Here is a 57671-nt window from a genome sequence, read left to right as displayed (position 1 = left end):
GGAATAGCGTCATTTTTGAAACATGGAGCTATTATAGGGACCGTTTTCAGAGGTGCCAGCCGCCGTCACGCAATGGATTGTTCTATTACTGGAACGATGAGATGAAGATCGATTCACACAACCTGAATGACCTGATGTACTTCTCGCAGGTCGTCGAACACGGGGGTTTTTCCGCTGCCGAGCGCGTGCTGGGTATCTCAAAGTCGCGCCTGTCGCGCCGTTTGACCGAGCTCGAAGCGTCGCTCGGCGTGCGTCTCCTGCAGCGCTCCACGCGCAAGCTGGCGCTGACCGAGGCAGGGCAACTCTTCTATCAGCACTGTCAGGCGATGCTGAGCGAGGCCCAGGCGGCGGTCAATGTCGTGCAGCAACTGCGCTCGTCGCCGCGCGGCACCGTGCGCGTCAGCGTGCCGGTCACGATCTCGCAGACCATCCTGTCGCAGATCCTGCCGGAATTCATGCATCGTTATCCCGAGGTGCGCGTGGTGATGCGCGTGACGAACCGCGTCGTCGACCTGTTCGAGGATTCGATCGACGTCGCGTTGCGCGTGCGTTCCGATCCGCCGGAAAACGCCAACATCGTCGTGCGACCGCTGTGGCGCACGCAGCAGATGCTGGTCGGCGCGCCGAGTCTGTTGCAGCAGAATGCACCCCCGTTGCTGCCCGCCGATCTGAGCCGCTTCGAAACGCTCGACGTGCCGACCGGCGACGGACGTCACGTCTACAACCTGATCTCGCCCGACGGCACGCGCCACGCACATGAGCACGAACCGCGCCTCGTGACCGCCGATCTGATGACGATTCGCGAAGCGGTGCTCGCCGGCGTCGGCATCGCCGCGCTACCGGAGATGATGTATGGCGCCGCGTTGCGCGCGGGGCAGTTATCGCCGGTGATGCCGGGTTGGACCTTTCCGACGCCGCAGTTGTACGCAGTATTCGTGTCGCGCCAGGGAATGGTGCCGGCCGTGCGCGCATTCGTCGATTATCTGGTCGAGATGCTCGATCCGGACGACGGAAAGCACATCATGGGCGAGTGCCCCGTGAGCGAAGAGAAGGTCGCGACAAAGACTGCCGTGAAGGCTTCGCTGGCGGTTGCGTCATAGCACGGTCGCGCGTCGCAACATCGCTTTTAGCATTTAAGCGTGGCCTGTCATGAGTACTTTCAATGGCCGTTTGCTTGAATGCGCGCGCTCGCGGGCCTATAGTGAAATCCCTTCGCTAAGGAGTCTCTTATGCGGAAACTCATGGCCGCTATCATAGCGGGCCTGATAGGGCTGACCGCGCTGTCCGTGTCGATCACGGCTGACGCATGTGGTGATTCAGGAGGCCGTCAATCTTCGACCGATGGCAAATGATCCCACCGCCCGAAGGCGCCGAGTGCGCACAAAAAAAGGCCTTCATCTGACGATGAAGGCCTTTTACTTTTAGCCCCTGTTTCAAGGGCTTTCTGCGATTCTCCGCGGGCGCCGGGTAGCGCATCGCGGCTTCGCTGATAGCGTCGTGCGGCCGCCTATTTAGCCTTCGGCTGCGTGACGAAGCCGATCTTCGTGAGGCCACCGGCCTGGGCCGCCGACATCACCTGTGCCACTTTCTCGTACGGGACCTTGCGGTCCGCGTCCAGATGCAGTTCCGGTTGCGGACTCGCTTGCGCGGCCGCTGCAATTTTCGCGCTCAACGCTGCTTCGTCGACTTTCTGCTCGTCCCACAGGACGTTGCCATCCGCGTCGATCGAAACCGTCACTTGCGCGGGCTTCGTTTCTTCCTTCTGACTGCTCGCATGCGGCAGATCGATTTTGACTGCGTGACGAATCACCGGAATCGTCACCATGAAGACGATCAGGAGAACCAACATCACGTCGACGAGCGGCGTCATGTTGATTTCGTTCATCAGGCCGTCGTCATCGTCGCCAGCGAAGGGGCTCATTGCCATCGGAGTGCCTCGTCGATCAGTTCGCGCGGGTCGCGAGACGCAGGCCGTCGCCGCGCTTGGACGACGAGAGGCGCGCGCCCGTCACGAAGAATGCGTGCAAGCCATGCGCAAAGCGGCTCAGCTTGGCGACGATGCCCTTGTTCGCGCGCGTCAATGCGTTGTAGCCGAGCACGGCGGGAATCGCGACGAACAGGCCGAACGCTGTCATGATCAGCGCTTCGCCGACCGGGCCGGCGACCTGGTCGATCGACGACTGGCCGCTCGCACCGATCGCCAGTAGCGCGTGATAGATGCCCCACACCGTGCCGAACAGACCGACGAACGGCGCCGTGCTGCCGATCGACGCGAGAATCGCGAGACCGCTCTGCATGCGCGCGACGCTTTCGTCCATCGTGTCCTTCAGGCAACGCGTGACCCAGTCCGACACGTCCATGCGGTCATGCAGATGCGGCTGCGTTTGATGATGATGGTCGGCGGCTTCCTGGCCTGACAGCGCCAGCGCGAGGAACGGGTTGTCCTGCGGCGTCGATGCGCCGGCGCCGAGCTTCTTCACGCCGTCGGCGAGATCGTCCGAATGCCAGAACGCCTGTTCGGCATTCTTCGTGAGGCGGTTCAGGCGCATCACATTCCAGCCTTTGATGACGATGACGCTCCACGACATCACCGACATGATCAACAGCGCGAGCGCGATACCGCGCGTCACGAAATCCCCTTGCGCCCACACGTGCGCCAATCCGTAGTTTTGCATTGCAATTCCTTTTTTAAATTCTGCTTCAATCGTTCAGATTGAAGTCGTAAGGCTGGGTGTACGCGGCCCGAATCGGCTGGCCGTTCTCGAGATAGGGTTTGCAGGCGCTCGCACGCACGGCGGCGAGCGCTGCGTCGTCGAGTCGGCTGAAGCCGCTGCTCTTCTTCAACTCGATGTTTTCGAGCTTGCCCGTCAGGCCGACCACGAACTTCACGAGCGCGGTGCCGGTTTCGCCGCGCCGTTTCGAGAGCGTCGGGTAATCGGGCTTGGCGATGTTGCAATCGAGGTGCGAGACGTTCTTCGGCGCGCTGATTTCCATCGTCTGACGGCCGATTGCCGGCGCCGCTTCGGCCGGTGGTGTCGCCGGTGCGGCGGGCGCGGGCGGCGTCGGAGCGGGCGCCTCGACCGGCGTCGGCGACGGCGCGGCTGCCTGAGGCAACGGCGTCGGCGTTGGCTTGGGTGTCGGAGTCGGCTTGGGCTGGACTTTGGGCTTCGTATGAACCGGCGGCACGGGCTTCGGCGGTGGCGGCGCGATGGATTCCATCGCGACCGGCGCGGCTTGCGGCGCCGGCGGCAGCAACTGCGCGGTCATCACGTGCGATTCGAGCGCTGGCTGCACGGGCTCGTGACGCAACGTCATGATTACGGCGAGCAACGTCACGTGAATCACGGCCACAACGGCGGTCGCGGTCAACGCGCGGGAGTTCATGCGAGCGTGTGAAGCCGGCTTCGAGCCGGCTGGGACAGTTTGCGAGACCTGCATGTTAGCGTGGCAGCGTGCTGTTTGAACAACACGTCAGACAAGACATCGTCATGTTCGGAAGATCAGCAGCGAAATAAACAAAGTAGTCACGAAACCAATCAGCAATTCCATCTCGAACTCCTTGGGACGGTTGAGCGGGTAGCTGGCTGGTACGGAAACGGATACTGGCTTGCTGACGGCAGTGGGATAACGCGTAAATGCAGCGCTTGAAACGGCGCCAGAAGCGGTAGTGTGCCGAGGCGCCCGCAAGGCACGGCTCGCGCCGCGCCCCGAAGCGAATCCTCAGGCAGCCTTGCGTTCGTAGAATGTCAGCGGGACAGCCTGCGGACGAAGCTCGATGCCGACGCCGCAGCGGCTGGCGCACACGCCGCTCTGCAGCATGACGTCGCGCACGGACTCTTCGCACTTGCCGCAGCAGGAAGCGACGCCCAACTCGAACTGAAGCTCGTCGAACGAGTCGACGCCATCCGCGATCGATGAACGGATCGTGCGGTCAGAAACGGACTTGCAGACACAGACAATCATGGCAGGCGTCATAGCTAACGTTAATGCGAATTATTATCATTTTGTTCGAGCCGTTTGGCAAGAGGCCTGCGGGATTTTTTGTAACAAAACCAGACTCTTAGAAGGGTTTCGTCTAATGGAGCGGCCGTCGGCGCTTCGTGCAGGCGACGCGAAAAAGGCGGGAAACGTCGGAAAAACGCCTCCTGACGCGGCAATAACGCCCGGTCCGACGGTTTTATGCGGCTTGGGAGTCCGGTGCTGCCGTGCGGCGCGAGGGGATTTGCACACGTTCGACGGTCGCGTCAATGTGCAGCAAGGTGGCCGCGAGTTGTTGCTGATGGGTGCCGTCGCCGGTGGAAAAAAAACGGGGCAGGGCGGAATCGCCGCTCGCGGGCGCGGCGCGTAGGCCGTGCTGCTCGAGGACGCGCTCGAGTTGCCGCGCAATGGCCACGCTCGTGTCGATCAACATGAGCCGATCGCCGACGATGTCGCGAATCGCCGCATCCAGAAACGGGTAGTGGGTGCAACCGAGCACCAGCGTGTCGGCGCCCGCGTCGAGCATCGGTTGAAGGTAGCCGCGCAGCAGTTCGCGCACGTCGGCTGACGCGACATCGCAGCGTTCGACGGCCTGCACGAGCCCGTGGCCCGGCTGGCACAGAAAGCGGCAATCGGCGGCGTAGCGTTCGAGCAGTCCCTGAAAGCGGGCGCTGCGCAAGGTCACCTGGGTGGCGAGCACGCCGGCCACGCGGGTTTTCGACTGCAGCGCGGCGGGTTTGACGCCGGGCTCGACGCCTACCAGCGGAATGGGCAGCTTTTCGCGCACCAGCGCGATGGACTGCGCGGTCGCCGTGTTGCAGGCGACCACGAGCGCCTTCGCCCCTTGCTTGACCAGCCATTCGCCGACGGCGAGCGTGCGGTCGGCGATGAAGTCGTCGTCGCGCTCGCCATACGGGGCGTACAGTGAGTCGGCGACATACAGGATGGCTTCGTCAGGCAGTTGTGCCCGGACCGCCCGCAACACCGACAAACCGCCCAGCCCCGAATCGAAAATGCCCACCGGCGCGCGTGAGGCGGCACCCGAGGTGAGCGGCCGAACGGTCGGGGACGGCGATTGTGCAGGCATAGGCGAAGAACACGCGCGTCGCGCGGCGGTCAAGGGGAACTCGGGAAAACGGGAAGGTGCGCAAGTATATCGCCCGCGCGGGAAAGGTCATGGCGAATGCCGTTGTGAGTGACCTGGCCCATGAATCGCGCGGGCAGTTTCAGCGGGGCTCGATCAGGACTCGATCGTGCCCATCGCGCTTTGCTGGTAGTTCTGGATGCCGACCTTGTCGATCAGATCGAGTTGAGTTTCCAGCCAGTCGATGTGTTCTTCGGTGTCGTCGAGAATCTTCGTGAAGATTTCGCGCGAGATGAAGTCGCGGACCGTTTCGCAATACACGATCGCTTCCTTGCAGGTGCTCTGCGAAATCTGTTCGAGCTTCAGATCGCATTCGAGGATTTCTTTGGTCTCCTCGCCAATCAGCAGCTTGTGCAGGTCTTGCAGGTTCGGCAGACCGTCGAGCATGAAAATGCGTTCGATGAGCCAGTCGGCGTGCTTCATTTCACCGATCGACTCGTCGTATTCGTGCTTGCCGAGTTTTTCCAGACCCCAGTGGCGGTACATCCGCGCGTGCAGGAAGTATTGGTTGATCGCGGTCAGTTCGTTTTTCAACTGCGCGTTGAGATATTCGATGACCTTCTTATCGCCTTGCATGATGTGTCCTTTGTGGGGTTTCCAATTTCCCAGAACGATAAACGGCGAAGCCCGAAAAGCCAAGGCAAACTTGTAGTTTCGCGCTTGATTTTCAAGGTTTTTCGCGAGTTGCTTATTGTTCTCATTTCGCGATAAAAAACCGGGGCTCAAGGCCCCGGCTTCTGGTTTTTTCAGCGGATTCCGATAGCGATCAAACCGTTGCAACCGGAATCTTGCCGATCTTCGCCTGCCATTCCTTCGGTCCAGTCTGGTGCACCGACGTGCCGTTCGAGTCGACCGCGACCGTCACTGGCATGTCCTGCACGTCGAACTCGTAGATCGCTTCCATCCCGAGGTCTTCGAACGCGAGCACCTTGGCGCTGCGAATCGCCTTCGACACGAGGTACGCGGCGCCGCCCACGGCCATCAGATACGCGGCCTTGTGCTTCTTGATCGCCTCGATGGCGACCGGGCCGCGCTCGGCCTTGCCGATCATCGAAATCAGACCCGTTTGCGACAGCATCGTCTCGGTGAACTTGTCCATGCGCGTGGCCGTCGTCGGGCCTGCCGGGCCGACCGCTTCGTCGCGCACCGGATCGACCGGGCCGACGTAGTAGATCACGCGGTTCGTGAAATCGACCGGCAGCTTTTCGCCCTTCGCGAGCATGTCAGCGATACGCTTGTGCGCGGCGTCGCGGCCCGTCAACATCTTGCCCGACAGCAACAATGTCTGGCCCGGCGTCCAGCCGGCAACTTCTTCCGGCGTCAGCGTGTTCAGGTCGACGCGCTTGCTCTTTTCCGTGTCCGGTTCCCACTGCACTTTCGGCCATGCGTCGAGCGACGGCGCTTCGAGCTTCGCGACGCCGGAGCCGTCGAGCGTGAAATGCGCATGACGCGTCGCGGCGCAGTTCGGGATGATCGCGATCGGCTTGGACGCGGCGTGCGTCGGCGCGGCCATGATCTTCACGTCGAGCACGGTGGCGAGACCGCCGAGGCCCTGTGCGCCGATACCGAGCGCATTGACCTTCTCGTGCAGTTCGACGCGCAATTCTTCGATCCAGTCCTGCGGGCCGCGTGCGATCACGTCCTGAATGTCGATCGGGTCCATTAGCGATTCCTTCGCCATCAGCATCGCTTTTTCAGCGGTGCCGCCGATGCCGATACCGAGCATGCCCGGCGGGCACCAGCCCGCGCCCATCGTCGGCACGGTCTTCAGAATCCAGTCGACGATCGAATCCGACGGATTGAGCATCGCGAACTTCGACTTGTTTTCCGAGCCGCCGCCCTTGGCCGCGACCTGCACGTCCACCGTGTTGCCCGGCACGATCTCGTAGTGGATCACCGCCGGCGTGTTGTCCTTCGTGTTCTTGCGAGCGCCTTCCGGCGGGCTCACGATCGACGCGCGCAGCACGTTGTCCGGGTTCAGGTAACCGCGGCGCACGCCTTCGTTGATCATGTCGGTGACGCCCATGGTCGCGCCTTCCCAGCGCACGTCCATGCCGACCTTCACGAACACCGTGACGATGCCGGTGTCCTGGCAGATCGGGCGCTTGCCTTCGGCGCACATGCGGCTGTTGGTCAGAATCTGGGCGATGGCGTCTTTCGCCGCCGGGCTCTGTTCGAGCTCGTAAGCGCGGCCCAAGGCCTGGATGTAGTCGAGCGGGTGGTAATAGCTGATGTACTGAAGCGAATCAGCGATGCTCTGAATCAGATCTTCCTGTTTGATGACGGTCATGGCTTGGCTCAGTGGGGACAACGGCGCTTGTTTTCCGATCGCACGCGGTGCGTCAGTCGTGCGCCTTCAGGGGAGTGGAACCTTTTGCGGAACTCACGGCATGCAGTGCCGCGGGCTCTTCGAAATGCTTCGGATGCGTGTGCGTGGTGAGGCGGTCGACCAGCGCCATCACCAGCGCCGACACCAGGAACGCCACGTGGATGATGACCTGCCACATGATCGTGTGGGTCGAGTTCTGATCGGGACTGATGAAGGTCTTCAGCAGGTGGATCGACGAGATGCTGATCAGCGCCATCGACAGTTTGACCTTCAGCACGCCGGCGTTCACGTGGTCGAGCCATTCCGGTTCGTCCGGATGACCCTCGACGCCCAGACGCGACACGAAGGTTTCATACCCGCCGATGATCACCATGATCAGCAGGTTCGAGATCATCACCACGTCGATCAGGCCGAGTACGACCAGCATGATGTTGGTTTCGTCGAGCGTCATCGACGCCGTGACCAGATGCCAGACTTCCTTCAGGAACAGGACGACGTAGACAGCCTGCGCGACGATCAGGCCCAGGTAGAGCGGCAATTGCAGCCAGCGGCTCATGAAGATGATGGCGGGCAGCGGACGCATTGGGCGGCGCTGACGGGCGGAGTCGGGTCGCGGGGCAGACATAGGCAAGAGTCAGATGAAACGCAGGAGACGGAACACGGACCAAATGCGCCGACCCGGCATGCGGTGACGCACGCGGATCAGACACGCAAACCATGCGCGGACGGCGCGCCGCACGGCCAGCAAAGGACGGGAAGCTCGCGTCAGGCGCGCTATTGTACAGCGTCGGGTGAATTTGCTGCGGCGCGGCGGGCAGGGCGGCCCGCGTGCCTGGGCAGTGGCGTGCTTGCGTGGACAGCGCGCCGGGCGGGCGGCGCGGTCAGGAGGCGACCGGCGGCACCCGTCGCGCCTTCATGCTCGCCAGCCCGATGCCGGCGATCACGCACGCGAGCGCGAAGCCGTGCGCGAGCGTCGGCCGTTCGCCGAGGAACGCGATGCCGTAGATCGCCGCGGCCACCGGCAGCACGGCGCTGAACACCCCCGCGAGACTGCCCGGCACGTGACGGATGCCCTTCATCCACAGCCAGAACGAGAAGATGCTGGCCGACAGTCCGTACCACAGCACCAGCGTCCAGATGCCGGGCGGCACCGAGCGATAGTCGAAGTGCGCGAGCGCGCCTGCGCCGAGCGGCAGCATCAGCAACAGGCCGAACAGGTGCGTGTACGCGCAGATGTCGATCGGCGCGAGCGTTTGCGTGAGACGGCGTGACAGGATGATGTAGAGCGACTCACAGCACACCGCGCCGAGCACCATCAGATTGCCGACGAACGAGGTTTCGCCGCTTGTGCTTTGTCCGAGATGGGCGAGATTGATGACCACCACGCCGACAATCGCCAGCGCGATCGACGCGAGCGCGCGGCCATTGGGCCGCTCCTTGAGGATCAGCCACGACAGCAGCGCGACGACCGCGGGGATCGTGCTGGTGATGACGCCGGCCGCCACGGCGCTCGTGCGCTGCACGCCGTTGAGCATCAGCAGCGTAAACCCGAAGGTGCCGAACAGCGCCTGCAAAAACAGATTGACCCATTCGTCGCGCTTCACGCGCCGCAGCTTGGCCACGCGCAGCAGCGGCCACAACACCGCCATCGCGATCACGAAGCGCAGCAGCGCGAACAGTGGGACGGGAACGAACTCGACGATCGATTTACCGATTCCGACATTGCTGCCAACGAGCAGCATCGAGGTAATGAGAAGAAGGGCGTAGCGATTCAAGCTGGAGTCCGGGCGGCTAGTTCAGTTAGCATTGTAAGAGCCTGTGCGAACCAGCGTAAAGGCGCGCGGCGGGCGCGGCCCACGCATGGAGTGAATGGCGCTGGTGTTGTGACGCCTGCGCTGCAAGCTTCGTGTGCGGGTTCGAATACACAAACGCGGCGTAACGCGTAGCATGCGCGGCTTGACTTGCGTAGCGTTGAGGCACTGCGTGTACGTGTTACGTGTTTTCCGTTGGCGCGGTGGTCGACGGCTAAGGGTTTTCGCTGGCCCGCCGATGCGGTTCGCGTAAGTGACGGGTAAGTTGCAGCCCTTATGTTTGACACAAGATTGAACACTGGAACGGCAAGCTCGTCTCACACGCATTGATGCTGCAGCGCGGCACGATATGCGATGCAGGCGAGCGGGCCGCGGCGCTGGTGCGCAAGGATTGGAGATAACGCGTCGCGCATTGATCATCGAGCGCGGCGTCGACAGGGACATGGCGCGCCGCGCGCGCGCCGCACAGGTTTTACGTTTCATCTTCACCAAGGGGTTGTCGATGTCTGCGATTGAATCGGTTCTTCAGGAACGCCGTGTTTTCCCGCCCTCCGCTGAAGTAGCAGCGGGCGCGACGATCTCCGGCATGGACGCGTATCGGGCGCTCGCCGCCGAAGCGGAACGCGATTACGAAGGTTTCTGGGGGCGCCTCGCTCGCGAGACGCTGAGCTGGAACACCCCCTTCACCAAGGTGCTCGACGAATCGAAAGCGCCCTTCTACACGTGGTTCGAAGACGGCCAGCTGAACGCGTCGTACAACAGCATCGACCGTCACGTCGAGGCCGGCAACGGCGAGCGCGTCGCGATCGTGTTCGAAGCCGATGACGGCACCGTCACCAACGTCACCTATCAGGATCTGCTGCAACGCGTGTCGCGCTTCGCGAATGCGCTGAAGAAGCGCGGCGTGAAGAAGGGCGACCGTGTGGTGATCTATATGCCGATGTCGATCGAAGGCATCGTCGCGATGCAGGCGTGCGCGCGGATCGGCGCGACGCACTCGGTGGTGTTCGGCGGCTTCTCGTCGAAGTCGCTCAACGAGCGCCTCGTGGATGTGGGCGCGGTCGCGCTCGTGACCTCCGACGAACAGATGCGCGGCGGCAAGGCGCTCCCGCTGAAGAACATCGCCGACGAAGCGCTCGCGATGGGCGGCTGCGAAGCGGTCACGAGCGTGATCGTCTATCGGCGCACCGGCGGCAAGGTCGCGTGGAACGAAGGCCGCGACCTGTGGACGCACGAACTCACGCAAGCCGAATCGGATCAATGCGCGCCCGAGTGGGTCGGCGCCGAGCATCCGCTCTTCATTCTCTACACGTCCGGTTCGACCGGCAAGCCGAAGGGCGTGCAGCACAGCACGGGCGGCTATCTGCTGTGGGCCGCGCAGACCATGAAATGGACCTTCGACTGGAAGTCCACCGATGTGTTCTGGTGTACCGCCGACATCGGCTGGATCACCGGCCATAGCTACATCACGTACGGACCGTTGACGCTCGGCGGCACTCAGGTCGTGTTCGAAGGCGTGCCGACCTATCCGAACGCCGGGCGCTTCTGGGAGATGATCGCGAAGCACAAGGTGTCGTTGTTCTACACGGCGCCGACCGCAATCCGTTCGCTGATCAAGGCCGCCGACGCCGATCCGAAAGTGCATCCGAAGAGCTATGACCTGTCGACGTTGCGCATCATCGGCACGGTCGGCGAGCCGATCAATCCGGAAGCGTGGGTGTGGTATCACGAGAACGTCGGCGGCGGCCGCTGCCCGATCGTCGATACGTGGTGGCAAACCGAAACCGGCGGCCACATGATCACGCCGCTGCCGGGCGCCACGCCGCTCGTGCCGGGTTCATGCACGCTGCCGCTGCCGGGCATCATGGCCGCGGTCGTCGATGAAACCGGGCAGGACGTGCCGAACGGGCAGGGCGGCATCCTGGTGGTGAAGCGTCCGTGGCCGTCGATGCTGCGCAACGTGTGGGGCGACCCCGACCGCTACAAGAAGAGCTATTTCCCCGACGAACTCGGCGGCACGCTGTATCTCGCCGGCGACGGCGCGGTGCGCGACAAGGAGACCGGCTACTTCACGATCATGGGCCGTATCGACGACGTGCTCAACGTGTCGGGCCACCGGCTCGGCACGATGGAGATCGAGTCGGCGCTGGTGTCGAACCCGCTCGTCGCCGAAGCCGCGGTAGTGGGCCGGCCCGACGCGACTACCGGTGAAGCCGTGTGCGCGTTCGTCGTGCTCAAGGGCGCGCGTCCGCAAGGCGACGAAGCCGTGAAGCTCGCCAACGAATTGCGCAACTGGGTCGGCAAGGAGATCGGTCCGATCGCGAAGCCGAAGGACATCCGCTTCGGCGAGAACCTGCCGAAGACACGTTCCGGCAAGATCATGCGTCGCCTGTTGCGCTCGCTCGCGAAGGGCGAGGCCATCACGCAGGACGTGTCCACCCTGGAGAACCCGGCGATTCTCGATCAGCTCGGCGAGTCGCTCTGAGCACCGGTTCATCCGTGTTCGTGACAGGAGCGTGTCGAACGGCGCGCTCCTGATCCGAAGCGGAGACGGGTGGCTGAGCCACGCTGCGAACGCCACCGCGCGGACAATCCCGATTGCCTGCCCGGTGGCTTTTTGTTAAACAGGCGCATGGCCGCGCCGCACCACTCCTCACACGCTACGCTCAATCCCGCGCCCGAACCGCCAGCGGTCTCGGCGGCGATGGCGCGCGCGCATCAAAAGTACTGGCGCTTCAATCTCGCGCTGATCGCGACGTTGATGACGCTCGGCTTCATCGTGTCGTTCGTGTTGCCGCTGATCGCGCCCGCGTTGTCGCAAGTGCGCATCGACGGGTTCAGGCTGCCGTTCTACTTCGGCGCGCAGGGCGCGATCCTGATCTACCTCGCGTTGATCATCGTGTATATCGTGCTGATGCAGCGCGCCGACCGCCGTCTGCAACGCGCGTTCGATGCGGATGCGAAAGCCACCGCAACGACGGCCGCCGGCGCGCCCACGAATGCCGGCGCTGATACGCCCGCCGCTCGCGGACGTTGAGCCGATGAAACTCACGCATCGGCTGATCCGCTCCTACGCGCTCTATACGCTCGGCTTCCTGCTGTTCATCTACGTGATGTGGCGCATCGAGCGCACCACCGGCCCAGGCGTGTGGATCGGCTATGTGTTCCTGTTCGTGCCGATCGCGGTGTATGCGGTGATCGGCGTGCTGTCGCGCACATCCGATCTGGTCGAGTACTACGTGGCGGGGCGGCGCGTGCCGTCCGCGTTCAACGGCATGGCGACTGCCGCCGACTGGTTGTCGGCCGCGTCGTTCATCGGACTGGCGGGGTCGATCTATGCGACCGGATACGACGGTCTCGCCTATCTGATGGGATGGACCGGCGGCTATTGCCTCGTCGCGTTCCTGCTCGCGCCGTACGTGCGCAAGCTCGCGCGCTACACGATTCCCGATTTCCTCGGCACGCGCTTTTCGAGCAACGCGGTACGCGGCCTCGCCGCGCTCGCCGCGATCCTGTGTTCGTTCGTCTATCTGGTCGCGCAGATCCAGGGCGTCGGCCTGATTGCGACGCGCTTCATCGGCGTGGATTTCGCGGTCGGCATTTTCTGCGGACTCGCGGGCATTCTGGTGTGCTCGTTTCTCGGCGGCATGCGCGCGGTCACGTGGACCCAGGTCGCGCAGTACATCATCCTGATCGCGGCGATCCTGATTCCCGTGTCGATGATCGCGCATAAGGACGGCCTCGGCTGGGTGCCGCAAATCAGCTACGGTCGGTTGATGGAGCGCATGGAGAGCCTCGAGAAGCAGGTGCGCGACGAGCCGCTCGAACAGACCGTGCGTGACGACTATCGACGCCGCGCGACCCTCATGCAGCGGCGCCTCGACACGTTGCCGCAATCGTTCGTCGACGAGAAGCAGCGGCTCACGCAGGAAGTCGCCGATCTGCGCCGTCACAATGGACCGCTGCGCGACATCAAGGTGCGCGAGAGGGCGCTCGAACAGTTTCCGCGCGATGCCGCCGCCGCGCAGATCGTCTGGACCCAGCATCGCGACGAGATGCTGATGCGCGCGGCCGCGCCGGTGCCGATGCACGAGCCGTTTCCCGCCGTCAACGATGACGACCGGCGCATCCACGAGCGCAATTTTCTGTCGCTGCTGCTGTGTCTGTCGCTCGGCACGGCGAGCCTGCCGCATATCCTGACGCGCTATAACACGACGACCTCGGTGGCGTCCGCGCGACGCTCGGTCGGCTGGACGCTCTTTTTCGTCGCGCTGTTCTATCTGACGGTGCCGGTGCTGGCGGTGCTGATCAAGTACGAGATGCTGAGCAACCTGGTCGGCCATCACTTTGCCGATCTGCCGCAATGGCTGATGCAATGGCGCAAGGTCGAGCCGAGCCTGATCAGCCTCACCGATACGAACGGCGACGGCATCGTGCGATGGAGCGAGATCCAGATGCAGCCGGATATGGTGGTGCTCGCCGCACCCGAGATCGCGGGGCTGCCGTACGTGATGTCGGGCTTGATCGCGGCGGGCGCGTTGGCGGCGGCGCTGTCGACCGCGGACGGTTTGCTGCTGACGATCGCCAATGCGTTGTCGCACGACGTGTACTACCACATGGTCGACCCCGGCGCGTCGAGCCAGCGGCGCGTGACGATCTCGAAGATTCTGTTGCTGGGGGTGGCGTTGTTTGCGTCGTACGTGGCGTCGTTGAATACGGGGAATATTCTGTTTCTGGTGGGCGCGGCGTTTTCGCTGGCGGCGTCGAGTCTGTTTCCGGTGCTGGTGCTCGGCGTGTTCTGGAAGCGCACGACCCGACTCGGCGCGGTGGCCGGGATGGTGGCGGGGCTTGTCGTGTGCATCTATTACATCGTCTCGACGTATCCGTTCTTCACGCAGATGACCGGCTTCACGGGCGCACGCTGGTTCGGCATCGAGCCGATCAGCTCGGGCGTGTTCGGCGTGCCGGCGGGCTTTCTGGTGGCGATCGGCGTGAGTCTGTTCGACCGCAAACCGGATGCTTATACGACGGCGCTGGTGGACTATATCCGGCATCCTTGAACGCGTTTGCGCATGGGTGTGGCGCAGGGCGCGAAGTTTGCTATAATTCGGCTCCCCGCCGGAGAGATGGATGAGCGGTTTAAGTCGCACGCCTGGAAAGCGTGTATAGGTTAATAACCTATCCGGGGTTCGAATCCCCGTCTCTCCGCCAGAATACCCCAAGCCTTTGCAGCATTTTATATTCAGCGCAAAGGTCCCACGAGTTCCGCTTTTCCCCTGTCTGTTCACCACGTTAAGCCGGGCCCGCACGCGCGAGACGTGCTCAGACTGTCTGGGTTGTCAGCATCGCTCGTGCATTTTCAGCCTTCGCCATCGCAACGGCCGCGTGGTCGCCCGGTCCATCCGTGCGACCGGATCGCCACGGGCCCCTAGCCTTATTGAGGCGTCCCCACCGCGAAACTTTTCGCTTCGGATGACAACGAGTCATCCCTGTCGCCCCAAGCACCCCCGGCCATCTTGCTCTAAACTAGCGCCCGCCCAAGCCCGCGACACAGCCACGTAAAGAGCAGAGACCGATGCCCCCAGCTCCCGCCGACCCCACCGATTCCCCCACCTTCAGCCTCCCGAAGCACCCCCCATTCCAACGCTTCTGGTGCACCCGCATCCTGTCGTCACTCTCGTTCCAGATGCTTGCAGTGGCGATGGGCTGGCACATCTACGCGCTCACGCATAGCGCGTTCGCACTGGGCCTCGTCGGCCTCGCGCAGTTTCTGCCGATGTTCGTGCTGACGCTCGTGGTCGGCCACGTCGCCGACCGCTACGACCGCCGCCGCATCGCGGCCATCTGTCAGAGCCTTGAAAGCGTCGCTGCGTTGCTGTTCGCTTTCGGCACCTTCGGCGGCTGGATCAGCGCGCCGGTCATCTATGTGCTGGCCGCATGCGTCGGCGCGGCGCGCGCGTTCGAATCGCCCGCGGTCGCTTCGCTGTTGCCCGCCGTCGTGCCGCGCGGCTACCTGCCCAAAGCGACGGCGTGGGCCACGTCGGCGAATCAAACCGCGCAGATCGCGGGCCCCGCGTTGGGCGGTCTGCTGTACGGCATCGGTCCGGGCGCGGCCTATCTCGCGTGCACGCTGTCGTTCGCGGCCGCCGCCGCGTCCGTGTGGAGCATTCCGCTGCAAACCAAACCGGCGAGCCGCGCGCCCGTGACGCTCGAATCGATCTTCTCGGGCATCGCGTTCATTCGCCGGGAGCCGGTGATTCTCGGCGCACTGTCGCTCGATCTGTTCGCGGTGTTGTTCGGCGGCGCGACCGCGCTGTTGCCGATTTTCGCGCGCGACGTGCTGCACACGGGGCCGCTCGGTCTCGGTCTGCTGCGCTCGGGCACCGCGATCGGCGCGCTCGCGGGCACCATCTGGCTCGCGCATTTCCCGTTGCGCAACCGGCCCGGCGCGGCGATGTTCGGCGGCGTGATCACGTTCGGCCTCGCGACGGTGGTGTTCGGCCTGTCGCATCAATTCTTCGTGTCGCTGTTTGCACTGATGGTATTGGGCGCGTCGGACACGATCAGCGTGGTGGTGCGGCTGTCGCTCGTGCAACTGCGCACGCCCGATGAAATGCTGGGCCGCGTGAGCGCCGTCAATTCGCTTTTCATCGGCACGTCGAATCAGCTCGGCGAATTCGAGTCGGGCGTGACGGCAGGCTGGTGGGGCGCGCGTACGGCGGTGCTGGTCGGCGGTCTCGCGACGATCACGGTCGCGATGCTGTGGATGAAGCTATTCCCGCAACTGCGCGACACGCGCTCGCTGGACGGTGAAGGGGAAAAGGAACTGGCGCCGAGTTCGTGACGGCTCGTAGTCTCGGTGCTCGCCGCGCTTTGCCGCGTGAATGAAAGCCCGCGCTGGTTCGGATTGAGTTCGCGCTGAATTTGCAATACGTTGCGTGCCGCGCGGCGATTTGCGGAGCATCCGCACGCGCGCCACGTGCGTGGCGTGATTGCGCTGCCCGCGCGCCGCGAAGCGCACCCATCTGCCCATCGCTTCACGACGACGATCCTCACCCTTCGCATGATCGAGCCGATACCCGTACCCGCTATGATGGTGCGATCGTCACTCGGCCACCCTCATCATGCGTATCGCCCCGTTACCTCCGCTCCCATGTCTGGTCGCGTTCGAATCGGCCGTGCGGCATGCGAGCTTCACCAAGGCCGCCGCCGAACTGCATCTGACGCAAAGCGCGGTGAGCCGTCAGATCGCCCAGCTCGAAGATTTTCTTGGCCGCTCGCTGTTCGTGCGCGAGCATCGCGCGCTGCGTCTGACGATCGCCGGCGAAGGTTACGCGAAGCATGTGCAGTGGCTGCTTGCCACGTGCTCCGAAGCCACGCTCGACGTGATGAAGCGCTACGGCGATCTCGAACTGACGATCGCGTGCTCATCCGGCGTCGCGGTGTTGTGGCTCACGCCGCGGCTCGGCGCGTTTCGCGCCGCGCATCCTAACGTCAAGATCAGAATGATCGTGCGCGATGGCCTCGCGTCCCTATCCCCCGCTGAATTCGACGTGGGTCTTTACTACAGCCGTCAGCGCGCCGAGCCGCATTTCACCGCGCGCCGCATCTTCGACGAAGAGGTGTACCCGGTCTGTTCGCCCGGATATCTCGCGGGCCGCGTGCTGGAACCCGCCGACCTCGCGCGCGAAACGCTGCTGATGCAGGAAGACGGCCAGCGGCAATGGATGTCATGGCCCGAGTGGTTCCGTCTGAACGGCGTGCAGATGCCCGCTTCGCCGCAGGCGGTCGTCGTCAATCATTATCCGCAGCTCGTGCAGATGGCGATTCTCGGCCAGGGCGTGGTGCTCGGCTGGCGGCATATGATCGACGCATGTCTGAGCGAAGGGCTGCTGGTGCGCGCGACGCAGGCGTCCGCGAGTCACGGCGGCGGCTATTACGTGGTGTCGCCGAACGACCGCTCGCAGAACCAGGCGGCGCGCGTCTTCACGCGCTGGCTGTTCGAACAGGCCGAAGAGCAGATGGGCAGGGCGGGGGGCTGAATCGCCGCATTCCAGTTTCGCATGCGCTGCGCGCATGCGTGCATGCGAATCTTTCGTTTCGAAAACAATTCAGGTGTCTCTAGGATCGGCGTTATGCATGCGAAGACGCCGCTCGATCACGGCGTGGCGCGTTGCCGACACTACCGCCTGACAGGGCAGCCAGATGAGGAAAGAGACCATGCAGGGAACGCTTTCATCCACCGTCGCACTCTCCGTCGACTCGCTCGCGCGACAGCGGCGCCGCGCCATCATCGCCACCGTGCTCGGCAACGGGCTCGAATGGTTCGACTTCACCGTGTACAGCTTTTTCGCGGTCATTATCGCGAAGCTGTTCTTTCCTACCGGCAATGAACTGAGCTCGCTGCTGCTCGCGGTGGCGACCTTCGGCGTGGGCTTTTTCATGCGGCCGGTGGGTGGCATCGTGCTCGGCGTATATGCGGACAAGGTCGGCCGAAAGGCGGCGCTGTCGCTGACCATTCTGTTGATGGCGGGCGGCACGGCGCTGATCGGCCTCGCACCCACGTACGATCAGATCGGCCTGTGGGCGCCGGTGCTGATCGTGGTCGCGCGTTTGCTGCAAGGCTTCTCGGCCGGCGGCGAAATGGGCACCGCCACTGCGTTCCTCACCGAATACGCGCCGGCCAATCAGCGGGCGTTCTATTCGAGCTGGATTCAGTCGAGCATCGGTTTTGCCGTGCTGCTCGGCGCAGCGGTCGGCACCTTCGTGACGACGAATCTGAGCACCGATGCGCTGCATTCGTGGGGCTGGAGAATGCCGTTCCTGATCGGCATTCTGATCGGACCGGTCGGTTATTTCATTCGCAGCCGCATGGATGAAACGCCGGCATTTAGCGCGGTGGCTGAAGAAGCGAAGAACGATTCGCCGCTCGCCGAAGTGTTCCAGCGCTTTCCACGCGAGACATTCGCCAGTTTCTCGATGGTCATTCTGTGGACCGTCTGCACCTACGTGCTGCTGTTCTATATGCCGACGTATTCGGTGCGCACGTTGCATCTGCCGCAATCGACCGGCTTCTTCGCGGGCATGTTCGGCGGGCTGATGATCATGTGCTTCTCGCCGGTGGTCGGCAAGCTGGCGGACCGCTTCGGCCGCCGCCCGTTCCTCTCTGGCGCGGCCGTGTCGATCCTGCTGCTCGCATGGCCGATGTTCGCGTACATCAATCACACGCCGGGCCTCGCGTCGCTGATGGTGTTCCAGGGCGTGTTCGGTTTGCTGATCGCCGCGTACACCGGTCCGATTCTCGCTGCGTTCTCCGAACTATTTCCGACCAAGGTGCTGTCGACGGGATTGTCCGTCGCCTACAACTTCGCGGTGACGATCTTCGGCGGTTTCGCACCGTTCTTCATCACGTGGCTGATCGCGTCGACGGGCAGCAACATGGCGCCTGCGATCTACGTGATGATCGCCGCGGCCATCAGCCTCACCGGCACCTTCTTCGTGCGCGATTCGCGCCCACGCCGCGCCTGAAGCGGCGCGTCCGGCCCGCTGCGGGCCGGGCGGTTTCCTTCATCCAGTCAGGAAGATATCAATGAGCATTACGGTAATCAGCGGCGGCAACGTACTCGATCTGGCGCAGGGCGCGTTCCTCGAACATCATCACGTCGTGATAGAAAACGGCCACATCGTCGAAGTCACCGACCGTCCCGTCGATCTGCCGAACGCACGCGTGATCGATGCGCGTGGCAAGACGGTGATGCCCGGCCTGATCGACTGTCACGTGCACGTGCTGGCTTCGCGCGCGAACCTCGGTGTGAACGCGGCGCAGCCTAATATTCTCACCGCGATTCGCGCGCTGCCGATTCTGAAGGCGATGCTCGGCCGCGGCTTCACCAGCGTGCGCGATGCGGGCGGCGCGGATTGGGGTTTGACGCAGGCACTCGAAAGCGGCCTGATTCCGGGGCCGCGAATTTTTCCGTCGGGCAAGGCGTTGTCGCAGACCGGCGGTCACGGCGACTTCCGTCCGCGCGGCGACGTGCTCGAACCGTGTTCATGCGCGTTTCGCGCGGGCGCGATTGCACGCGTGGTCGACGGCGTGGACGCGGTGCGGCTAGCCGTGCGTGAAGAGATCCAGAAGGGTGCCACGCAGATCAAGATCATGGCGTCGGGCGGCGTCGCGTCGCCGACCGATCCGATCAGCAACACACAGTATTCCGAGGACGAAATTCGCGCGATCGTGGAGGAAGCACAAGCGGCCAACACCTACGTGATGGCTCACGCGTACACCGGTCGCGCGATTTCGCGGGCGATCCGCTGCGGGGTGCGCACGATCGAGCACGGCAACCTCGTCGACGAAGCGGCCGCGCGACTGATGCACGAACACGGCGCATTCGTCGTGCCGACGCTCGTCACGTACGATGCGTTGGCCAAACATGGCGCCGACTACGGTCTGCCGGCCGATTCGATCGCCAAGATCGAAACCGTGCGCCAGGCAGGGCGCGACTCGCTGCAGATCTACGCGAACGCGGGTGTGCCGATGGGGTTCGGTTCGGACCTGCTCGGCGAGATGCACACGTTCCAGAGCGACGAGTTGCGCATTCGCGCCGACGTGCTCGGCAATCTGGAAGCACTGCGTTCGGCCACCACGATCGCCGCAGATATCGTCGAGCTGAAGGGCAAGCTTGGCGTGATTCAGGCCGGCGCGATTGCCGACGTGCTGGTGGTGGATGGCGATCCGTTGAAGGATATCGGCGTGTTGACCGGCCAGGGCGAGCGCCTCGCGTATGTGTTGCAGCGGGGCGAGGTGGTGAGCGAGCGGGGCATGGTCGTGTCGCGTTGATTCGATATCAGGCGCGGCTTCGTGAGAGCAGCGCCCGGCAGTCATAACGCTCGAACTGCCCGCACGAAAGAGACGCTACCGGCGCTTTGCGCCGGTAGCGTCGTCCGTGTCGCGCTCATTATCACGCCTGCGCGACGCTCGTGCGCCACGCGCGCCACCGCACCGTCGCCAGCACCGAAGCGGCGACGATCAGCGCACCACCGACCCACGCGGTCGTCGAAATCCGCTCACCTAACCAGATGCTCGCGAAGACCGCGCCGAACGCCGGCTCGCTGCCCATCAGCAGCGACACGCGCGTCGGGCTGCTGCGCTTGATCGCGAAGTTCTGCGCGAAGAACGCGAACAGCGTGCAGGCCAGCACCAGATACGCGACGTAAGCCCAGAACGTCGAATGGCCGGTCAGCGTCGGCACCGCTTGCCACTGCTGATGCGACGTGAACACCCAGGCGGTGGCCGCGCTGCCGAACGCCACCACGCCCGACTGAACGGCAGTCACCGACAACGGCGGCAACGCCGAATCGCGCATCACGCGTTTGGTCACACACACGGTCAAAGCCCGCAGTAACGCGGCGAGCAGGATCAGTGCGTCGCCGGGATTGAAGCTCATTGCGCCGTCGCCGGCCAGCAGCCATGCGCCGAGCAGCGACAGCGCCACCGCCGCCCACTCGATACGGCTCGGCCGCCGCTTGAGCAGCAACCATTCGACGAGCGGCGTCAGCACCACGCACAGGCTGATCAGAAACGCGGCGTTGGCGGCGCGGGTCATCAGGATGCCGAACGTTTCGCACAGGTAGATGCCAAGCAGCAGAATGCCGGCGATCAGCACGCCGCGCAGCGTGCGGGCGTCGGCGAAGCGCAGATGGCGCAACGCCGGTGACAGGATCACGAACGTGATGCCGAAGCGCAGCGCCAGCAGACCCAGCACCGGATAGAACACCAGCGCGCTCTTCACGACGCCGTAACTGGTGCCCCACACGACCGCGACCGCAAGCAGCATCAGATCGGACAGCAGGAGCAGACGTTCCTGTTTCAACATGGGGACCTCGACCGCGAACAATGGAGCGCGTATTGTCGAACCTTGCATGCCGGAAGATAATCGGGTCGCCGCGCACAGCTTTTATGTCGCGAACGCATCAATCCAGAACCTGTCGAAAGAGCCTGCCACGATGACCCCCACCGAGCTTTTCGCGCTGCTGCCGGACATGGCGGTGTTCGCCCGAGTTGTCGATGCCGGCAATTTTTCGGTGGCCGCGCGTCAGTTGGGCAGTACGCCGTCCACGGTCAGCCGGCAGATCAAGCGGCTCGAAGACGCGCTCGCGACCCGTCTGCTGGAACGGTCCACCCGCACGGTGCGGGTCACGGAATCGGGCGCCCAGGTGGCGCGCTTTTGCCGCGACATGGTGAGCGCCGCGTCCGGCGCGATCGACGCCGCCGGGCAACTCGCCGGACGTCCGCAGGGCAAGGTGAGCGTGAGTGCGCCGACCCAGTTCGCGAAGGCCGTGATTCATCCGCTGATGGCCGGCTTCCTGCGCGCTTATGACGAAGTGGACCTGCAACTGCTATTCACCGACCACGACGTCGATTCGCTCGCCGACGACGTCGACCTGGTGATCCGCCTGACCGAACATCCGCCGCAAGGTCTGGCGGGTCGCCGTCTTGGCGCGGTGCGCTGGCTGCTGGTGGCGTCGCCCGCGTATTTGCGCGAACGCGGCATGCCCGCGCAGCCGCGCGATCTGCTCAGGCACGCGTGCATCTATCTCGGCGAGACCACCGACGACAACCGCTGGCGCTTTCGTCGCGGCACGGAGACGCAAAGCGTCGACGTGAAAGGGCGCTACATCGCCAACCATGCGCTCGCGCGGCTCGAAGCGGCGCAGCAGGACTTCGGCATCGCGTGCGTGCCGGAGTTCGCCGCCGCGCACGCGTTGCAAAGCGGCGAGCTGGTGCAGGTGCTGCCCGACTGGCGTCTCGAAGCGCGCGCGTACGAAGGCTCGGTGTGGCTGCTGTATCCGCCGAACCGTTTCCTGCCGCCGAAGGTGCGGGCGTTGATCGATTACCTGGTCGAGCATCTGCACGAGCGCCTCGATGCAACTTGATCCAATGTCGGGGCACCCTGGTTCGAGCCGCGAAACGAACGTAGAATCGCTCGCGCCGCCGACGATGCAGTGCGCCCGCACCGCGCGCGGCGCTCACAAGGAGAGAACGGCATGACCTTGCACGAAACCGCGCCGGTGGCGGCAACCGTCTATCGCGGCGACGCGATTGAAAACACCCATCTCGCGCATGTGGCGGTGGTCGACGCGAGCGGCCGGCTGTTGTATTCGTTCGGCGATCCGTCGCGCGTGACGCTTGCGCGCTCCGCCGCAAAACCCGCGCAGGCGCTCGCGGTGGTCGAAACCGGCGCGCTCGAACAGTTCGGCTTCGACGAAGCGGACCTCGCGCTGATGTGCGCGTCGCATAGCAGCGAGGCGCGTCATATCGAACGCACGCGCAGCATGCTTGCCAAGGCGCAGGCGAGCGAAGCGGATTTGCGCTGCGGCGGCCATCCGCCGTTATCCGACGCGGTGTATATCGACTGGCTCAAGCGCGATTTCAAACCGGGGGGCGTGTGCAGCAACTGTTCCGGCAAACATGCGGGGATGCTGGCCGGCGCGCGGGCGATCGGTGCGGCGATCAGCGGTTATGAACAGCCTGGGCATCCGCTGCAAGCACGCGTGAAGCAGACGCTCGCCGATGTATGCGATCTGCCGGCCGACGCGGTGCTGTGGTCGACCGACGGCTGCAATCTGCCGACGCCGGCCTTTCCACTCGACCGCCTCGCGCGCCTGTTCGCGAAGCTGGCCGCGGCGCAGGACGAGGTGGCGGCGGGAGCGTCATCGGTGGCGCCGCGCACGGCTGCGCTCGCGCGGATTTATCGCGCGATGACCGTGTATCCGGAACTCGTGGGCGGAGAAGCGCGCTTCTGTACCGTGCTGATACAGGCGTTCGATGGCGCGCTGGTCGGCAAGGTCGGCGCGGACGGCAGCTACGCGTTCGGCGTACGCGCGTCGCGGCAGACCGAGCGATTGGGCGCGGCCGGCGCGCTCGGCATCGCGGTGAAGATCGAGGACGGCAATCTCGCCGTGCTGTATGCGGTGGCGGCGCAACTGCTCGCGCTGCTCGACCTCGGTACAGCGGAGCAGCGCGCGAAGCTCGACGCGTTTCACGCACCGAAGCGGCTCAACACGATGGGTGTCGAAACGGGACGCCTGGCTTTCTCGGTGGAGCTTGCATCGCATCGATAGGAAGCGGCGCGGCATGCGCCTACATCGCGCGGTCCGCCCGATCCCGGCGCGGGCCGCCGCTCACGCAGCCGCAAGCAACCTCACGCGGCCGCGGGCGTCGCCCCCAGCGCATGACGAATCGCATCGGCCAGTTCGGCCGCGGCGAACTTCGCGACATAGCCGTTCGCGCCGGCATTCTTCACGTGCGCTTCGTTCGCCGCGCCCGTCAACGAAGAATGGATGATTACCGGAATGTCGCGGGTGCGCTCGTCGGCCTTGATCTGACGCGTCAGCATGAAGCCGTCCATCTCCGGCATCTCAAGATCGGTCAGCACCAGCGCGATATGGTCCTTGACCCGCTCGCCGCTCGACTGCGCTTCGCGAGCGACCTGTTGCAACGTACTCCACGCCTCTTCGCCGGTCTTGGTCATCACATAGTCCGCACCGATCGCGCTCAGGGCCTGCTCGATCAGCTTGCGCGCCAAGCCGGAATCGTCGGCGGCGAGAATCTTCGCGCCAGGGCGGATGCCCAGTCCCAGCGCTTCGCCGACCGACGTGGGATCCACGCTCGGATGCTGTGACGGAAACACGTCGCGCAGTACCTGCTCTACGTCGATCACCTGAGCGAGCCGCGAGTCGCCGGTATTGCCGTCGATGCGCGCGATGCTCGTGACGAGATTGCCGCCCGCGGTGCCATCGGCGGACAGCACCTGGTTCCATTCGAGCCGCACGATGTCGTCCACTTCCTCGACCGCGAACGCCTGCGTCGAACGCGCGAATTCCGTGACCAGCAGGATGTTCAGGCCGCGTGTCGGTTCGCAGCCCATCAGGCGCGGCAAGTCGATGACCGGAATGATCTGGCCGCGAATATCCACTGCGCCCATTACGAACGGCGACGAACCGGCGATCGGCGTGACGGGCGGCATGGTGGAGATTTCACGCACCTTGAAGACGTTGATCCCATACAGTTCGTGCGCGTCGCTGCCCGGCACGCTGCCGAGGCGATACAGCAACAACTCGAATTTGTTGGAACTGGTCAGGTTGCTGCGTTCGTGATTGGCTCGCTGTTCTTCCGCCATCGAAACTCTCCGGGATTGCGCTGTGTGTCGTGCGCCATGCAGCGTTGCGTCGGCCCCTGGCGCGTGGCTTACCTTCGGGTTATCGGCTTGCCCGCAGAAAAATTCAGGGCGTGCGCGCTGTTTAATCGCGACGTGCGGTTCATGCGCTCACGGTGAGCATGGCGCACGGAGCGCGTCGAATACCGGCATGTCAAGGCATTGATGTGAAGGTTACCTAAGGTTACAGAAGCCACAGCACCGTTTCACATGGTGCCCAACGCGCCTCCTAGAATCGACAGCGATAAAAGCGTGGCGACGTCGACGGCTCGCAAGCCGGCTGCAATTTTTACGCAGTGCGTGCCCGACGCGCACACGCTTCGCTGTCGTTTCGCTTCCACCTCAAGGAGAACGTATGATCCGCTTGCCTCTCGCCACTCTCGCCAGCGCCTGCATGACCGGCCTTCTGGCTGTCGCCACCGCGGCCAGCGCTCAGACTCCCACCGCCGCGCCGGCAGCGGCCGACGCGGGCCGTTTGCACGCGGCCGACCAGACCTTCATTGCGGACGGCACCCAAGCCGTCGCGACGCAACGCGACGCCGCGCGCATCGCCACGTCGCGTTCCACCGACCGCGACGTGAAGGCGTTTGCCGAACGCGTATCGACCGATAACGCGAAGATCTCGGACGCGCTGCGCGCGGCGAGTCCGCGCGGCGTCGACGTGCCGAAGAATGATCCCGACGCGGCAGTGCTCGCGAGCATCAACAATCTGCGCGGCGCCGAGTTCGACAAGACGTATATCGAACAGGTCGCGCTCGCCGGAGAACAGAAGACGTTGTCGGCGTTTCAGGCGGAAATCGCTTCGGGCCGCGACGAGCAGTTGAAGGACGCGGCGAAGAAGGCGCTGCCGACCATCCAGCAGCACTATGCGATGGCGCAGGATCTCGCGAAGCGCAAGCATCTGTCGGGCACCGCGCAGTAAGGCTGTTTTCGATGGGCATGGCGCGCTACGTCACGCCGGGTGACGTGGCGCGCGGTGCGTGATGCTCGACGCGCGGGCCGGAGGCCACAAAAGCACGGCCCCGCGATGAAGCGAGACGGCCATGCGCGCCGCGCTACCCATGCCCGCTTCACACGCCTACTTCCGCGCGTGCCTCATCCGCGCACATCGCACCCGCGCATTCACACCCCATGTCCACGGTAGTTCGAAGCGGCGCTTTTCGACGATAATCGCGCTTGTCCTGCGTGCTCACCGCACCGGCGACTTCTCGCGCATTCCATCGAAGCTACCGTATGAGCAAACCTGGCAACCTGCCGCAACAGTTGGACTACATGCTTCGGCAAGCCGTCGCGCTTCAGCAGAACGGCGCGCTCGTCGAGGCCGAAGAACTCTATCGCGAGATTCTCGAACTCAAGCCACGCCACTTCGACGCGTTGAAATGGCTGGGCGAACTCGCGCTGCAAACGGGCCGCCCGCAAGAGGGCGCGGAGCTGTTCAGAAAAGCGCTGGCGATCAACGCGAAGCAGGCGCCGCTGCATTCGAACCTCGCCTATGCGTTGAACGAACAGCAGCGCTACGCGGAAGGCCTCGCGAGCGCCGATCGCGCGCTCGCACTGCAGCCGAACTTCCCCGATGCCTGGAACAATCGCGGCAATGCGCTGGGCGGGTTGAACCGGCCGCTCGATGCACTCGCTGCGTTCGATCGCGCTATCGCCTCGATGCCGGAGGCCGCGCCGTTCTGGAACAATCGCGCTTGCGTGCTGCGTGACCTGGGCCACACCGACGACGCGCTCGCCAGCGTCGAGCGCGCGCTTGCGCTGCGGCCGGACTATGCGGTGGCGTGGAGCAATCGCGGCAACGTGCTCGGCGATCTGAACCAGCCGCAGGATGCGGAGCGCAGCTACCGGCGCGCGTTGGAGCTGGCGCCGGCGTTCGCCGAAGCCTGGAACAATCTCGGCCTCGCGCAGATCGATCTCGATCAGCACGCGCAGGCGCTGTCGAGTTTCGAACGCGCGCTCGCGCTCGATTCCGCGTTGGTGGAAGCGCGCTGGAACCAGTCGCTGTGTCTGCTGCGCATGGGCCGGTTCGAAGCCGGCTGGCAACATTACGAATCGCGCTGGGCGCGCGCCCGGATCAAGGCGCACACGCGCGATTTCGCGCAGCCGCTGTGGCTCGGCGATTTTTCGCTCGACGGCAAGACGATTCTGTTGCATGCAGAGCAGGGGCTCGGCGATACGCTGCAGTTTTGCCGCTATGCGGCGCTCGTGTCGAAGCTCGGTGCGAAGGTCGTGCTCGAAGTGCCGGGGCCGCTCTTGCGGCTGATGACCACGCTCGATGGCGTCGATCAGTTGGTCGAAGCAGGGCAGCCGTTGCCGCTGTTCGATTGCCACTGTCCGCTGCTGAGTTTGCCGCTCGCGTTCAGGACCGACGAGGCGAGCGTGCCCGCCACGACGCCTTATCTTGTCGCGCACTCGGAGGAGGCAAACGCATGGCGCGAGCGGATCGATGCGTGCACGCAAATCCGCGCGTCCCATCCGACGCGGTCACACGCGGATCGCTGCCTGAAAGTCGGCCTCGTGTGGGCCGGCGAGAACCGCTCGCATGTCGCTGAGTTGCGCAAAATCGACGCACGCCGTTCGATCGCGTTCGAGCGGCTCGCTCCGCTGTTCGAGGTCCCTGACGTGTGCTTCTTCAGTCTGCAAAAAGGCGCGGCGGCGTCGCAGTTGTCGGGCAGCGAACTGGGCGGGCGCGTGGTCGACTACACGCAGGAACTGCACGATTTCGCCGATACCGCGGCGCTCGTCGCCAATCTCGACCTGGTGATTTCGGTGGACACGTCCACCGCGCATCTGGCCGGCGCGTTGAATAAGCCGGTCTGGATTCTTAACCGCTTCGACACCTGCTGGCGCTGGTTGCTGGAGCGCAGCGACACGCCGTGGTATCCGGGCGCGCGGTTGTTCAGGCAGCCCGCATTGGGCGATTGGGACAGCGTGATGCGCAACACGCGCGACGCGTTGGCTGAGTTGAGTGCGTCGCGGACGGCTGGCGTCTAGGGAGCGTCGTTTGCGCTTGTGAGTGAGCTTCGATTTTCATTTGCGCACAGCACACGCTGGACGCAAACCGCAAACCGCGCGCAGCACGGAACCGTCGCCAACTTCGTCCGCCCGCCGACGTATTTGCCCAGACACGCGTAGACTGAACGTCCGTTTATCGACGGCTATGCCACGGAGATTCATCAATGGAATACAGACATCTGGGTGCATCCGGCTTCAAGGTGCCGGTCCTGAGTTTCGGCACGGGCACGTTTGGCGGCAAGGGCGAATTTTTCGAGGCGTGGGGCGCTACCGACGTCGCCGAAGCGCGCCGCCTGATCGACATCTGCTTCGACGCGGGCGTCACGATGTTCGACACCGCGGACATCTATTCGAAAGGCGCGTCCGAGTCGGTACTCGGCGAAGCGCTCAAGGGCAAACGTGACAAGGCGATCATCTCGACCAAGGCCACCTTTCGTTTCGACGACGACCCCAACAGCGTCGGCTCGTCGCGTTTCCATCTGACCCAGGCGGTCGACGCCGCGCTCAAGCGCTTGCAGACCGATTACATCGACCTGTTCCAGCTGCACGGCTTCGACGCCAGGACGCCGGTCGCCGAAGTGCTGTCGACGCTCGACGATCTGGTCCGCGCGGGCAAGATCCGCTACACCGGCGTGTCGAATTTCTCTGGCTGGCATCTGATGAAATCGCAGGATGTCGCGGACCGCTACGGCTATCCGCGTTACGTCGCGAATCAGACCTACTATTCGCTGGTCGGCCGCGACTACGAGTGGGAGCTGATGCCGCTCGGCATCGATCAGGGCGTGGGCGCGGTGGTGTGGAGTCCGCTCGGCTGGGGGCGCCTGACCGGCAAGATCAAGCGCGGCCAGCCGCTGCCCGATTCGAGCCGGCTGCACAAGACCGCCGACATGGGCCCGCCGGTGCCCGACGATTATCTGTTCCGCGTGCTCGATGCAATCGACGAAGTCGCCGCCGAAACCGGCAAGACCGTGCCGCAGATCGCATTGAACTGGCTGCTGCAACGGCCGACGGTATCGACGGTGCTGATCGGCGCGCGCAACGAGGAGCAACTGCGGCAGAACCTCGGCGCGGTTGGCTGGAACCTGACGCCGGAGCAGGTTGCGAAACTCGATGCGGCGAGCGCCGTGCGTCCCGCTTATCCGTACTGGCATCAGGAAGGGTTTGCGGAGCGCAATCCAAAGGCGGTTTGAGCGCGCTGCTTAATACATCAAAACATGATGCTCCGGGCCGGCTTCATTGCATAAGTCCGGCCGGAGCGGCGAACAGCTCGCCGTAGTAGCGACGGCCCGCGTCGAGATGCGGGCCGAACGCGAAACCTTGCGCGAGCATCGCGTCGAAGTCGGCGCGTTCTATTTTCATCACGTAGCTGTGCTCGGTCGTGACGACACGGCATGGCCGGTTCGTGAGCGCCGCGCTGAACCACTTGCCCGCGCTCGCATGGTCGGCCGGGTATGCATGGCCGCCGGTTTCGATTTGCCAGCTGCCGTCAAGCAGAATCCACATGGCTCGATCGTGTGCGCCTGACGCGGGTTCGTCGCATTGCGCGACTACCGTGCCGCCGCGCGCTTCCCATTCACGCGAGTGCTCGATCACCCAACGCAACTGCACGGTCGTCAGGCTCGTGAAGAACGGCGTGTGCTTCAGCAGATGAAGGTAAGTGACCGAAGGTTCCATGGTCGTGCTCCGTGCGGAGGTGGACGCGGCGGGCGGCAACGGGCCGCCATCGCAGGCGGTGGCGAGCAATGGCAGCAGCACCGCGCACGCGATCAGGGTGAGGGAGTTCATAAGGATGACTTAACGCCTGGCGCGTGCTTCCAGCAGATCGCCCATGCCAATGCGCTGCGCGAATTCGATCCGCACGCGCTCCGACACGTCGAGCACCTCGCGTGCGCCGTCGCCGACGAAGTCGATCACCGAGCGCATCGGCCGCTCGCCCGACGGCAGCGCGACGATCCGCACGATTTCATCGGCGACGGCTTGCGGATCGGCGTCGTCCGGCGTGAGCTCGGACAGGCGCTCGCCGATGCGGTCCATCACGCCGTCATAGCGTGCGTACGCCGCCGCGCGTTCGGTGTCGGCGGGCTTGCCGGCGTTCGGGAAGTGCTCGGTGCCGCGCGTGAACGCACCCGGCACCACGATCGACGTTTCGATGCCGAAGCGCGCGATCTCGTACGCAAGCGTGACCGCAAGCGAATCCATCGCGGCCTTAGCGGCGCCGTACGGACCGAGGAACGGCGGAAAGCCGCCCTTGGTCGTCGAACTGCTGACCCAGAGCATCAGCCCCGCTTCCTGCGCACGCAGATAGGGCAGCGCCGCGCGGTTCACGCGTTGCGCGCCGAACAGGTTGGTGTCGAACACCTTCGTCATTTCTTCCGGCGTGAACGCTTCGGTCGGACCGACCACCAGATGCCCCGCGTTCTGGATCACCACGTCGAGCTGTCCCTGCTCGCGGACGATCGTCGCAGCCGCGGCATCGGCGGAGTCTTGTGACAGCACGTCGAGTTCGAGCGGATGCAGTTGCAGGTCTTTCGCCTCGGCGAGCGCGCGTAACGCATCGGCGCGCGGCTGGTTGCGCCCGTGGACGTCGCGCATCGTCGCGTAGACGATGTGGCCGGCTTCGGCCAACGATTGGGCGGTGAGTTTGCCGATGCCCGTGCCGGCTCCCGTGACCAGGATAACGTTCTTGCGCATGTGTTTCTCCGCTTCGATTCGAGTCAGTTCAGGCCGATTGAAGGTGCCGTGGCTTTGCATGCCGCTTCAGGCAAGGCCGCCGTTCGCGCGCAGGATCTGACCGTTGACCCAGCCCGAGTCCGCACCGGCCAGAAACGCCACCACCGACGCAATGTCCTCCGGCTGGCCGAGACGTTGCAGCGGCGGCATCTTCGCGAAGTTCTGGATCTGCTCGTCGGTCTTGCCGTCGAGAAACAGCGACGTCGCGATCGGACCCGGCGCCACCGCGTTGACGGTGATGTTGCGGCCACGCAGTTCCTTCGCGAACACATGCGTGAACGCTTCGACGGCGGCCTTGGTCGCGTTGTAGATCGCGTAACCCGGCATGTTCAGCGCGAGCGTGGTGCTCGAAAAATTGACGATGCGCCCGCCGTCGTTCATCCGCGCGGCCGCTTCGCGCAGCGTGTTGAAAGTGCCGCGCACGTTGATGTCGAAGGTCTGGCTGTATAGCGCGTCGCTCGTGTCGGCGAGCGGCACGGTCTTGAGCACGCCCGCGTTGTTGACCAGCACGTCCACCTTGCCGAGTTGCTGCTCGGTGATCTCGAACATGCGGCGCACGTCGTCGGCGTTCGACACGTCCGCTTTCACCGCGATCGCCTGCGCGCCCGCGGCGGTGAGTCCGGCGACCAAGGCATCGGCTTCGCCGGCGCTGGACGCATAGTTGATCGCGACCGCGAAGCCGTCCTTCGCGAGACGTTGCGCAACCGCTGCGCCGATGCCACGGGATGCGCCGGTCACGACGGCGACTTGCGCGTTGTTGAGCGTGTTCATGATCGTTTCCTTGCGGGTGGTGGGTGAGTGAGACAAATCATGGACGCTTTCGCCGCTTAGATAATCGGGCTGGACCGAGTATCATCATTCCATTTTCTTTAACAATTGGCGGCCACGACAGCCGCCGGAGTGTCGAACGATGGATCGTTTCGAGGAAATGCGAGTTTTCGTGCGGATCGCCGAGCGGCAGAGCTTCACGCGCGCATCGGACGATCTGCAGATTCCGCGCGCCACCGTTACCAATCTGATGAAACGCATGGAACAGCGGCTCGGCGCGCGGCTGCTGGAGCGCACCACGCGCACGGTGCGGCTCACGCATGACGGCGAGGCGTACTACCGCCGCTGCGTGCGGCTGATCGCCGACATGGAAGAGGCCGAGGGGTCGTTTTCGAACCTCGCGCCGAAGGGGCTGCTGCGGGTGAATTTGCAGGGCACGCTGGCGCGGCACTTCGTCGTGCCGGCGCTGCCGGCGTTTCTCGCGCGCTTTCCGGAGATCGAACTGACGATCGGCGAGGACGACCGCCTCGTCGATCTGGTGCGCGAAGGGATCGACTGCGTGCTGCGCGCGGGCAGTCTGCAGGATTCGTCGATGGGGGGGCGGCGCGTCGCGCAACTGCCGCAAGTGACGGTGGCGAGCCGGGCGTATCTCGCGGCGTACGGCGAGCCGGCTGATCCGGCGGGGTTGTCCACGCATCGGGCGGTGAATTACCTGTCGAGCGCAACCGGCAAGCCGGTGCCGCTCGAATTCCGCATCGACGGGCGGAATACGGCGATGGTGTTGCCATCGGCGGTGTCGGTGACGGGCACCGAGCTATATGCCGGGTCGGCGCTCGCCGGACTCGGTATCGTGCAGGTGCCGCAATACCGGATCGCGGGGGAACTGGCGGCGGGACGGCTGAAGATCATCCTCGCGGATTTTCCGCCGCCGCCGATGCCGGTTTCGGTGCTGTATCCACAGAATCGCCAGTTGTCGTCGCGTGTGCGGGTGTTCGCGCAGTGGCTGCGGGAGATTTTCGAGGCGGCGGCGGAGAATCCGCAGCAGGGCCAGGTTTGAGGGCGGGCGCGCCGAAAGCACGCGGCACGTGCGATTTGGCCGAACGTGCATCGCGCCCGTTTTTGACTGGGCAAATGTGGCGCGATCGCTCCGATGGACTCGCAACGGCGCTTTGCCGTAGCATCCTTCCGATCGAACCCGTTCGAAGGAATGGAACATGCTCTCCGAAGACGAATTGGCCTTGCTCGACGCGATTCGCGAGACCGGCAGCCTGTCGCGCGCGGCGGCGCGCCTCGGCAAAGCGCCGTCGACCATTTCGCATGCCGCGCGCCAGTTGGAGACGCGCTTCGACGCGCTGCTGTTCGACCGGCGCCGCTACCGTCTGCAACTGACGCCCGCCGGCCAGTTGCTCGCCGACGAAGCCGCGCGCCTGATGCTCGACATGGCGCGTATGACGCAGCGGGTGAAGCAGATTGCAAGCGGCTGGGAGGACCGGCTGTGGGTGGTCACGGACGAGATCATCGAGTTTGAATTGCTGATGCCGGTGGTGCGCGCATTCGATGCGCTGAACACCGGCGTCAAGCTGCGCTTCACGCACGAAGTGCTGAGCGGCACATGGGAAGCGTTGCGCGACGGCCGCGCTGACTTGATCGTCGGCGCGACCAATGAACCGCCCGCGATTCCCGGCCTGCGCTGGTTCGAACTCGGCGTGATGGACTGGGTGTTCGCGGTGTCGCCGCGTCATCCGCTGGCGACGGTCGACGGACCGCTCGGCCGCGAGCGGATCCTCGAACATCGCGCGGTGGTGGTGGCCGATTCGTCGCGCGCGACGGCCGGGCGCGCGTATGGCGTGATTGGCGGGCAGGCGTCGCTGGCCGTGCCCAGCATGCGCGCCAAAATCCTCGCGCAGCGCGACGGCCTGGGCGTCGGATGGCTGCCGCGTCAGCGGGTGGCGTCGCTGTTAAAGCGCGGCGAGCTGGTCGAGAAAACGACCGCCGATCCGCGCGAGCCGAACGTGTTGTATGTCGCGTGGCGCGGCGATCACGAGGGGCGCGCGTTGCAATGGTGGCTCGAACAGTTGCGGCAAGCGCGGCTGGCGAAACGCCTCGTGCGTGGAGTGGATCTGATGGAGGGCGGATGAGCGCCGTGCGCCTGATCAACGGCGATGCGCGATTGGCGAACGAGGGCAAGCGCGAGGCACGCGTCAACCGCATGCCGACCCTGCGCCGCTCCGCGCGCCTGTTTCCGATTCTTTTATGCGGGCCGCGCCGCTTCTCGTGGGATCATACGCACCGTGCCGGCCGACAGGCTTTTCACACGACACGCCCGAGCGGAAACCCTTCGGCGAGGCAACAACAGGAGCAACGCAAATGATTGAAGGACTGGTGGGCGGACGCTTATACGGCGAAGCGCAGATTCGCACGGGGCAGAACGGCAGGCGCTTCGTGACCTGCAAGGTGCGGGCGACGACGAACGACGGCGACACGATCTTCGTCAACGTGATCGCCTTCGACGACGATGTGCAAACCGCGCTGCTCGCGCTGAGCGATGCCGACAGTGTCGCGCTGAGCGGCACCTTGACGCCGAAGGTCTGGACCGACAAGAACGGCCTCGTCAAACCGGCCGTGGACATGATCGCCCACAGGCTGCTGACCGCTTATCCAGGCCGTCCCGACGGCGCCGAATGAAGCGTTTTTACGGACTTGCCGCCGGCCTCGTTGAGATACTCGACGAACCGTTCGGCGACCGGCTCCGCCTCGCCGTTCCTGCGCAACAGCAGGACTTGCGATAGCAGCGTCTCGCCGTGCAACGGCAAAAAGCACACGCGCGGGTCTTGCACCTGCCGCAGCGTATACGGGACTAGCGCGACGCCCATGCCGAAGCCGACCATCGTGACGACGGTCTGCCACAAGCGTGCCTCATGACGAATCTGTGGACTGAAACCCGCGCTCACGCACTGGGCGATGATCAGATCGTGATAATGCGGCGACACGGTGCGCGGAAACAGAATGAACGGCTCCTGCGCCAGCGCGCGCAGATCGACCCGACGCTTGCGGGCGAGCGGATGATCGACCGACAGGCAGCATAAAAACGGCTCGGAAAACACCGGCGTCGACGTGACGTCGGTCGGAAAGTTGCCCCAATGCGCGTAGCCCATGTCGATCTGCATCCGCTGGATCGCATGCACCTGCTCGCTAGTGTTCATCTCCTTCAGCACGATTTCGACGCCCGGATAGTCGGCCTCGAAGCGGCTCACCGCCTGCGGCATGCCGCGGTACAACATCGAATTCACGAAGCCGATCCGCAAGCGGCCGGCGAGGCCGTGCGCGGAGCGCACCGTGATGCGCTCGGCTTCGCTCGCCTGCAATAACAGGCGGCGCGCTTCGTCGAGCAGCACCTGGCCGGCGTTGGTCAGCGCCACCGACTTGTTGGTGCGCGCGAGCAACTGCACGCCGAGCTGTTCCTCGAACTTGCGGATGTCGAAGCTCAACGCGGGTTGCGAAATGAACAGCCGCTTGGCCGCGCGGCCGAAATGCAGCTCCTCGGCGACCGCCACGAAATAGCGCAATTGCTTCAGGTCCACGGGCGTCTCCGTTTTTTTATCGATAAGCCGTGTCTATCGTACCGGATATAAGTTGTATTAGACGATTATCGAAGCCACTTCTATGCTCTGTCCACGAGATAACGATGCATGGGACCGGAGTAAGCGCTAAAGCGCTAGCTCTGGCCGACAGCTTTGCAGGAGACAGGCATGAGTGAAATCACCGCGCAGCCGGCGCACGGCGCGTCCAACATCCCCGATAGCCGGGGCATCAATTTCTTCACGAGCGATCCCGACTTCGCGCGCCTCATCAGGCTGCATCTCGGCGACGAGCTATACCGCGAACTCGAAAGCCAGCTTGTTGAACTGGGCCAACGCGCGTCCGGTGAACTCGACGCATGGGCACTGTCCGCCGACAAGAACCCGCCGCAACTCCACCATCGCACGCGGCGCGGCGAGGCGCTGCAAAGCATCGACAAGCATCCCGACTACGTCGCGCTGGAACGCGTCGCCTATTCGGAGTTGGGTCTTGCATCGATGAGCCACGACACGCGCGCCGGCAAAAAAACACCGCCGCCGCTCGTCAAATACGCGCTGACCTTCCTGTTCGTGCAAGCGGAATTCGGCTTGTGCTGTCCCGTCAGCATGACCGATTCGCTGACGCGCACGCTGCGCAAATTCGGCGCGCCCGAACTGGTTGCGCGCTTCCTGCCGATGCTCGCGTCGCGCGATTTCGACACGCTGTATCAAGGCGCGATGTTCATGACCGAACAGGCGGCCGGCTCCGACGTCGCGCGCATCGCCACGCGCGCCGCGCTCGAAACCGATGCGAACGGCGACGCGGCGTGGCGTCTGTATGGCGACAAATGGTTCTGCTCGAACGCCGACGCGGACCTCGCGATGGTGCTCGCCCGCCCCGACGACGCGCCTCCCGGCATCAACGGACTCGGCCTGTTTCTGCTGCCGAAAACGCTGCCCGACGGCTCGCGTAACAGCTACCGGATCGTGCGTCTGAAGGACAAGCTCGGCAGCCGCTCGATGGCGAGCGGCGAGATCGTGCTGGAAGGCGCGCAGGCTTATCTGATCGGCGAAGTGGGGCGCGGCTTTCATCAGATGGCCGACATGATCAACATGTCGCGGCTGTCGAACGGCGTGCGCGCGGCGGGCCTGATGCGCCGCGCGCTGACCGAAGCGCTGCACATCGCGCGCAATCGCGAAGCGTTCGGCCGCAAGCTGATCGACATGCCGCTGATGCAGCGGCAATTGTTGAAGATGATGCTGCCCGCCGAACAGGCGCGCTCGATGTTCATGCGCATCGCGCTACTGCTCCCGCAGGCCGACGCGGGCGACCGTCAGGCGGCGAAATGCGTGCGCATCCTCACGCCGCTGATCAAGTTCCGCGCGTGCCGCGACGCGCGCCGCGTCACCGGCGATGCGATGGAGGTGCGCGGCGGCACCGGCTACATCGAGGAATGGAGCGACGCGCGGCTCGTGCGCGATGCGCATCTCGGGTCGATCTGGGAAGGCACCAGCAACATCGTCGCGCTCGACATCGCGCGGGCCGCGAAGCGCGACGGCGCGCTCGAACCCTTGCGCAACTATCTGCAGGACTTGCTCGGCGCGGCCGGCTTGCCGGCCGCGAGCCTCGCGCTGCTGCGCTGGACCGTGACGCGCGCGTGCGATGCGCTCGCGAGCGTCGCCGATTCCGGTCGCGACGAATGGGTCCGGCAGGCGGGCTCGGCGCTGTATCACGCGAGCACGGCGGTGCTGATGGCGTGCGAAGGCGCGCGCCTCGCGCCCGATTACCGGCGTCTCGCGCTCGCGCATCTGGTGGTGCGGCACAAGCTGCTGCCGTCCGATCCGCTCGACTTGCGCAGCGCGACGGATGAGATCGAAGTGATCGACGCGCTGGTCGACGGCCACGAAATCACGCTCGACCAGGCGTTGCAACTGCTGCCGGCCGGGGGCGTGCAATGAGCGCATCCGCGAACAACAGCCAGGGCGCGCTGCAAGGCATCAAAGTGATCGACCTCAGCCGCGTGCTCGGCGGCCCGTACTGCACGCAAGCACTCGCCGACCACGGCGCGCAGGTGATCAAGCTCGAACCGCCCGACGGCGACGAAACGCGCGGCTGGGGGCCGCCGTTCTACGGCGATACCGCGTGGTACTTCGCGGGCGTGAACCGCAACAAGCAGGGCATCGCGGTCGATCTGTCGCGCGAGGAAGGCCGCGCGATCCTGTGGAAGCTGCTCGAAGACGCCGACGTGCTGGTCGAAAACTTCAAGCCCGGCACGCTCGCGCGCTGGGGCATGGACTATGAATGCGATCTGCGCGAACGCTTCCCGAAGCTGATTCATTGCGCGGTGTCGGGCTTCGGCCCCGATGGTCCGCTCGGCGGCTTGCCCGGCTACGACGCCGCGATCCAGGCGATGACCGGCCTGATGAGCGTGAACGGCGAGCGCGACGGCCCGGCCACGCGCGTCGGCTTGCCGGTCGTCGACATGGTGACGGGCCTGAACGCGCTCGCCGGCATTCTGCTCGCGCTCGCCGAGCGTGCGAAGAGCGGGCGCGGCCAGTCGATCGACATCGCGCTGTACGACTGCGGTGTGTCGCTGCTGCATCCGCATCTGCCGAACTATTTCGGCTCGGGCCGCACGCCGCAGCGAAGCGGCAACGCGCATCCGAACATCACGCCTTACGACAGCTACCGCACCGCGTCCGCGCCGATTTTTCTCGCGGTCGGCAACGACCGGCAGTTCGCGAAGCTGTGCGCGCATCTCGGTGCGCCCGAACTCGCCGACGATCCGCGTTACGCCGACAACCGCAGCCGCTGCGCGCATCGCGAGCCGCTGAAGGCCGCGCTCGAAAGCCTGCTCGCGGCGCACGACTGCGAACCGCTCGCGCACGCGCTGATCAACGCGGGCGTGCCATGCGGACCGGTGCAAACCGTCGATGTCGTCGCGCAGCATCCGCACACCGTGCATCGCGCGATGGTGATCGAGATGGGCGAGTATCGCGGCACCGCGTCGCCGATCAAGCTGTCGCGCACGCCGGCCACTTATCGCAGCGCGCCGCCGTCGCTCGGCGCCGACACGCGTGACGTGCTCGACGCGTTGGGGATCGACGCGGCCACCCAGCAGCGTCTGTTCGAAGCGGGCGTGCTGAAGGGCGGAAGGATCGAGGACCAGGTCGAAAGCCGGGTCGAAAGCTAGCGCGCGTTTTTTTCCGGCGACGGCACGCAGAGGCCGCGCCTTTCACACAAGAACGATCTCGGAGACACAGACATGCATCGCGAGCCAGACGATCACGCCGCCACCCGGCAACCCAAACGCGCGGCGGCCGCCGCGTTCGTCGGCACCACCATCGAGTGGTACGACTTTTATATCTACGCCACCGCGTCCGCGCTGATCTTCGGCAAGCTGTTCTTCCCCGGCAGCGATCCGTTCTTCGCGACGCTCGCGTCGTTCGGCACCTTCGCAGTGGGCTTTTTCGCGCGGCCGTTCGGCGGCCTGGTGTTCGGCCACCTGGGCGACCGCATCGGTCGCAAGAAAGCGCTGGTGGCGACGCTTGCGATCATGGGAGTCGGCACCGTCGGCATCGGCTTTTTGCCGACCTATGCGAGCGCCGGCACGTGGGCGCCGGTGCTGCTGGTGCTGTTGCGCGTCGCGCAGGGCATCGCGATCGGCGGCGAGTGGGGCGGCGCGGTGCTGATGGCGAGCGAGCATGCGCCCAAGGGCAAGCGCACGTTCTTCGCGTCGTTCGCGCAGCTCGGCAGTCCGGCCGGGTTGATCCTGTCGCTGCTCGCGTTTCGCGCGGTGGCGTCGATGGACAAGGACGCGTTTCTCGCGTGGGGCTGGCGCCTGCCGTTTCTCGCGAGCGCGGTGCTGCTGGTGGTCGGGCTACTGATCCGCTCGGGCGTCGGTGAGTCGCCGGAATTCGACGCGCTGAAAACGCAGCGGCGTGTCGCCGCGCTGCCGGTCGCCGAAGTGCTGCGCGACGCGTGGCGTACCGTGTTGCTGTGTCTCGGCGCGAATGTGATCGGCGTGGCCGGTGCGTGGTTCGTCAACACCTTCATGCTCAACTACACGACCCAGACGCTCGGTCTCGACCGTTCGCTGATACTCGATTGCCTGTTCGTCGTCGCGTTCGTCCAGTTGTTCACGCAGCTGGGGTCGGGCTGGTTCGCGCAACGCATCGGCACCGGACGCTTCCTGAAGGGCGCGGCGGCGCTCGCGATGCTCTCGCCTTATCCGATGTTCGCGCTGGTGTCGACCGGCCGGCCGGTGGCGATCGTGATCGGCATCGCGCTCGCGGTGATGTGCATGTCGAGTTCGTATGCGGTGATGGCCGGCTTCATGTCGACCGCGTTCGCGGTGCGCGTGCGCTATTCGGCGATCTCGCTGTCGTACCAGGTATGCGCGGCGCTGGCCGGCGGGCTGACGCCGTTGATCGGCACCGTGCTCGCGCACCGCTATCCGGGCGCGTGGTGGCCGCTCGCGGTGTTCTATAGCTGTCTCGCGGGCGTCTCGCTGGTTTGCATCGGCACGCTCGAACGCGGCAAGCGGGGCGCGGCGCATGGCGTCGCCGAAGCGGCTTAAGTGCTCCCCGAGAAGCGGCCCGCCGGACGGCCTGCGAAGTCACGGAAAGAAATCGAATTTTTCGTGGTTAACCCCACGTCATGCGCGGCCGACATAATGTCATCCTCAAGCGCACAAAAGCCGCCTACCATCAAGGCGGACGGCCATGACGGGGGAAGTCATCATGCATCGTTTTCGTTCGCTGGGCGTGGCGGCTGGCACGGCCCAGTTCGCCAGCGCCGACATCTTGAGCAGAATCAGCGCCGCGTCACGCCGGCGCGGCGCGGCCGGGCCGTTCGACCTGTTGCTCGAACCGCGCGGCTGGCAAGGCGAGGCCGCGCCGGACACAGCGAACGCCCGGTTCAAGATCCACATGTTCGACACGATGCGCGCGTTCGAAAAGCGCGGCGTCGATGCGATCGTGCTGCCGTGCTTCCTCAGTCATACCTTCATCGACGAACTCTCGGCGAACCTGAGCGTGCCAGTCGCAAACATCATGACGGCGCTGGCGGCGCACGTGCGGCGGACCTATCCGTCGGCGCGACGGATCGGCGTGCTGACCACCGGGGTCATCCGCGAAAACGGTCTTTTCGAACGCTATTTCGAGGCGGGACGCTACGAGGTGCTGCATCCGCGTCAGGACACCGGCGTCGACTGCGTGACGAGCGCGGTGTATGGCGACGCCGGCATCCGCAACGGCTGCGTGCATGGCCGGCCGGTGGAGTTGTTGCGGGCCGCTTGCGCGGATCTCGTCGCACAGGGCGCCGAGATCATCGTGCCGGGGCTCGCCGAGATTGGCTTCGTTCTGCGCGCGCTCGGGCCGCTCGACGTGCCGCTCGTCGATACCAATCAGGTCTACGCGCGCTACGTCGCGGCGGGGCACTATGCGCGGCCGGAGCGGCGCTTCAAGCTGGGCGTGTTGGGCGGCGTCGGTCCTGCCGCGACCGTCGACTTCATGGCCAAGCTCGTGCGCAATACGCCGGCCGCGCGCGATCAGGACCACATCAAGGTAATGGTCGAACAGAATCCGCAGATTCCCGACCGCACCGATGCGCTGCTCGGCAACGGCGACGACCCGACGCTCGCGCTCTATGCCGCGTGCAAGACGCTCGAAGAGGGCGGCGCGGATCTGATCGCGATTCCGTGCAATACCGCGCATGCGTTCGTCGAGCGGATCCAGCCGGCGCTGCGCATTCCGATCGTCAATATGCTGACCTGTACCGCGGATTATCTGCGCGAGAGCTTTCCTGGCTTGCGCGAAGTCGGCGTACTGGCGACCTCGGGCACGCTGGCGAGCCGCGTTTACGAACAGGCGCTCGAAGCGCGCGGCTTCGCGCAGATCGCGCCGGCCGCGCTCGCGCAGGGTCGGCTGATGAACGCGATCTACGGACCGCGCGGCGCGAAGGCGGGCTACACGTCGGGCGAGTGCGTCGACGACCTCGCGGCCGCCGTCGGCGATCTGGTTGCGCAAGGCGCGCAGGTGATCGTGCTGGCCTGCACCGAGTTGCCGCTGTTGCTGCGCGACGCGGTGCTCGCGTGTCCGGGCGGACGGATGGTGCGGCTCGTCGATCCGACCGAGGTGCTGGCGAGGCGCTGTGTCGCGCTCGCGCTCGGCGAGCGCGGGGCACGGCCGCAAGCTGGGGCGGGCGACGCGGCGGCTTCGGCGTCGACTGGGCCGGTTAGCGTGGAAAGCGCGTACGGCTAGGCGAGGCGCCCACGAGCGCGGCTGGCTTGGAGCGAATCGTATGCTGCGTGATGGGCGCCGGGCACTTTGCGAAGTCATGCATCGCGGTTGCCGCTTTGGGACGAGCTTGATTCCAATTTAACGTCACTCCGCGCGAGGCCTGCTATCTGGTTGTTCGCCTGCTCGTCCGTCGGTTCTTTCGCCGCCGCGCGCGGCCTCGAAAACCTTCTTCTTCCGATCGGCACAACGCTTGCTGCCGGGCTCAGCGACGGGCGCTCCTTGTGCTCCTCGAGCCGCGAAGCGCCTCTAAAACGCGGCCGTGCCGCGTCATGGAAAACTGTATAGATATACAGTATAGTATCCCGTTGCAATCCGGAACCCCGGCGTGCGGCGCGTCTATCGCGCGTGCGCGCCGCCGTTCCCGACTGCATCGAACTTGCGCGGTCGCGAGGCGTCCGTGAGAGGTGGCCCACTCATTCAGACATTCAGACGGTCGGAAAAATTGTCATCTAACGGCACTATCAAGATTCGCGGCGCGCGCCAGCACAACCTCAAGAACGTCGACCTCGACGTACGAACCGGCGAAATGACGGTCGTCACCGGCCCCTCGGGCTCCGGCAAGTCGAGCCTCGTGTTCGACACGCTCTACGCGGAAGGGCAGCGGCGCTACGTCGAAACCTTCAGCGCGTACGCGCGCCAGTTCCTGGATCGGATGGACCGGCCGCAGGTCGACCGGGTGGATGGCGTGCCGCCCGCCATCGCGATCGACCAGACCAATCCGGTGCGCAGTTCGCGCTCCACCGTCGGCACGATGACGGAGCTCAACGATCACCTGAAGCTGCTGTACGCGCGCGCCGCCGAACTGTTCGACCGTCAGACCGCGCAGCAGGTGCGCCACGACACGCCCGAGACGATCTACGCGGAGCTGCTCGAACGCACCGCGCAGGACGAGCCGCGCCTCGTCGTCACGTTCCCGGTCGAATTGCCGGAGTCCGCGTCCGAACAGGAAGTGGAGCAGTGGCTGTCGGCGAGCGGCTACACGCGCGTGCAGGCGCAGCGCGAAGTCGATTCGCCCACCGGCAGGCGCAAGCTGCTCGACGTGGTGGCCGACCGCTTCCGGCTGCGTTCGGTCGACAAGCAGCGGGTAGTCGAGGCGATCGAGGCGTCGCTCAAACGCGGCGGCGGGCGCGTCAACATCTATGTGCTGCCGGCGTCGTCGGACGGACCGGAGAGTCAGGCGGCAGAACCGCCAATCTGGCGTTTCTCCACCGGCTTGCACAGCCCGGAGAGCGACCTGCGCTATGCCGATCCGCAACCCGCGCTGTTCTCGTTCAATTCGGCCTATGGCGCGTGCGAAGTCTGCCGCGGGTTCGGCCGCGTGATCGGCGTCGACCTCGGCCTCGTGATTCCCGATGCGCGCAAGACGTTGCGCGACGGCGCGATCAAGCCGATGCAAACGCCCGCGTGGAAGGAATGCCAGGACGACCTGATGCGCTACGCGGCGAAAGCCGACATCCGCCGCGGTACGCCGTGGGGCGAACTGACGGACGCGGAGCGCGACTGGGTCATCAACGGTTCGCCGGACTGGAACGGCAAGTGGCAGAGCCATTGGTACGGCGTCAAACGCTTCTTCGAGTACCTCGAATCCAAAGCGTACAAGATGCACATTCGCGTGCTGCTGTCGAAGTACCGCAGCTATACGCCGTGCGAGACCTGCGGCGGCGCGCGTCTGAAAACGGAATCGCTGCTGTGGCGCCTGGGCAGCAAGGCGAACGCGGACGACGTATTGCCGGCCGCCAGGCGCTTCCTGCCGCGCGGCGTGCAGTGGTCGCGCGCGCAGCTCGAAGCGCTGCCGGGGCTGACCGTGCACGACCTGATGTTGATGCCGATTGACCGCATCCGCCGCTTCTTCGACGAGATCACCCTGCCGAGCGCGTTGCTCGACGACGCGCTGAAGCTGCTGCTCGCCGAAGTGCGTACGCGCCTCAAATATCTGTGCGACGTCGGCCTCGGTTATCTGACGCTCGACCGGCAAAGCCGCACGCTGTCCGGCGGCGAGGTGCAGCGGATCAACCTGACCACCGCGCTCGGTACGTCGCTGACCAAAACACTGTTCGTGCTCGACGAGCCGAGCATCGGCCTGCATCCGCGCGACCTGAACCGGATCGTCGAGGCGATGCACCGGCTGTGCGACGCGGGCAACACGCTGGTGGTGGTCGAACACGACCCGTCGGTGATGCTGGCGGCAGATCGTCTGATCGACATGGGGCCGGGGCCGGGCGAACGCGGCGGCTCGATCATTTTCGACGGCGTGCCCGAGGCGATCCGTTCGTCCGGCACGCTGACCGGCGAGTACCTGGGCGGGCGCCGGCACGTGGCCGATGCGGCGCACTGGTCGCAACGCCCGGTCGACGCGGGCACGCCGCGCATCGTGCTCGAAGGCGCGACCGAACACAATCTGCGCGACGTGACGGTCGAGATTCCGTTGCAGCGGCTCGTCTGCGTGACGGGCGTGTCGGGCTCCGGCAAATCCACGCTGTTGCAGGACGTCCTGTATCCGGCGATGGCGCGGCACTTTGGGCTCGCCACCGAATCGCCGGGCGCGTTCAGGAGCCTCACCGGCGCGGACCAGGTGACCGACGTCGTGTTCGTCGACCAGTCGCCGATCGGCAAGACCGCGCGCTCGAATCCAGCCAGCTACGTCGGCGCGTTCGACGAAATCCGCAAGCTGTTCGCGAAGGCGCCGCTCGCGCAGCAACGCGGCTATGGCCCCGGCATGTTCAGCTTCAACTCGGGCGACGGCCGTTGTCCGACTTGCGGCGGCTCGGGCTTCGAGCACATCGAGATGCAGTTCCTGAGCGACGTGTATCTGCGCTGTCCTGATTGCGACGGCCGGCGTTATCGCGCGGAACTGCTCGAAGTGAAGATCGAACGCGGCGAGCCGGCGCGTGCGCTGAGCGTCGCCGACGTGCTGGAGTTGACCGTCAGCGAGGCCACCGCTTACTTCGCGAACGACGCCGAAGTGCTGCGCGTATTGCAGCCGATCGTCGACGTGGGCCTCGAATACGTGAAGCTCGGCCAGCCGGTGCCCACGCTGTCGGGCGGCGAGGCGCAGCGGCTCAAGCTCGCGGGCTTCCTCGCGGAATCGGCGCAGGCGCGCACCGCGCGCAGCGCAAAGCAGCCGGTCGCGAAGCGCCTCTTCATGTTCGACGAACCGACCACCGGCCTGCATTTCGACGACATCGCCAAGCTGATGCAGGCGTTCGGCAAACTGCTCGCGAGCGGTCATTCACTGATCGTGATCGAACACAACCTCGACGTGATTCGCGCGGCCGACTGGCTGATCGACCTCGGTCCCGAAGGCGGCGACGGCGGCGGCCGCGTGTTGTGCGCGGGTACGCCGGAAGACGTCAAGCAGTGCCCGGAATCGCATACCGGCGAGGCGCTTCTGCAATACGACCGCGCGATGGACGCGGCGGCCGAACCGGAGCCCCAAGGCATTCCGTTGCAGAAGGCATTGAGCGCGGCGCGCGCGCGTCGCGCGATCGAAGGCGAGGACGTGGTGCGCATCGTCAATGCGCGCGAGCACAACCTGAAAGCGCTCGATGTGGACATTCCGCACGGCAAGTTCAACGTGATTACCGGCGTATCCGGGTCGGGTAAGTCCACGCTTGCGTTCGACATCCTGTTCCACGAAGGGCAGCGCCGTTATCTCGAATCGCTGAACGCATACGCACGTTCCATCGTGCAACCGGCCGGGCGGCCTGAAGTCGACGCGGTGTACGGCATTCCGCCGACCGTCGCGATCGAACAGCGGCTCTCGCGCGGCGGCCGCAAGAGTACCGTGGCGACCACGTCGGAGGTGTGGCATTTCCTGCGTCTGCTGTATGTAAAGCTCGGTTTGCAGCATTGCATTCATGACGGCACGCCGGTGACGTCGCAAAGCGTCGAATCGATCGCCGCGCAGTTGTTGCGCGATCACAAGGGCCAGCATGTCGGCTTCCTCGCGCCGCTGGTCGTGAACCGCAAAGGCGTCTACACCGACCTCGCGAAATGGGCGAAGGCGCGCGGCAATACGCATCTGCGCGTGGACGGCGAGTTCGTGCCGGTCGACCCGTGGCCGAAGCTCGATCGCTTCCGCGAACATACGATCGAATTGCCGGTCGCCGACCTCGTGGTGTCGGCGGACCATGAAGCCGAATTGCGCGAGGCGCTCGACCGCACACTCGAAGTCGGCAAGGGCGTGATGCATCTGCTCGCGCCGCTGGACGGTCTGCACGACGCGCTCAACGGCGGCCATGCCACCGCGCAGCTCGGCGCGGTGAAGGTGCTGTCCACGAAGCGCGCGTGTCCTGTATGCGGCACCAGTTATCCCGAACTCGATCCGCGCATGTTCTCGTACAACAGCAAGCATGGCTGGTGTACGACCTGCGTCGGCACGGGGCTCTCGCTCACGCGCGAGCAACGCGCCGCGTACGATGACACGATCGTCGTCGACGACAATCGCGGCCGCGAGCAGAGCTTGCCGTCGGAGGAGCAGGAACCCGAGGGCCTCGTCGACGAACCGTGTCCGGATTGCGCGGGCACGCGTCTGAACCCGACCGCGCGGGCGGTCACGTTCGACACGCAGGCGATCGTCGACGTCGCGCAGTGGACCGTATCCGACACGCGCGCGTGGATCGACTCGATCGAGATGACTGGACGCGACGCGGAAATCGCACGCGACGTGATCAGCGAAATCGGCAGCCGTCTGCAGTTTCTGGAGGAAGTCGGACTCGGCTATCTGAGTCTTGATCGGGCCGCGCCGAGTTTGTCGGGCGGCGAAGCACAGCGCATCCGGCTGGCCGCGCAACTCGGCAGCAATCTGCAAGGCGTGTGCTACGTGCTCGACGAACCGACGATCGGCCTGCATCCGCGCGACAACCAGATTTTGTTGAACGCATTGCGCAAGCTCGGCGAGAAGGGCAATACGCTGGTGGTCGTCGAGCATGATGAAGATACGATCCGGCGCGCGGATCACATCATCGACATCGGGCCGGGCGCGGGCAAGCGCGGCGGTACGCTGGTCGCGCAGGGCAGTGTGGCCGATCTGTCGGCGCAGCCCGATTCGCTCACCGGGCAGTTTCTCGCGAACCCGATCGTGCATCCGTTGCAGCCGCGTCGTGAGGTGATCGCGGCGGGCAAGCGTACGGCCGCGGTGCCGGAGAACTGGCTGACCGTGCATGGCGGCAAGCTGCACAACCTGCGCAACGTCACGGTGGGCATTCCGCTGTCGCGGCTGGTCGCGGTGACGGGCGTCAGTGGCTCCGGCAAGTCGACGCTCGCGCGCGACGTGCTGATGGCCAACCTGCTGGATGCGGTCGGGCGCTCGGTGCTGTCGTCGCCGGCCACACGGCGCGCGCGCGCGGCGGCCGAGGAAAAGCCGGCCGCGAACCGCCGCTCGAGCGTGCTGGCGCGCTCCGCTCCGCGGGCGCCGTTGAACGTCACGCATGCGTGGCAAGGGTGCGATTCGATCACCGGCTGGGAGAGCATCGACCGGGTGCTCGAAGTCGATCAGACGCCGATCGGCAAGACGCCGCGTTCGTGTCCCGCCACGTACATCGGCGTGTGGGATGCGATCCGCAAGCTGTTCGCGGGCACGCTCGAAGCGCGAGCGCGTGGCTACACGGCGTCGCGTTTCTCGTTCAACACCGGCGACGGCCGTTGCCCGGCTTGCGAGGGGCAAGGCGTGCGCACGATCGGCATGAGCTTTTTGCCGGACGTGAAGGTGCCTTGCGACGTGTGTCACGGGCAGCGCTTCAATCCCGAGACGCTGGCGGTCACATGGCGCGGCAAGAATATCGGCGACGTGCTGACGATGGAAATCGACGAAGCCGTCGAGTTCTTCGCGCCCATTTCCAACATCGCGCATCCGTTGCAATTGATGAAGGACGTCGGGCTTGGCTACCTGACGCTCGGTCAGCCGTCGCCCACGCTGTCGGGTGGCGAAGCGCAGCGGATCAAGCTTGTTACGGAGTTGAGCAAGGTGCGCGACGACATCACGCGGCGCGGTCAGAAGCCGCCGCACACGCTGTATGTGCTGGACGAGCCCACCGTCGGGCTGCACATGGCGGACGTCGCGAAACTGATTCGCGTGCTGCATCGTCTCGCGGACGGTGGCCATAGCGTCGTCGTCATCGAGCACGATCTCGACGTGATCGCCGAGGCGGACTGGATCATCGATCTCGGTCCGGAAGGCGGCGTGGGCGGCGGCACGATCGTCGCTGCTACGGACCCCGAAGGATTGGTGCGCGTCCCGGCCAGTCATACGGGCGCCGCGTTGCGGCCCGTGCTTGCGCGCACCCGGCACAGCGCGGCGGCCGTCGTAGCGGGTGAGGGGACGAACGGCTGAGATGTCGAAGCGGCGCAGACTTTGTTTGCGCCGCTTTCTTGAGCCAGGTCACGCGGCGCCTGCTGATTGGCGAGCACGCGTCGTGTGGTCGAAGCGAGATGATGGACGGCTTCGGGCTCACCGCTCACCGCTCGCGCCCCGAAGCGCGGCGACGTAGCCCGCGTGTAGTCACCATCCAACAGTCACAGCAAGCAGTTCCCTACCTGCCGGCCACGATCGGCCATCCGCGTGAGGACAGGACGCTCACGAATCGCGCCGTGGTTCCTGCTTTTCGCAAGCTCACAGTCACGCGAACGACCACGGGGCGCGGAGCGGCCTTCCTTAAAGAGCGTGATTCGCGCATGAAACTTTATTCAAGAAAGAATTTCGCGGCCAATTTGCTGCAGCGCGCTCAATCATCTGACGTATAAACGTTTGCGCGCTGGAAAGCGATCTTAGGTCATACGTAAAGGATTGCGGTGTTTCAATATAGAAACATTTTTTGTCGTCGGCGAATTGCCGCTTTGAAATATTAATTTCGCGCAATAAGGATATAGACCGCGTAGCTCCCATGATCCAGTCAATAAATTCCTGGTTTGCGAATAAATACCGGATTGAACGCTCATTATCCGGGATATTCGGATTTCATGTTTGAAACACTTTTAACTGAATCCGGTTCGGGCCTGTTTGCAAAGCCGTTACTTCGCAGAATCTGCAAAATTGCCGCGTGATATTCCGTGATAGCCAAGCCAGATATGGCTTGGCGGCTCACGCTCGCAACAGATGGCTCGCCTCCTCGTTGTGGCAACGCCGCATCGCCGCGATCTCATATCAAACGCGAAATAATTGTTTTCTTCATACATTCTCTTTACTGATGAAGATTTGTTTTTAAATTTACTATGCCGGGCCATTCCGCTAACATCACGCTTAATCCGTTAAGCGGCGCTGGCGGCGGTTTCAGTTGGAATAATTCATTCGCTCGTTTCGGCCAGCTAACGGCACATCGGGGTCCACAACGTATGACCGTTTGGGGAAAGATCATGCCGCAAATGCACCTTGATACCGCGAGAATTACGTGGCTCCACACGCCGACTTTGAACGTTCGTACTGCAGCGCGGCGAATCGGCATCCTGCTGTTCGACGGCTTCTGGCTGCTCGGTCCAGGCACCGTCGTGGAGATGTTCCAGAGCGCCAACGAACTGTCAGGTTCGCGGGCCGGCGAGGAGCCGCCCTATGAAGTGCAATTCCTGTCGATGGACGGCGGCAGCGTCGCCAGTTCTTCATCGGCGCGCATCTGGACCGATCGCATCGACACACGCTTCGGTAGCGGTTTCGACGTGCTGTTCATTGCGGGCGGCTACGGCGCGCACGCGGCGGCGCGCGACGAGCGGCTGCTCGGCTGGCTGCGCGCGGTGCAGGCGCGCACGCGAGCGATCGAAACCATCGGCGAAGGCCGGCTCGTGCTGGAAGCCGCCGGCCCCACCGATCACGACGGGCTGCAGATGAACCGCTATCCCGGCGGCGCATCGAGCGAGGCCGCGCTGAGCGCATCGAACGATCGTCACGACTGCGCGCGCGCCGCGCTGATGTTCATCAAACGCGACCTGGGGGCCGAACTGGCGCGCAGTGTCGCCGATCGCGTGATGCCCGGCATGGCGGCGACGTGGGTGCCGCTGCCCGCCGAAGGCGGCACGCTGAGCGTGGCCGAGAAAATCCGCGCCGCCGCGCGCTGGATGGAGGCGAACTGCGATCGTCCCGTGTCGGTGGCCGACGCCGCGCAGGTGGCCGCGATGAGCGAACGCAATTTTCTACGGCGCTTCAAGCACGAGATGCAGGTCACGCCATCGGACTACCTGCTGCAAGTGCGGCTGCGCATCGCGTGCAACTTCCTGACCGAAACCGAATTGCCGGTCGACAAGATCGCGCGGCGCAGCGGCACCGGCAACGGCGATCGTCTCGCGAAGATCTTCCGCAAGCGCATGGCGCTATCGCCCACGGAATATCGCGCGCGCAGCAGGGTGGCAAACGAGGCGTAGCATGTCAGCAGGCGCCCGTGCCGACGGGTGCGCCTCATCAATGTTGAACGCGGCCGCAGCGGCGGCCGTATTTTCGCCGGCCAGCCTTCTTACGAGCATAGCGGCAATGGGCAACAAGGTAATGGCGACGGCATTGCCGGATGTGAAACTCATCGAGCCCGAAGTGTTTTGTGACGAATTCGGCTTCTGCTTCGAGAGCTTTAGCGCGGACGAATTCGCCGATGACGTCTCGCAAGGTTTCAATTTCGTGCAGGACCGGCATCTGCGCGCGGTGCACGGCGTATTACGCGGGTTGCACTATCAGGTGCAACGTCCGCAAGGGCGACTCGTCCGCGTGGTGCAGGGCGAGGTGTTCGACGTCGTCGTGGACGTGCGGCTCAATTCGCCGAACTTCGGCAAATGGAGCGGCGAATATCTGAGCGCCGCGAACCAGCGGCAAATCTGGGTGCCGCCGGGTTTCGCGCACGGTTTCGTGGTGCTGTCCGATGTGGTCGAGTGCGTGTGGAAGACCACCGAGTACTGGTTTCCCGAACTCGAGCGCTGCATCCTGTGGAGCGATCCCGACATCGGCATCGAGTGGCCGATCGACTTCGAGCCGATTCTCGGCGCGAAGGATGCAGCGGGCCGGCGCCTTTACGAAGCGGAAAACATTGCGTGATTTTCCATGTGAGTTTTTACGACATTTTTTCTTGAGGCGCTCCCTGGCCAAATCTACACTTCGAGCATCCTGATTGTTCGAGGTGCTCAACGTGAAGCGTCGTGCCACAACGCAGCAAACCGTTCGTATCGATTACGTGTGTCATGGCGTCGGCCATGTCGAGTTGCGCCGCTTCGATCCCGCGCGCGATTCGTTCGTCGCGTTGACGGCGATGCTCCATCGGGCCTTCGCGCCGCTCGGTGCCCTCGGGCTGAACTGCACCTGCGTGGATCAGACCGTCGAAACGACGCGTTTACGCGCGACGCGCGGCGATTGCTATGTGGCGGTCTGCGAAGGACGCATTGTCGGCACGATGACGCTTTACGCGCCGGAGCGCGAGTCGTCGTGCGAGCTATACCGTCGCGACGATATCGCGAGCTTGCGGCAGTTCGCGGTGGAGCCGGTGTGGCAGTCGCGCGGCATCGGTACGTTGCTGCTCGCGTTCGCCGAACATTGGGCCGCCACGCGCGGCTACGCGGAACTCGCGCTCGATACGCCGCAACCGGCCGCGCATCTGGTCGCGTTCTATCGCGGCCAGGGGTTTCGCATCGTCGACTTCACGCGCTTTGACGGCAAGCATTACGACAGCGCGATTCTGAGCAAGCCGCCGGTGGCGACGCGCACGCTCGCGAACTGGTCGCATCGTCTGAGCATGACGCGCCCGATCGCGCACGCTGCCTGAATGCGTGGGGAAAAAACAATGAAGAGATAAGGTGGGTCTGCGGCGGCGCGCTGCATCGCCGCGAACATCGGCACGCAGCGATATGAGCGCACACGCGAAAGCTGCGCGTGTCGAAAAGAGTATCGAAAAATAGGCGAGCGCCGACGCGGGCAGCAACTATTGCAATACCGTGTGGCAAGTATTGCATCGAAGCGCGGCTGCCCGCCTCGGCGCAGAGGTGTGTCCAGCTATCCGCCGAACGCAGCGGGTCAGCGTCGCATCACGCCCATCAGCAACGTGACGAGGAAGATCACCACGAAGATGAAGAACAGGATCTTGGCGATTTCAGTCGCGCCCGCGGCGATACCGCCAAAGCCGAAGACAGCGGCGATGATGGCGATGATGAAGAAAATTACAGCGTATCGAAGCATGGGACCTCCCACCGATGGATGGCTGGATTGAAGTAAAGGACGGCGACTCGTCGTGGGCACGGCGTGCTTCGACGGGTTTTTTGCCGGTGAGCGGAGTAGAGCAATAGGTGTGCCCAGCATCGACCCGCATACCCGGAAGGCGAACTGTGCAGCGAATCAGCCGGGGGGCGCCGCTTTGCGCGCTGTAAGCGCGTCGCGTCATCGGGGCCGCCTGCGAAGGGTCGGCGAATCCCCTTTACAATCTTCTGCCCGAAGCTGCCCGCCCGCGAGGGCACCGTCATCGTCATGTTGAAGATTCTGGTCAGTGCGTGTCTGGCCGGTCACCCGGTCCGCTACGACGGCGCCGCCAAAACCGCACGCGACGTATGGTTCGATCGCTGGCGCGACGAAGGCCGTCTCGTGATCGTGTGTCCGGAAGTGGCCGCCGGTTTTCCCACGCCGCGGCCGCCGGCGGAAATCCAGTAGCGCCGAAGCGGCGCCGACGTGCTGAACCACACTGCGTCGATCGACGACAACACCGGCGCAAACGTTACCGCGCTCTTCATTGCCGGCGCCCGCCACGCGTTGCAACTCGCGCAAGCGGAACATTGCCGCTATGCGTTACTTGCCGACGGCAGTCCATCGTGCGGCAGCACCTTCATCTACGACGGCGAATTCAGCGGGGCCACGCATGCCGCAGCGGGCGTCACCGCGACGCTATTGCGGCAGCACGGCATCCGCGTGTTCGCGCTCTCGCAGATCGCGGAACTTGCCGCGGCAATCGCGCGCGACGCGGATGCGTAGCGCACGTCGAACTCTTCAAAATAAAGCAAAACAACGCACAGCTCGTTGCCACGCTAACGTTTGCGAGCCGGACAAATCGTGTCCGGAAGAAATAGTCGGGAGAACATAAAAATCGCCCTGCTATCCGCGCAGCCAGTGATAAACAAGCGGCCCGCACAACACGCCCCACGTCACCATGCAAATCAGCAGTGCGATCGTCACGGCCGCGCTGCCGCAATCTTTCGCGCGTTTCGATAGCTCGTGACGTTCGAGCGAAATCCGGTCGATGGCGGCCTCGATGCTCGAATTCAGCAACTCCACCAGCAGCACGAGCAGCACCGACACGATCAGCAACACGCGCTCGATCGCGCCGACCGGCATCAGCAGCGCGGCGGGCAACAGGACCGCGGCGAGCGCCGCCTCCTGGCGAAACGCGCTTTCCTCGCGCAACGCGGCGACGATGCCGTCGCACGAATGCCGCAGCGCGAATAACGCGCGTAGCGGACCGCTACGTTTTGCGGGCGGACAGGCCGCGGAAGATTCGGTCGGATTGCTCATGATCAGGACGACGTCGGGAAGGCGGCAGCATGCCTTAAATGTCACAAATTGTCACAAGTTTGTGCTATCTTTGCGCCGCCCCACGGCGCGGCGATCCCGTGTCGGCGGACGACGGAATATCAGAAAGAGCTTCCCGCGCGCACGTAGTGCCGGAACCGCTTCATGTGTGGCCACGCCCGTCGCCTCGCCGGTCATTCAAGGTTTCGCCAGAACTTCCGTATACAAGGCAAGGGCAGAGGACCGCGTCGCGGTCGCATCGCCATCGTTTCCCATTTCCGCGCGCTCGCGCGGCAGACCGAATTCGCACAGTGCCCGATGCAGTCAAGGGCGGACGGCCGAGGTCCAACAAGCTGATCTGTCCATGAAACCAGTCGTGTCGTTGTGCCTTTCGCTGAGCGCCATTCTCGGCGCTCCGTATGTCGTTGCAGCGGTGGCCGCGCCGTCCGCGCGCGCGGCGTCCTCGCCGGCCGTGGCCGCTTTAACGTCGGCGTCGACATCGACGGTGGCCGGCATGGCCGCGCCTAACCGCGCGAACGCGACGAATGCGCTCAACGCAGCGAACGTCGCCGGCACCACAGACGCCGCGGCGTCAGCCAACGCCAACGCCAACGCCAACGCGGCCACCACCCATCTGTCGTTCGCCGCGCTGGGCGCGTATCAACCGCTGAATCTGCGCGGACTCGACGACGCGCGCACCGTCAACGCCGGCGTGCGTCTCGATCGCGTGGTCACGGCGGCGCGGCTGCGCTTGCGCTACACGTACTCGCCGTCGCTGGTGTTCGCGCTCTCGCATCTGAAGGTGTCGATCAACAACGAAGTGGTCGCGACCGTGCCATTCGATCGCGAGCACGCCGGGCAGATCGTCACGCAGGAGATCGCGCTCGATCCGCGTTTCCTCACCGACTACAACCAGCTCGGCCTTCGCCTGATCGCGCATTACACGCTCGATCATTGCGAGGACCCGGAGAACTCCGCGCTGTGGGCCGACGTGAGTCCGACGAGCGAGCTGATTCTCGACACCGCGCCAATTCGCTTGCCTAACGATCTCGCGTTGCTGCCCGCCCCGTTTTTCGACCGGCGCGACGTGAGCCGGCTGAATCTGCCGTTCGTGCTGCCGGCCGCCGCCGACAACGCGACGCTGCGCAGCGCCGGCGTGCTGGCGTCGTGGTTCGGCGCGCAGGCCGATTATCGTCAGGCGCGCTTTCCGGCGTTGTCCGCGTTGCCGTCGGATGCGCACGCGGTGGTGGTCGCGCGCAGCGAACAGTTGCCCGCCGGGTTGCAACTGCCGCCGGTCAACGGCTCGATGCTGATCGTCGCCGACAATCCCGCCGCGCCCGGCAAGAAGTTGCTGATCGTGACGGGCCGCACCGCGGCCGAAGTCGACGAAGCCGGCGCCGCGCTCGTGCTCGGCAAGGCGGCGATGGCGGGGCCCGCTGTGCGGATCGGGCAGATCGACATCGGCGCGCCGCGCAAACCATACGATGCGCCGCGCTGGGTGCCGGTGGATCGCCCGGTCGCGTTCAGGGAACTGACCGACGAGTTGAGCCAGTTGCAGGTGCATGGCAGCGCGCCCGACGCGATCCGCCTGAACCTGCGCGTGCCCGCCGACCTGTTCTCGTGGAATGGCGCTGGCGTGCCGCTGAATCTGAAGTACCGTTACACCGCGCCGACAGTGCAGAACAATTCGGCGCTCGCGGTGCAGATCAACGATCAGCTCGTCAAGTCGTACCGGCTCGCACCGGCCAGCGCCGACGACGCGCAAGGCCGTCTGCAACTGCCGGTGCTGTCGAACGCGGGCAACCGGTCGAGCAGCGCGCTCGACATTCCGGCGTTCCGCGTCGGCAGCTCGAACCAGTTGCAGCTGCGCTTCAATCTGGATTCGCAGAAGACCGGGCTGTGCCAGTCGGTGGCGTCGAATCCGGTGCAAGCCGCGGTCGATCCCGATTCGACGATCGACTTCTCGGGCTTCGTCCACTACGCGCAGATGCCGAATCTCGCGTACTTCGCGAACAGCGGCTTCCCGTTCACGCGTTACGCCGATCTCGCGCAGACGGCGGTGGTGATTTCCGAGCATCCCGCGCCGCAGGAACTCGAAAGCATGCTGACGATGCTCGGCCACATGGGACAGTGGACCGGCTATCCGGCGCTGCGCGTGCAGATTGCGCGGCCTCGCGAGCTCGCGCAACTGACGGGCAAGGATCTGCTGGTGATCGGCGGCAACGGCTCGGCGCCGCTGCTCGCGCGCTGGCAAAAGGCGTTGCCGTTGAGCATCGGCGCGGCGTCGCAGGATGGCGCAGCCGATAGCCCGATCACGCGCGCGTCGTTTTCGGTGAAGGAGCAGTGGCGCAACGGCGCGCATCTGCCGGACGGCAGCGCGCGGATCGAACGCGACGGCGCGCTCGCTGCGTTGATGGGCTTCGAACTGCCGGGCAGCAAGGGACGCAGCGTTGTCGCGTTGACGGCCACCGATCAGCAGCAGTTGACGCAATTGCTCGACATGTTCGACAAGCCGGACCGCGTCGCGCAACTGCAAGGCGACGTCGCGTTGCTGCGCGGCGGGGAAGTGGACAGCATGCGCGTCGGCGAACCGTATCTGGTCGGCTATGTGCCGTGGTATGCGCGGCTGTGGAGCAAGGCGATCGAGCATCCGGTGCTGCTCGGCGTGCTCGGTGCGCTGGCCGGGCTGCTGCTGGCGATCGGCGCGTTCACCGCGCTGCAGGAACTGGCCGCGCGCCGCCGAGGAGTTTGAGCGATGACGCGGGCGAAGGCGACAGCGCCGTCGGACTCGGGGCGGGGCGAGGCGCGCGGAGAGGGCGCTGGCCTGGCGATGGCCGCGGTGATCGGACGCGCGATTGGCGTTGCGATGGCGGTGGCGTGCGTGTCGATGGCGGTGGCGATCGTGACGCCGCGGGCGTTTGCAAGCGGAGCGTCGGAGAGCGCGGGTGGGGCCGGTGTGGCGAACATCGCCGACGCGACTAGTGCGGCCGCCGCGGCCAACGCGACCAACGCGACCAACGCGACTCGGGAGCGTAATGCGGCGAACACGGCCCATCCGTCCGACGTGACACGCGCGACCGATACGGCCAATGCCGCGAACATCGCCGCGTCCAACGCCCCGGCCAGGTCCTCCGCCGATTGCGCGCCCTCCGCCTGGCCGCGCTGGCAACAATTCAAACGCGACTTCATCTCCGCCGACGGTCGCGTGATCGACGTCGGCTCCGCCGATTCGCGCACGGTTTCCGAAGGCCAGTCGTACGCGCTGTTCTTCGCGCTGGTCGCGAACGATCGCGCGGCCTTCGACACGATCCTGCACTGGACCGAACAGCATCTCGCGCAAGGCGACCTGACCGCGCATCTGCCGGCCTGGCTATGGGGCCGCGCGGACGATGGTCAATGGAAGGTGCTCGACACGAACGCGTCATCGGATGCGGATCTGTGGATCGCCTACGCGCTGCTGGAAGCCGGCCGCGCGTGGCATGAACGCAGCTACACGGCGCGCGGCGCGGTGCTCGCGAAGCGCGTGCTCGACGAGGAAACCGCCAGTGTTCCCGGACTCGGCCTCACGTTGCTGCCGGGTCCGGCCGGCTTTCATCCGGAGGCCGATGTGTGGCGCGTCAATCCGAGCTATGCGCCGCCGCAGGTGATGCGCGGCCTCGCCACGCGGCTGCCGGACGACGCACGCTGGTCGCGTCTTCTCGCGAGCACCGGGCACGTGTTGACCGACACCGCGCCGCAAGGCTTCGCACCGGACTGGGCGTTGTATCGCGCGAAGCAGGGTTTCGCGCCCGACCCGCAGACTCATGCGGAAAGCGCGTACAACGCGATCCGCGTCTATCTGTGGGCTGGCATGCTCGATTCGCGCGACCCGCTTGCGTCGACCTTGCTCGCGCGTTTCGCGCCGTTCGCGAACTTCATCGCCGCGCACGATGCACCGCCGGAAAAAGTCGACACGACCAGCGGGCGCGCGGGCGCGAACCTGGGCAACGCCGGCTTTTCGGCGGCGGCCGCGCCGTTTCTCGACGCACGCGGCGAGCACGCGCTCGCCGATGCGCAGATCGCCCGCGCCGGGCAACTCGATCGCGCGACGCCGATGGGTTATTACAGCAGCGTGCTGAGCCTGTTCGCGCTCGGCTGGCGCGACGGCCACTACCGTTTCGCCGCCGACGGCACGCTCGAACCGCAATGGAGTGCGCCGTGTCGCGCCGTCGTTCAGTGAGGCGCGCCGCACGCTTTGCCGTTCTCGCGTGGATGGGCGTGGCGGGTGGCACAGGCGCCCCGCTTGCGCACGCGACGACACCGCGTGCCGTCGCGCCGCACGCGGCTTCCAACGCGGTGGCCGACGCGGTGGCCAATGCGAAGCCCGCCGCGTCGACCCCGCCGGACGCCGCCACGCAGCGCCTCTTCGCGACCGCCCGCATGTGGTCGACCAAGCATCGCGACGATCTGGCATTGCAGGCAATCCAGAAAGCGCGGCTGATCGCTCCCGACGATCCGTCGTTACTTGCCGAGCAGGTGCGTATCCAGCTGCGTCTCGGCCAGGCGCAAGCCGCGCAGACGACACTCGCGCGTCTGCGTGCGAGCGCGCCCGCCACGCCGGCCACGCAGCAGATCGAAGACGAATTCCGCGTCGCCACCAACGGCCGCCAGGAACTCGCGACCGTGCGTCTGCGTGCGCGCAGCGGCCAGTCCGCCGAAGCGACGCGCCGCCTGCTCGCGCTGTTTCCGCACGGCGCGCCGTCGGGCTCGTTGGGCGCGGAGTACTACCAGATCATCGCCGGCACGCCCGACGGCCGCACGCAGGCGATCGGCGCGTTGCGCCGGCGCGTGGCCGCCGATCCGTCCGACGTCGATGCGGCGCTGGTACTCGCGAATCTGCTGAACGCACGCGCCGAAAAGCGCGCCGAGGCCAACCGCATCGCGTGGAATCTGGCGACGCGGCCCGACTCGGATCGCTCGGCATCGCTCGACGCGTGGCGTCACGTGTTGCAATCGGCCGGCGCGGACCCGGCGTATGTGGCCGCGCTCCACGCCTATCTGCAACTCGTCCCCGACGACACCGAATTCAAGGAACGCGTTGCCGCGCTCGAAGCGCAGCTCGACGCGCAGCGGCAACTCGAACACAACCCCGACTACATCGCGCAGCAACGCGGCTTGCAGGCGCTCGCACGCAACGATCTGACGAGCGCGGAACCATTGCTCGCACGCGCCGCGCAGGCGCGCCCGGACGATGCGGAAGCGGTCGGCGGCCTCGGTCTCGCGCGCATGCGGGCGGGGAGGCGCGACGAAGCCCGCGCGCTGTTTCTGCGCGCGGCCGCGCTCGCGCCGGACAATCGCGCGAAGTGGGAAAACCTCGCGCGGGCCGCGCA

46 protein-coding genes, 1 tRNA gene and 1 pseudogene (1 of these 48 cut by a window edge) are annotated in these 57671 nt (G+C 65.0%); 31 read left to right on the top strand and 17 right to left on the bottom strand.

From position 1 onward, the window contains the following. Nucleotides 1–101: 101 nt before the first annotated feature. On the top strand, nucleotides 102–1100 hold the full coding sequence (locus tag BGI01S_RS09110) for a LysR family transcriptional regulator (RefSeq protein WP_042324315.1): 999 nt from the start codon (nucleotides 102–104) through the stop codon (nucleotides 1098–1100). A gap of 407 nt (nucleotides 1101–1507) precedes the next feature. On the opposite strand, the gene BGI01S_RS09105 is transcribed toward BGI01S_RS09110, so the two are convergent. The 9 genes from BGI01S_RS09105 to BGI01S_RS09065 form a co-directional block, all read right to left on the bottom strand. Beyond that, complete coding sequence (locus tag BGI01S_RS09105; protein WP_042324313.1) at nucleotides 1508–1927, bottom strand: ExbD/TolR family protein; 420 nt, start codon at nucleotides 1925–1927, stop codon at nucleotides 1508–1510. Nucleotides 1928–1943: 16 nt separating this feature from the next. After that, nucleotides 1944–2675, bottom strand: coding sequence for a MotA/TolQ/ExbB proton channel family protein (locus BGI01S_RS09100; RefSeq protein WP_042324311.1), 732 nt, complete (start codon nucleotides 2673–2675; stop codon nucleotides 1944–1946). A gap of 25 nt (nucleotides 2676–2700) precedes the next feature. After that, entirely contained in the window at nucleotides 2701–3438 is a 738-nt protein-coding gene (locus BGI01S_RS09095; RefSeq protein WP_042324309.1) for an energy transducer TonB, read from the bottom strand. A gap of 282 nt (nucleotides 3439–3720) precedes the next feature. Next, the gene (locus BGI01S_RS09090) at nucleotides 3721–3963 is read right to left on the bottom strand and encodes a (2Fe-2S)-binding protein (protein ID WP_042324557.1); all 243 of its coding nucleotides are present in this window, start codon (nucleotides 3961–3963) and stop codon (nucleotides 3721–3723) included. Nucleotides 3964–4177: 214 nt separating this feature from the next. Next, nucleotides 4178–5065: a glutamate racemase gene (gene murI, locus BGI01S_RS09085; protein WP_042324307.1), complete on the bottom strand. Its 888-nt coding sequence runs from the start codon at nucleotides 5063–5065 to the stop codon at nucleotides 4178–4180. Nucleotides 5066–5218: 153 nt separating this feature from the next. Further along, nucleotides 5219–5698, bottom strand: a complete 480-nt coding sequence (bfr, locus tag BGI01S_RS09080; protein WP_042324305.1) for a bacterioferritin — start codon at nucleotides 5696–5698, stop codon at nucleotides 5219–5221. A 190-nt stretch (nucleotides 5699–5888) separates the two neighbouring features. Beyond that, nucleotides 5889–7412: a fumarate hydratase gene (locus tag BGI01S_RS09075; RefSeq protein ID WP_042324303.1), complete on the bottom strand. Its 1524-nt coding sequence runs from the start codon at nucleotides 7410–7412 to the stop codon at nucleotides 5889–5891. A 52-nt stretch (nucleotides 7413–7464) separates the two neighbouring features. Then, nucleotides 7465–8034: a TIGR00645 family protein gene (locus BGI01S_RS09070; RefSeq protein WP_042324301.1), complete on the bottom strand. Its 570-nt coding sequence runs from the start codon at nucleotides 8032–8034 to the stop codon at nucleotides 7465–7467. Between the two features lie 298 nt (nucleotides 8035–8332). After that, a complete protein-coding gene (locus BGI01S_RS09065) occupies nucleotides 8333–9226 on the bottom strand; it encodes a DMT family transporter (protein ID WP_042324299.1) in 894 nt (297 codons plus the stop codon). Nucleotides 9227–9764: 538 nt separating this feature from the next. Here BGI01S_RS09065 and acs point away from each other — a divergent pair. The 8 genes from acs to BGI01S_RS09025 all read left to right on the top strand — a co-directional run bounded on the left by acs (nucleotide 9765) and on the right by BGI01S_RS09025 (nucleotide 20099). After that, nucleotides 9765–11747, top strand: coding sequence for an acetate--CoA ligase (acs, locus tag BGI01S_RS09060; protein WP_042324555.1), 1983 nt, complete (start codon nucleotides 9765–9767; stop codon nucleotides 11745–11747). A 147-nt stretch (nucleotides 11748–11894) separates the two neighbouring features. Continuing rightward, entirely contained in the window at nucleotides 11895–12299 is a 405-nt protein-coding gene (locus BGI01S_RS09055) for a DUF4212 domain-containing protein (protein ID WP_174447393.1), read from the top strand. A gap of 4 nt (nucleotides 12300–12303) precedes the next feature. Further along, on the top strand, nucleotides 12304–14322 hold the full coding sequence (locus tag BGI01S_RS09050) for a sodium:solute symporter family protein (protein ID WP_042324552.1): 2019 nt from the start codon (nucleotides 12304–12306) through the stop codon (nucleotides 14320–14322). A 60-nt stretch (nucleotides 14323–14382) separates the two neighbouring features. Next, nucleotides 14383–14473 (top strand) — tRNA-Ser (locus BGI01S_RS09045). A 364-nt stretch (nucleotides 14474–14837) separates the two neighbouring features. After that, the gene (locus BGI01S_RS09040; protein ID WP_042324297.1) at nucleotides 14838–16106 is read left to right on the top strand and encodes an MFS transporter; all 1269 of its coding nucleotides are present in this window, start codon (nucleotides 14838–14840) and stop codon (nucleotides 16104–16106) included. Between the two features lie 280 nt (nucleotides 16107–16386). Further along, a complete protein-coding gene (locus BGI01S_RS09035) occupies nucleotides 16387–17304 on the top strand; it encodes a LysR substrate-binding domain-containing protein (protein ID WP_042324295.1) in 918 nt (305 codons plus the stop codon). A gap of 178 nt (nucleotides 17305–17482) precedes the next feature. Further along, nucleotides 17483–18790, top strand: a complete 1308-nt coding sequence (locus BGI01S_RS09030; RefSeq protein WP_042324293.1) for an MFS transporter — start codon at nucleotides 17483–17485, stop codon at nucleotides 18788–18790. Between the two features lie 61 nt (nucleotides 18791–18851). Next, nucleotides 18852–20099: a metal-dependent hydrolase family protein gene (locus BGI01S_RS09025; protein WP_042324292.1), complete on the top strand. Its 1248-nt coding sequence runs from the start codon at nucleotides 18852–18854 to the stop codon at nucleotides 20097–20099. A gap of 121 nt (nucleotides 20100–20220) precedes the next feature. Here the strand turns inward: BGI01S_RS09025 and BGI01S_RS09020 are convergent, their stop codons facing one another. Then, the gene (locus BGI01S_RS09020; RefSeq protein WP_042324290.1) at nucleotides 20221–21135 is read right to left on the bottom strand and encodes a DMT family transporter; all 915 of its coding nucleotides are present in this window, start codon (nucleotides 21133–21135) and stop codon (nucleotides 20221–20223) included. Between the two features lie 130 nt (nucleotides 21136–21265). Between BGI01S_RS09020 and BGI01S_RS09015 the strand changes: the two genes are divergently transcribed. Both BGI01S_RS09015 and BGI01S_RS09010 read left to right on the top strand, forming a co-directional pair. Further along, nucleotides 21266–22195, top strand: coding sequence for a LysR family transcriptional regulator (locus tag BGI01S_RS09015; RefSeq protein WP_042324549.1), 930 nt, complete (start codon nucleotides 21266–21268; stop codon nucleotides 22193–22195). 111 nt (nucleotides 22196–22306) lie between these two features. After that, entirely contained in the window at nucleotides 22307–23383 is a 1077-nt protein-coding gene (locus BGI01S_RS09010) for an asparaginase (RefSeq protein WP_042324287.1), read from the top strand. Between the two features lie 80 nt (nucleotides 23384–23463). Here BGI01S_RS09010 and BGI01S_RS09005 read toward each other — a convergent pair whose 3' ends face one another. Continuing rightward, nucleotides 23464–24441 carry a chemotaxis protein gene (locus BGI01S_RS09005; protein ID WP_042324285.1) on the bottom strand — a complete coding sequence of 326 codons (978 nt, stop codon included), beginning with the start codon at nucleotides 24439–24441 and terminating at the stop codon, nucleotides 23464–23466. Nucleotides 24442–24832: 391 nt separating this feature from the next. On the opposite strand from BGI01S_RS09005, the gene BGI01S_RS09000 reads away from it, so the two are divergent. The 3 genes from BGI01S_RS09000 to BGI01S_RS08990 all read left to right on the top strand — a co-directional run bounded on the left by BGI01S_RS09000 (nucleotide 24833) and on the right by BGI01S_RS08990 (nucleotide 28682). After that, entirely contained in the window at nucleotides 24833–25399 is a 567-nt protein-coding gene (locus BGI01S_RS09000; protein WP_042324282.1) for a DUF4142 domain-containing protein, read from the top strand. 311 nt (nucleotides 25400–25710) lie between these two features. Continuing rightward, nucleotides 25711–27471, top strand: a complete 1761-nt coding sequence (locus tag BGI01S_RS08995) for a tetratricopeptide repeat protein (protein WP_042324281.1) — start codon at nucleotides 25711–25713, stop codon at nucleotides 27469–27471. Nucleotides 27472–27656: 185 nt separating this feature from the next. Further along, complete coding sequence (locus BGI01S_RS08990; RefSeq protein WP_042324279.1) at nucleotides 27657–28682, top strand: aldo/keto reductase; 1026 nt, start codon at nucleotides 27657–27659, stop codon at nucleotides 28680–28682. Nucleotides 28683–28725: 43 nt separating this feature from the next. Here BGI01S_RS08990 and BGI01S_RS08985 read toward each other — a convergent pair whose 3' ends face one another. The 3 genes from BGI01S_RS08985 to BGI01S_RS08975 all read right to left on the bottom strand — a co-directional run bounded on the left by BGI01S_RS08985 (nucleotide 28726) and on the right by BGI01S_RS08975 (nucleotide 30993). Next, nucleotides 28726–29277 (bottom strand): cyclic nucleotide-binding domain-containing protein, encoded by a 552-nt coding sequence (locus BGI01S_RS08985; protein ID WP_042324277.1) that lies wholly within the window; start codon nucleotides 29275–29277, stop codon nucleotides 28726–28728. 9 nt (nucleotides 29278–29286) lie between these two features. Then, nucleotides 29287–30183 (bottom strand): SDR family oxidoreductase, encoded by an 897-nt coding sequence (locus tag BGI01S_RS08980; protein WP_042324276.1) that lies wholly within the window; start codon nucleotides 30181–30183, stop codon nucleotides 29287–29289. A 66-nt stretch (nucleotides 30184–30249) separates the two neighbouring features. Continuing rightward, the gene (locus BGI01S_RS08975) at nucleotides 30250–30993 is read right to left on the bottom strand and encodes an SDR family oxidoreductase (protein ID WP_042324274.1); all 744 of its coding nucleotides are present in this window, start codon (nucleotides 30991–30993) and stop codon (nucleotides 30250–30252) included. Nucleotides 30994–31132: 139 nt separating this feature from the next. Between BGI01S_RS08975 and BGI01S_RS08970 the strand changes: the two genes are divergently transcribed. The 4 genes from BGI01S_RS08970 (at nucleotide 31133) to BGI01S_RS08955 (ending at nucleotide 33675) form a co-directional block, all read left to right on the top strand. Then, a complete protein-coding gene (locus tag BGI01S_RS08970; protein ID WP_042324272.1) occupies nucleotides 31133–32047 on the top strand; it encodes a LysR family transcriptional regulator in 915 nt (304 codons plus the stop codon). 157 nt (nucleotides 32048–32204) lie between these two features. Continuing rightward, nucleotides 32205–33128, top strand: coding sequence for a LysR family transcriptional regulator (locus BGI01S_RS08965; RefSeq protein ID WP_042324270.1), 924 nt, complete (start codon nucleotides 32205–32207; stop codon nucleotides 33126–33128). Then, nucleotides 33125–33361: a hypothetical protein gene (locus BGI01S_RS08960; protein WP_042324268.1), complete on the top strand. Its 237-nt coding sequence runs from the start codon at nucleotides 33125–33127 to the stop codon at nucleotides 33359–33361. The genes BGI01S_RS08965 and BGI01S_RS08960 overlap by 4 nt, the downstream gene beginning before the upstream one ends. Beyond that, a complete protein-coding gene (locus BGI01S_RS08955) occupies nucleotides 33358–33675 on the top strand; it encodes a single-stranded DNA-binding protein (protein WP_042324266.1) in 318 nt (105 codons plus the stop codon). The genes BGI01S_RS08960 and BGI01S_RS08955 overlap by 4 nt, the downstream gene beginning before the upstream one ends. Here the strand turns inward: BGI01S_RS08955 and BGI01S_RS08950 are convergent. Then, entirely contained in the window at nucleotides 33645–34571 is a 927-nt protein-coding gene (locus BGI01S_RS08950) for a LysR family transcriptional regulator (protein WP_042324264.1), read from the bottom strand. The genes BGI01S_RS08955 and BGI01S_RS08950 overlap by 31 nt on opposite strands. A gap of 168 nt (nucleotides 34572–34739) precedes the next feature. Between BGI01S_RS08950 and BGI01S_RS08945 the strand changes: the two genes are divergently transcribed. From BGI01S_RS08945 to BGI01S_RS08910, 9 genes are all read left to right on the top strand, one after another. Continuing rightward, entirely contained in the window at nucleotides 34740–36506 is a 1767-nt protein-coding gene (locus BGI01S_RS08945) for an acyl-CoA dehydrogenase family protein (protein ID WP_042324262.1), read from the top strand. Beyond that, on the top strand, nucleotides 36503–37741 hold the full coding sequence (locus tag BGI01S_RS08940) for a CaiB/BaiF CoA transferase family protein (RefSeq protein WP_042324259.1): 1239 nt from the start codon (nucleotides 36503–36505) through the stop codon (nucleotides 37739–37741). Before BGI01S_RS08945 ends, BGI01S_RS08940 begins: the two co-directional genes overlap by 4 nt. 72 nt (nucleotides 37742–37813) lie before the next feature. Then, on the top strand, nucleotides 37814–39127 hold the full coding sequence (locus BGI01S_RS08935; RefSeq protein ID WP_042324256.1) for an MFS transporter: 1314 nt from the start codon (nucleotides 37814–37816) through the stop codon (nucleotides 39125–39127). A 163-nt stretch (nucleotides 39128–39290) separates the two neighbouring features. Then, nucleotides 39291–40811: a cysteate racemase gene (cuyB, locus tag BGI01S_RS08930; RefSeq protein WP_042324546.1), complete on the top strand. Its 1521-nt coding sequence runs from the start codon at nucleotides 39291–39293 to the stop codon at nucleotides 40809–40811. 481 nt (nucleotides 40812–41292) lie between these two features. Beyond that, nucleotides 41293–47181 carry an excinuclease ABC subunit UvrA gene (uvrA, locus tag BGI01S_RS08925; protein ID WP_042324544.1) on the top strand — a complete coding sequence of 1963 codons (5889 nt, stop codon included), beginning with the start codon at nucleotides 41293–41295 and terminating at the stop codon, nucleotides 47179–47181. Nucleotides 47182–47219: 38 nt separating this feature from the next. Continuing rightward, nucleotides 47220–47591, top strand: coding sequence for a hypothetical protein (locus BGI01S_RS30135; RefSeq protein WP_157004137.1), 372 nt, complete (start codon nucleotides 47220–47222; stop codon nucleotides 47589–47591). Nucleotides 47592–48200: 609 nt separating this feature from the next. Beyond that, nucleotides 48201–49196 carry a GlxA family transcriptional regulator gene (locus BGI01S_RS08920; protein ID WP_042324541.1) on the top strand — a complete coding sequence of 332 codons (996 nt, stop codon included), beginning with the start codon at nucleotides 48201–48203 and terminating at the stop codon, nucleotides 49194–49196. A gap of 106 nt (nucleotides 49197–49302) precedes the next feature. Next, nucleotides 49303–49854 (top strand): dTDP-4-dehydrorhamnose 3,5-epimerase, encoded by a 552-nt coding sequence (gene rfbC / locus BGI01S_RS08915; RefSeq protein WP_042324252.1) that lies wholly within the window; start codon nucleotides 49303–49305, stop codon nucleotides 49852–49854. Between the two features lie 91 nt (nucleotides 49855–49945). Next, a complete protein-coding gene (locus BGI01S_RS08910) occupies nucleotides 49946–50575 on the top strand; it encodes a GNAT family N-acetyltransferase (RefSeq protein ID WP_042324538.1) in 630 nt (209 codons plus the stop codon). Nucleotides 50576–50823: 248 nt separating this feature from the next. Here BGI01S_RS08910 and BGI01S_RS29465 read toward each other — a convergent pair whose 3' ends face one another. After that, the gene (locus BGI01S_RS29465) at nucleotides 50824–50985 is read right to left on the bottom strand and encodes a DUF1328 domain-containing protein (RefSeq protein ID WP_042324250.1); all 162 of its coding nucleotides are present in this window, start codon (nucleotides 50983–50985) and stop codon (nucleotides 50824–50826) included. A gap of 285 nt (nucleotides 50986–51270) precedes the next feature. On the opposite strand from BGI01S_RS29465, the pseudogene BGI01S_RS08900 reads away from it, so the two are divergent. Then, a pseudogene (locus BGI01S_RS08900) lies at nucleotides 51271–51768 on the top strand (DUF523 domain-containing protein). A 120-nt stretch (nucleotides 51769–51888) separates the two neighbouring features. On the opposite strand, the gene BGI01S_RS08895 reads toward BGI01S_RS08900, so the two are convergent. Further along, complete coding sequence (locus BGI01S_RS08895; RefSeq protein ID WP_042324248.1) at nucleotides 51889–52305, bottom strand: diacylglycerol kinase; 417 nt, start codon at nucleotides 52303–52305, stop codon at nucleotides 51889–51891. Nucleotides 52306–52666: 361 nt separating this feature from the next. On the opposite strand from BGI01S_RS08895, the gene bcsB reads away from it, so the two are divergent. The 3 genes in view from bcsB to BGI01S_RS08880 are tightly spaced (at most 32 nt apart) and all read left to right on the top strand, a layout consistent with a single transcriptional unit that may run on beyond the window. Beyond that, nucleotides 52667–55054 carry a cellulose biosynthesis cyclic di-GMP-binding regulatory protein BcsB gene (bcsB, locus tag BGI01S_RS08890; protein ID WP_042324247.1) on the top strand — a complete coding sequence of 796 codons (2388 nt, stop codon included), beginning with the start codon at nucleotides 52667–52669 and terminating at the stop codon, nucleotides 55052–55054. Nucleotides 55055–55057: 3 nt separating this feature from the next. Beyond that, nucleotides 55058–56521, top strand: a complete 1464-nt coding sequence (bcsZ, locus tag BGI01S_RS08885; protein ID WP_042324246.1) for a cellulose synthase complex periplasmic endoglucanase BcsZ — start codon at nucleotides 55058–55060, stop codon at nucleotides 56519–56521. A gap of 32 nt (nucleotides 56522–56553) precedes the next feature. Continuing rightward, a protein-coding gene (locus BGI01S_RS08880) for a cellulose synthase subunit BcsC-related outer membrane protein (protein WP_042324535.1) crosses the window boundary here: on the top strand, nucleotides 56554–57671 show its start. Its footprint extends 2794 nt past the window's final position; only the first 1118 of its 3912 coding nucleotides appear in the window; the start codon lies at nucleotides 56554–56556; its stop codon lies off the right edge, out of view.

It is taken from the genome of Paraburkholderia ginsengisoli NBRC 100965 (genome assembly GCF_000739735.1).
In the GTDB taxonomy this organism is placed as follows: domain Bacteria; phylum Pseudomonadota; class Gammaproteobacteria; order Burkholderiales; family Burkholderiaceae; genus Paraburkholderia; species Paraburkholderia ginsengisoli.
Note: the sequence above shows the minus strand (reverse complement) of the source record. Positions and strands in the feature narration are given on the sequence as shown.

Excerpts from the sequence above, each read along its gene's own strand:
- BGI01S_RS09110 (WP_042324315.1), top strand. The coding sequence starts at position 102 with ATGAAGATCGATTCACACAACCTGAATGACCTGATGTACTTCTCGCAG.
- BGI01S_RS09105 (WP_042324313.1), bottom strand. The coding sequence starts at position 1,927 with ATGGCAATGAGCCCCTTCGCTGGCGACGATGACGACGGCCTGATGAAC.
- BGI01S_RS09100 (WP_042324311.1), bottom strand. The coding sequence starts at position 2,675 with ATGCAAAACTACGGATTGGCGCACGTGTGGGCGCAAGGGGATTTCGTG.
- BGI01S_RS09095 (WP_042324309.1), bottom strand. The coding sequence starts at position 3,438 with ATGCAGGTCTCGCAAACTGTCCCAGCCGGCTCGAAGCCGGCTTCACAC.
- BGI01S_RS09090 (WP_042324557.1), bottom strand. The coding sequence starts at position 3,963 with ATGATTGTCTGTGTCTGCAAGTCCGTTTCTGACCGCACGATCCGTTCA.
- murI (WP_042324307.1), bottom strand. The coding sequence starts at position 5,065 with ATGCCTGCACAATCGCCGTCCCCGACCGTTCGGCCGCTCACCTCGGGT.
- bfr (WP_042324305.1), bottom strand. The coding sequence starts at position 5,698 with ATGCAAGGCGATAAGAAGGTCATCGAATATCTCAACGCGCAGTTGAAA.
- BGI01S_RS09075 (WP_042324303.1), bottom strand. The coding sequence starts at position 7,412 with ATGACCGTCATCAAACAGGAAGATCTGATTCAGAGCATCGCTGATTCG.
- BGI01S_RS09070 (WP_042324301.1), bottom strand. The coding sequence starts at position 8,034 with ATGCGTCCGCTGCCCGCCATCATCTTCATGAGCCGCTGGCTGCAATTG.
- acs (WP_042324555.1), top strand. The coding sequence starts at position 9,765 with ATGTCTGCGATTGAATCGGTTCTTCAGGAACGCCGTGTTTTCCCGCCC.
- BGI01S_RS09055 (WP_174447393.1), top strand. The coding sequence starts at position 11,895 with ATGGCCGCGCCGCACCACTCCTCACACGCTACGCTCAATCCCGCGCCC.
- BGI01S_RS09050 (WP_042324552.1), top strand. The coding sequence starts at position 12,304 with ATGAAACTCACGCATCGGCTGATCCGCTCCTACGCGCTCTATACGCTC.
- BGI01S_RS09040 (WP_042324297.1), top strand. The coding sequence starts at position 14,838 with ATGCCCCCAGCTCCCGCCGACCCCACCGATTCCCCCACCTTCAGCCTC.
- BGI01S_RS09035 (WP_042324295.1), top strand. The coding sequence starts at position 16,387 with ATGCGTATCGCCCCGTTACCTCCGCTCCCATGTCTGGTCGCGTTCGAA.
- BGI01S_RS09030 (WP_042324293.1), top strand. The coding sequence starts at position 17,483 with ATGCAGGGAACGCTTTCATCCACCGTCGCACTCTCCGTCGACTCGCTC.
- BGI01S_RS09025 (WP_042324292.1), top strand. The coding sequence starts at position 18,852 with ATGAGCATTACGGTAATCAGCGGCGGCAACGTACTCGATCTGGCGCAG.
- BGI01S_RS09020 (WP_042324290.1), bottom strand. The coding sequence starts at position 21,135 with ATGTTGAAACAGGAACGTCTGCTCCTGCTGTCCGATCTGATGCTGCTT.
- BGI01S_RS09015 (WP_042324549.1), top strand. The coding sequence starts at position 21,266 with ATGACCCCCACCGAGCTTTTCGCGCTGCTGCCGGACATGGCGGTGTTC.
- BGI01S_RS09010 (WP_042324287.1), top strand. The coding sequence starts at position 22,307 with ATGACCTTGCACGAAACCGCGCCGGTGGCGGCAACCGTCTATCGCGGC.
- BGI01S_RS09005 (WP_042324285.1), bottom strand. The coding sequence starts at position 24,441 with ATGGCGGAAGAACAGCGAGCCAATCACGAACGCAGCAACCTGACCAGT.
- BGI01S_RS09000 (WP_042324282.1), top strand. The coding sequence starts at position 24,833 with ATGATCCGCTTGCCTCTCGCCACTCTCGCCAGCGCCTGCATGACCGGC.
- BGI01S_RS08995 (WP_042324281.1), top strand. The coding sequence starts at position 25,711 with ATGAGCAAACCTGGCAACCTGCCGCAACAGTTGGACTACATGCTTCGG.
- BGI01S_RS08990 (WP_042324279.1), top strand. The coding sequence starts at position 27,657 with ATGGAATACAGACATCTGGGTGCATCCGGCTTCAAGGTGCCGGTCCTG.
- BGI01S_RS08985 (WP_042324277.1), bottom strand. The coding sequence starts at position 29,277 with ATGAACTCCCTCACCCTGATCGCGTGCGCGGTGCTGCTGCCATTGCTC.
- BGI01S_RS08980 (WP_042324276.1), bottom strand. The coding sequence starts at position 30,183 with ATGCGCAAGAACGTTATCCTGGTCACGGGAGCCGGCACGGGCATCGGC.
- BGI01S_RS08975 (WP_042324274.1), bottom strand. The coding sequence starts at position 30,993 with ATGAACACGCTCAACAACGCGCAAGTCGCCGTCGTGACCGGCGCATCC.
- BGI01S_RS08970 (WP_042324272.1), top strand. The coding sequence starts at position 31,133 with ATGGATCGTTTCGAGGAAATGCGAGTTTTCGTGCGGATCGCCGAGCGG.
- BGI01S_RS08965 (WP_042324270.1), top strand. The coding sequence starts at position 32,205 with ATGCTCTCCGAAGACGAATTGGCCTTGCTCGACGCGATTCGCGAGACC.
- BGI01S_RS08960 (WP_042324268.1), top strand. The coding sequence starts at position 33,125 with ATGAGCGCCGTGCGCCTGATCAACGGCGATGCGCGATTGGCGAACGAG.
- BGI01S_RS08955 (WP_042324266.1), top strand. The coding sequence starts at position 33,358 with ATGATTGAAGGACTGGTGGGCGGACGCTTATACGGCGAAGCGCAGATT.
- BGI01S_RS08945 (WP_042324262.1), top strand. The coding sequence starts at position 34,740 with ATGAGTGAAATCACCGCGCAGCCGGCGCACGGCGCGTCCAACATCCCC.
- BGI01S_RS08940 (WP_042324259.1), top strand. The coding sequence starts at position 36,503 with ATGAGCGCATCCGCGAACAACAGCCAGGGCGCGCTGCAAGGCATCAAA.
- BGI01S_RS08935 (WP_042324256.1), top strand. The coding sequence starts at position 37,814 with ATGCATCGCGAGCCAGACGATCACGCCGCCACCCGGCAACCCAAACGC.
- cuyB (WP_042324546.1), top strand. The coding sequence starts at position 39,291 with ATGCATCGTTTTCGTTCGCTGGGCGTGGCGGCTGGCACGGCCCAGTTC.
- BGI01S_RS08920 (WP_042324541.1), top strand. The coding sequence starts at position 48,201 with ATGCCGCAAATGCACCTTGATACCGCGAGAATTACGTGGCTCCACACG.
- rfbC (WP_042324252.1), top strand. The coding sequence starts at position 49,303 with ATGGGCAACAAGGTAATGGCGACGGCATTGCCGGATGTGAAACTCATC.
- BGI01S_RS29465 (WP_042324250.1), bottom strand. The coding sequence starts at position 50,985 with ATGCTTCGATACGCTGTAATTTTCTTCATCATCGCCATCATCGCCGCT.
- BGI01S_RS08895 (WP_042324248.1), bottom strand. The coding sequence starts at position 52,305 with ATGAGCAATCCGACCGAATCTTCCGCGGCCTGTCCGCCCGCAAAACGT.
- bcsB (WP_042324247.1), top strand. The coding sequence starts at position 52,667 with ATGAAACCAGTCGTGTCGTTGTGCCTTTCGCTGAGCGCCATTCTCGGC.
- bcsZ (WP_042324246.1), top strand. The coding sequence starts at position 55,058 with ATGACGCGGGCGAAGGCGACAGCGCCGTCGGACTCGGGGCGGGGCGAG.